Source organism: Streptomyces sp. NPDC006368, assembly GCF_040612535.1.
Taxonomy (GTDB): domain Bacteria; phylum Actinomycetota; class Actinomycetes; order Streptomycetales; family Streptomycetaceae; genus Streptomyces.
Genome location: NZ_JBEXQK010000010.1, coordinates 56,678 through 113,011, shown reverse-complemented (window position 1 = coordinate 113,011; position 56,334 = coordinate 56,678). Strand labels below are relative to the sequence as shown.

At 72.4% G+C, this 56,334-nt stretch carries 48 protein-coding genes and 2 pseudogenes (1 of these 50 running past the window's edge); 27 read left to right on the top strand and 23 right to left on the bottom strand.

The window, feature by feature from the left end; genetic code table 11:
• The 3 genes from ABZZ38_RS11185 to ABZZ38_RS11175 form a co-directional block, all read right to left on the bottom strand.
• Window positions 1-1,130 carry the 5' portion of a YncE family protein gene (locus ABZZ38_RS11185; protein WP_356738112.1) on the bottom strand. It extends 61 nt beyond the left edge of the window, so 1,130 of the gene's 1,191 nt are visible here — the first part of the coding sequence; its start codon is at window positions 1,128-1,130; its stop codon lies beyond the left edge, outside the window.
• A 279-nt stretch (window positions 1,131-1,409) separates the two neighbouring features.
• The gene (locus ABZZ38_RS11180; protein WP_356738110.1) at window positions 1,410-1,730 is read right to left on the bottom strand and encodes a GYD domain-containing protein; all 321 of its coding nucleotides are present in this window, start codon (window positions 1,728-1,730) and stop codon (window positions 1,410-1,412) included.
• 189 nt (window positions 1,731-1,919) lie between these two features.
• Window positions 1,920-3,254 (bottom strand): cation:dicarboxylase symporter family transporter, encoded by a 1,335-nt coding sequence (locus ABZZ38_RS11175; RefSeq protein ID WP_356738194.1) that lies wholly within the window; start codon window positions 3,252-3,254, stop codon window positions 1,920-1,922.
• A 248-nt stretch (window positions 3,255-3,502) separates the two neighbouring features.
• Here ABZZ38_RS11175 and ABZZ38_RS11170 point away from each other — a divergent pair, with 248 nt between their 5' ends.
• The 3 genes from ABZZ38_RS11170 to ABZZ38_RS11160 all read left to right on the top strand — a co-directional run bounded on the left by ABZZ38_RS11170 (window position 3,503) and on the right by ABZZ38_RS11160 (window position 6,631).
• Complete coding sequence (locus ABZZ38_RS11170; protein ID WP_356738108.1) at window positions 3,503-5,131, top strand: ATP-binding protein; 1,629 nt, start codon at window positions 3,503-3,505, stop codon at window positions 5,129-5,131.
• A 34-nt stretch (window positions 5,132-5,165) separates the two neighbouring features.
• The gene (locus ABZZ38_RS11165; RefSeq protein ID WP_356738106.1) at window positions 5,166-5,843 is read left to right on the top strand and encodes a response regulator; all 678 of its coding nucleotides are present in this window, start codon (window positions 5,166-5,168) and stop codon (window positions 5,841-5,843) included.
• 170 nt (window positions 5,844-6,013) lie between these two features.
• Window positions 6,014-6,631 carry a helix-turn-helix domain-containing protein gene (locus ABZZ38_RS11160; protein ID WP_356738192.1) on the top strand — a complete coding sequence of 206 codons (618 nt, stop codon included), beginning with the start codon at window positions 6,014-6,016 and terminating at the stop codon, window positions 6,629-6,631.
• A 21-nt stretch (window positions 6,632-6,652) separates the two neighbouring features.
• On the opposite strand, the gene ABZZ38_RS11155 is transcribed toward ABZZ38_RS11160, so the two are convergent.
• Window positions 6,653-7,795 (bottom strand): helix-turn-helix domain-containing protein, encoded by a 1,143-nt coding sequence (locus ABZZ38_RS11155; protein ID WP_356738104.1) that lies wholly within the window; start codon window positions 7,793-7,795, stop codon window positions 6,653-6,655.
• A gap of 228 nt (window positions 7,796-8,023) precedes the next feature.
• The gene (locus tag ABZZ38_RS11150; protein WP_356738102.1) at window positions 8,024-9,049 is read right to left on the bottom strand and encodes an ATP-dependent 6-phosphofructokinase; all 1,026 of its coding nucleotides are present in this window, start codon (window positions 9,047-9,049) and stop codon (window positions 8,024-8,026) included.
• 314 nt (window positions 9,050-9,363) lie between these two features.
• Here ABZZ38_RS11150 and pta point away from each other — a divergent pair, with 314 nt between their 5' ends.
• The 3 genes from pta to pyk all read left to right on the top strand — a co-directional run bounded on the left by pta (window position 9,364) and on the right by pyk (window position 14,260).
• Window positions 9,364-11,499, top strand: a complete 2,136-nt coding sequence (gene pta / locus ABZZ38_RS11145) for a phosphate acetyltransferase (protein ID WP_356738100.1) — start codon at window positions 9,364-9,366, stop codon at window positions 11,497-11,499.
• Between the two features lie 29 nt (window positions 11,500-11,528).
• Window positions 11,529-12,755 (top strand): acetate kinase, encoded by a 1,227-nt coding sequence (locus ABZZ38_RS11140; RefSeq protein ID WP_356738098.1) that lies wholly within the window; start codon window positions 11,529-11,531, stop codon window positions 12,753-12,755.
• Window positions 12,756-12,829: 74 nt separating this feature from the next.
• On the top strand, window positions 12,830-14,260 hold the full coding sequence (gene pyk, locus ABZZ38_RS11135) for a pyruvate kinase (RefSeq protein WP_356738096.1): 1,431 nt from the start codon (window positions 12,830-12,832) through the stop codon (window positions 14,258-14,260).
• Window positions 14,261-14,424: 164 nt separating this feature from the next.
• On the opposite strand, the gene ABZZ38_RS11130 is transcribed toward pyk, so the two are convergent.
• The 4 genes from ABZZ38_RS11130 to ABZZ38_RS11115 all read right to left on the bottom strand — a co-directional run bounded on the left by ABZZ38_RS11130 (window position 14,425) and on the right by ABZZ38_RS11115 (window position 18,597).
• Window positions 14,425-15,765 carry a hypothetical protein gene (locus ABZZ38_RS11130; protein ID WP_356738094.1) on the bottom strand — a complete coding sequence of 447 codons (1,341 nt, stop codon included), beginning with the start codon at window positions 15,763-15,765 and terminating at the stop codon, window positions 14,425-14,427.
• Complete coding sequence (locus ABZZ38_RS11125; protein ID WP_356738092.1) at window positions 15,755-16,273, bottom strand: DUF6114 domain-containing protein; 519 nt, start codon at window positions 16,271-16,273, stop codon at window positions 15,755-15,757. Before ABZZ38_RS11125 ends, ABZZ38_RS11130 begins: the two co-directional genes overlap by 11 nt.
• Before the next feature lie 94 nt (window positions 16,274-16,367).
• Window positions 16,368-17,030, bottom strand: a complete 663-nt coding sequence (locus ABZZ38_RS11120) for a DUF6230 family protein (protein WP_356738090.1) — start codon at window positions 17,028-17,030, stop codon at window positions 16,368-16,370.
• Between the two features lie 592 nt (window positions 17,031-17,622).
• Window positions 17,623-18,597, bottom strand: coding sequence for a tetratricopeptide repeat protein (locus ABZZ38_RS11115; protein WP_356738088.1), 975 nt, complete (start codon window positions 18,595-18,597; stop codon window positions 17,623-17,625).
• A 308-nt stretch (window positions 18,598-18,905) separates the two neighbouring features.
• Here ABZZ38_RS11115 and ABZZ38_RS11110 point away from each other — a divergent pair, with 308 nt between their 5' ends.
• Both ABZZ38_RS11110 and ABZZ38_RS11105 read left to right on the top strand, forming a co-directional pair.
• Window positions 18,906-19,526, top strand: coding sequence for a TetR/AcrR family transcriptional regulator (locus ABZZ38_RS11110; protein ID WP_356738087.1), 621 nt, complete (start codon window positions 18,906-18,908; stop codon window positions 19,524-19,526).
• A gap of 169 nt (window positions 19,527-19,695) precedes the next feature.
• Window positions 19,696-19,877, top strand: a pseudogene (locus ABZZ38_RS11105) (sensor histidine kinase); the annotation flags it as partial.
• A 27-nt stretch (window positions 19,878-19,904) separates the two neighbouring features.
• On the opposite strand, the pseudogene ABZZ38_RS11100 reads toward ABZZ38_RS11105, so the two are convergent.
• Window positions 19,905-20,400 (bottom strand): annotated as a pseudogene (locus ABZZ38_RS11100) (GNAT family N-acetyltransferase).
• Between the two features lie 216 nt (window positions 20,401-20,616).
• Between ABZZ38_RS11100 and ABZZ38_RS11095 the strand changes: the two are divergent.
• The 3 genes from ABZZ38_RS11095 to ABZZ38_RS11085 are packed head-to-tail and all read left to right on the top strand — an operon-like array spanning window position 20,617 to window position 23,598.
• Window positions 20,617-21,642, top strand: a complete 1,026-nt coding sequence (locus ABZZ38_RS11095; RefSeq protein ID WP_356738085.1) for a ScbA/BarX family gamma-butyrolactone biosynthesis protein — start codon at window positions 20,617-20,619, stop codon at window positions 21,640-21,642.
• Between the two features lie 48 nt (window positions 21,643-21,690).
• Complete coding sequence (locus ABZZ38_RS11090; protein WP_356738083.1) at window positions 21,691-22,347, top strand: HAD-IA family hydrolase; 657 nt, start codon at window positions 21,691-21,693, stop codon at window positions 22,345-22,347.
• Window positions 22,348-22,386: 39 nt separating this feature from the next.
• Window positions 22,387-23,598: a cytochrome P450 gene (locus tag ABZZ38_RS11085; RefSeq protein WP_356738081.1), complete on the top strand. Its 1,212-nt coding sequence runs from the start codon at window positions 22,387-22,389 to the stop codon at window positions 23,596-23,598.
• A 94-nt stretch (window positions 23,599-23,692) separates the two neighbouring features.
• Here ABZZ38_RS11085 and ABZZ38_RS11080 read toward each other — a convergent pair whose 3' ends face one another.
• Window positions 23,693-25,198: an FAD-dependent monooxygenase gene (locus tag ABZZ38_RS11080; protein WP_356738079.1), complete on the bottom strand. Its 1,506-nt coding sequence runs from the start codon at window positions 25,196-25,198 to the stop codon at window positions 23,693-23,695.
• Window positions 25,199-25,237: 39 nt separating this feature from the next.
• Complete coding sequence (locus ABZZ38_RS11075) at window positions 25,238-26,854, bottom strand: MFS transporter (protein WP_356738077.1); 1,617 nt, start codon at window positions 26,852-26,854, stop codon at window positions 25,238-25,240.
• Window positions 26,855-26,970: 116 nt separating this feature from the next.
• On the opposite strand from ABZZ38_RS11075, the gene ABZZ38_RS11070 reads away from it, so the two are divergent.
• The gene (locus ABZZ38_RS11070) at window positions 26,971-27,303 is read left to right on the top strand and encodes an ArsR family transcriptional regulator (protein ID WP_356738075.1); all 333 of its coding nucleotides are present in this window, start codon (window positions 26,971-26,973) and stop codon (window positions 27,301-27,303) included.
• 51 nt (window positions 27,304-27,354) lie between these two features.
• Here the strand turns inward: ABZZ38_RS11070 and ABZZ38_RS11065 are convergent, their stop codons facing one another.
• The 5 genes from ABZZ38_RS11065 to ABZZ38_RS11045 form a co-directional block, all read right to left on the bottom strand.
• Complete coding sequence (locus ABZZ38_RS11065; protein WP_356738073.1) at window positions 27,355-29,055, bottom strand: methylmalonyl-CoA mutase family protein; 1,701 nt, start codon at window positions 29,053-29,055, stop codon at window positions 27,355-27,357.
• A gap of 81 nt (window positions 29,056-29,136) precedes the next feature.
• Window positions 29,137-29,469: a DUF3817 domain-containing protein gene (locus ABZZ38_RS11060; RefSeq protein WP_356738071.1), complete on the bottom strand. Its 333-nt coding sequence runs from the start codon at window positions 29,467-29,469 to the stop codon at window positions 29,137-29,139.
• Between the two features lie 53 nt (window positions 29,470-29,522).
• Window positions 29,523-30,032, bottom strand: a complete 510-nt coding sequence (locus tag ABZZ38_RS11055; protein WP_356738069.1) for a MarR family transcriptional regulator — start codon at window positions 30,030-30,032, stop codon at window positions 29,523-29,525.
• A 159-nt stretch (window positions 30,033-30,191) separates the two neighbouring features.
• On the bottom strand, window positions 30,192-30,485 hold the full coding sequence (locus ABZZ38_RS11050) for an MTH1187 family thiamine-binding protein (protein WP_356738067.1): 294 nt from the start codon (window positions 30,483-30,485) through the stop codon (window positions 30,192-30,194).
• The gene (locus ABZZ38_RS11045) at window positions 30,482-30,826 is read right to left on the bottom strand and encodes a DUF3817 domain-containing protein (protein WP_356738065.1); all 345 of its coding nucleotides are present in this window, start codon (window positions 30,824-30,826) and stop codon (window positions 30,482-30,484) included. The genes ABZZ38_RS11050 and ABZZ38_RS11045 overlap by 4 nt, the downstream gene beginning before the upstream one ends.
• Window positions 30,827-30,996: 170 nt before the next feature.
• Here ABZZ38_RS11045 and ABZZ38_RS11040 point away from each other — a divergent pair, with 170 nt between their 5' ends.
• The 4 genes from ABZZ38_RS11040 (at window position 30,997) to ABZZ38_RS11025 (ending at window position 33,687) form a co-directional block, all read left to right on the top strand.
• Window positions 30,997-31,635, top strand: coding sequence for an AIM24 family protein (locus ABZZ38_RS11040; protein ID WP_356738064.1), 639 nt, complete (start codon window positions 30,997-30,999; stop codon window positions 31,633-31,635).
• Window positions 31,635-32,285: an AIM24 family protein gene (locus ABZZ38_RS11035; RefSeq protein WP_356738062.1), complete on the top strand. Its 651-nt coding sequence runs from the start codon at window positions 31,635-31,637 to the stop codon at window positions 32,283-32,285. Before ABZZ38_RS11040 ends, ABZZ38_RS11035 begins: the two co-directional genes overlap by 1 nt.
• On the top strand, window positions 32,282-33,067 hold the full coding sequence (locus tag ABZZ38_RS11030; protein ID WP_356738060.1) for an AIM24 family protein: 786 nt from the start codon (window positions 32,282-32,284) through the stop codon (window positions 33,065-33,067). The genes ABZZ38_RS11035 and ABZZ38_RS11030 overlap by 4 nt, the downstream gene beginning before the upstream one ends.
• Before the next feature lie 143 nt (window positions 33,068-33,210).
• Window positions 33,211-33,687, top strand: coding sequence for a MarR family transcriptional regulator (locus ABZZ38_RS11025; RefSeq protein ID WP_356738058.1), 477 nt, complete (start codon window positions 33,211-33,213; stop codon window positions 33,685-33,687).
• A gap of 4 nt (window positions 33,688-33,691) precedes the next feature.
• On the opposite strand, the gene ABZZ38_RS11020 is transcribed toward ABZZ38_RS11025, so the two are convergent.
• The gene (locus ABZZ38_RS11020; protein WP_356738190.1) at window positions 33,692-35,068 is read right to left on the bottom strand and encodes a HAMP domain-containing sensor histidine kinase; all 1,377 of its coding nucleotides are present in this window, start codon (window positions 35,066-35,068) and stop codon (window positions 33,692-33,694) included.
• 8 nt (window positions 35,069-35,076) lie between these two features.
• On the bottom strand, window positions 35,077-35,736 hold the full coding sequence (locus ABZZ38_RS11015; protein WP_356738056.1) for a response regulator transcription factor: 660 nt from the start codon (window positions 35,734-35,736) through the stop codon (window positions 35,077-35,079).
• A gap of 117 nt (window positions 35,737-35,853) precedes the next feature.
• Here ABZZ38_RS11015 and ABZZ38_RS11010 point away from each other — a divergent pair, with 117 nt between their 5' ends.
• Window positions 35,854-36,195 carry a PepSY domain-containing protein gene (locus ABZZ38_RS11010; RefSeq protein WP_356738054.1) on the top strand — a complete coding sequence of 114 codons (342 nt, stop codon included), beginning with the start codon at window positions 35,854-35,856 and terminating at the stop codon, window positions 36,193-36,195.
• A gap of 324 nt (window positions 36,196-36,519) precedes the next feature.
• Here the strand turns inward: ABZZ38_RS11010 and meaB are convergent, their stop codons facing one another.
• Together meaB and ABZZ38_RS11000 are read right to left on the bottom strand one after the other, a co-directional pair.
• Window positions 36,520-37,476 carry a methylmalonyl Co-A mutase-associated GTPase MeaB gene (gene meaB / locus ABZZ38_RS11005; protein ID WP_356738188.1) on the bottom strand — a complete coding sequence of 319 codons (957 nt, stop codon included), beginning with the start codon at window positions 37,474-37,476 and terminating at the stop codon, window positions 36,520-36,522.
• Window positions 37,477-37,489: 13 nt separating this feature from the next.
• Complete coding sequence (locus tag ABZZ38_RS11000) at window positions 37,490-38,698, bottom strand: acetyl-CoA C-acetyltransferase (protein WP_356738052.1); 1,209 nt, start codon at window positions 38,696-38,698, stop codon at window positions 37,490-37,492.
• Window positions 38,699-38,845: 147 nt separating this feature from the next.
• Here ABZZ38_RS11000 and mce point away from each other — a divergent pair, with 147 nt between their 5' ends.
• From mce to ABZZ38_RS10975, 5 genes are all read left to right on the top strand, one after another.
• Entirely contained in the window at window positions 38,846-39,286 is a 441-nt protein-coding gene (mce, locus tag ABZZ38_RS10995; protein WP_356738050.1) for a methylmalonyl-CoA epimerase, read from the top strand.
• Window positions 39,287-39,452: 166 nt separating this feature from the next.
• Window positions 39,453-43,439 (top strand): polarized growth protein Scy, encoded by a 3,987-nt coding sequence (scy, locus tag ABZZ38_RS10990; protein WP_356738048.1) that lies wholly within the window; start codon window positions 39,453-39,455, stop codon window positions 43,437-43,439.
• 115 nt (window positions 43,440-43,554) lie between these two features.
• Window positions 43,555-44,493 carry a cellulose-binding protein gene (locus ABZZ38_RS10985; RefSeq protein ID WP_356738046.1) on the top strand — a complete coding sequence of 313 codons (939 nt, stop codon included), beginning with the start codon at window positions 43,555-43,557 and terminating at the stop codon, window positions 44,491-44,493.
• Between the two features lie 153 nt (window positions 44,494-44,646).
• On the top strand, window positions 44,647-45,585 hold the full coding sequence (locus tag ABZZ38_RS10980) for an ATP-binding cassette domain-containing protein (RefSeq protein ID WP_356738044.1): 939 nt from the start codon (window positions 44,647-44,649) through the stop codon (window positions 45,583-45,585).
• A gap of 3 nt (window positions 45,586-45,588) precedes the next feature.
• Entirely contained in the window at window positions 45,589-46,368 is a 780-nt protein-coding gene (locus ABZZ38_RS10975) for an ABC transporter permease subunit (protein WP_356738042.1), read from the top strand.
• Between the two features lie 461 nt (window positions 46,369-46,829).
• Here the strand turns inward: ABZZ38_RS10975 and ABZZ38_RS10970 are convergent, their stop codons facing one another.
• The gene (locus ABZZ38_RS10970; RefSeq protein ID WP_356738040.1) at window positions 46,830-47,588 is read right to left on the bottom strand and encodes a hypothetical protein; all 759 of its coding nucleotides are present in this window, start codon (window positions 47,586-47,588) and stop codon (window positions 46,830-46,832) included.
• 324 nt (window positions 47,589-47,912) lie between these two features.
• On the opposite strand from ABZZ38_RS10970, the gene ABZZ38_RS10965 reads away from it, so the two are divergent.
• The 4 genes from ABZZ38_RS10965 (at window position 47,913) to ABZZ38_RS10950 (ending at window position 54,689) form a co-directional block, all read left to right on the top strand.
• A complete protein-coding gene (locus ABZZ38_RS10965; protein ID WP_356738039.1) occupies window positions 47,913-48,893 on the top strand; it encodes a right-handed parallel beta-helix repeat-containing protein in 981 nt (326 codons plus the stop codon).
• Between the two features lie 176 nt (window positions 48,894-49,069).
• Window positions 49,070-52,540: a substrate-binding domain-containing protein gene (locus ABZZ38_RS10960; protein ID WP_356738037.1), complete on the top strand. Its 3,471-nt coding sequence runs from the start codon at window positions 49,070-49,072 to the stop codon at window positions 52,538-52,540.
• Between the two features lie 167 nt (window positions 52,541-52,707).
• Complete coding sequence (locus tag ABZZ38_RS10955; RefSeq protein WP_356738035.1) at window positions 52,708-53,877, top strand: ATP-binding cassette domain-containing protein; 1,170 nt, start codon at window positions 52,708-52,710, stop codon at window positions 53,875-53,877.
• Window positions 53,874-54,689 carry an ABC transporter permease gene (locus ABZZ38_RS10950; RefSeq protein ID WP_356738033.1) on the top strand — a complete coding sequence of 272 codons (816 nt, stop codon included), beginning with the start codon at window positions 53,874-53,876 and terminating at the stop codon, window positions 54,687-54,689. Before ABZZ38_RS10955 ends, ABZZ38_RS10950 begins: the two co-directional genes overlap by 4 nt.
• Window positions 54,690-54,737: 48 nt before the next feature.
• On the opposite strand, the gene ABZZ38_RS10945 is transcribed toward ABZZ38_RS10950, so the two are convergent.
• The gene (locus tag ABZZ38_RS10945) at window positions 54,738-55,067 is read right to left on the bottom strand and encodes an ATP/GTP-binding protein (protein ID WP_356738031.1); all 330 of its coding nucleotides are present in this window, start codon (window positions 55,065-55,067) and stop codon (window positions 54,738-54,740) included.
• Window positions 55,068-55,230: 163 nt separating this feature from the next.
• Between ABZZ38_RS10945 and ABZZ38_RS10940 the strand changes: the two genes are divergently transcribed.
• Window positions 55,231-56,265 (top strand): LLM class flavin-dependent oxidoreductase, encoded by a 1,035-nt coding sequence (locus ABZZ38_RS10940; protein WP_356738029.1) that lies wholly within the window; start codon window positions 55,231-55,233, stop codon window positions 56,263-56,265.
• Window positions 56,266-56,334 lie beyond the last annotated feature (69 nt).

Here is a 56,334-nt window from a genome sequence, read left to right as displayed (position 1 = left end):
TAGTCCCCGACCTTCACCCGGGCGACCTCCTTGGCGGTGCGGTAGTCGACGACCGAGACCTCGTCGCGCTGCGAGAGCGTCACGAAGCAGTGCGTGCCACCGGGGGCCGTCACCGCCCAGTAGGGCAGGGCGCCCGGCTCGTAGTGGACGAACCCGTCGGTGGTCAGGCCCGGGCGGGAGACGACGGCGGTGTAGTCGTCGATGGTGCCGGCCATGCAGAGCTTGTCGTTCGCGCCGTTCAGCGCCATGCCGTGGTGCGCGGAGTTCTGCGGGTAGTCGTCGGCCTTGAGCGCCGCGCCCGCCGCGCTGAACGGCATCCGGACGGTCCGTACCGTACGGCCGGCCTCCAGGTCAAACTCGATGAAGCCGTTGAGGTAGGAGAGCTGGGCGTACATCGTCTTCTCGTCCGGCGTGATGACGGCCGGGCGGACGCCCTTGTCGAAGGTGTACGTACGCAGCACCTTCAGAGTCCTCGCGTCGGCGACGGTGACCTGCTTGGCGCCCTTGAGGGCGTCCAGCGCCTTGGGCAGGGACGTGACGCCGATGGACATGTTGTAGATGCGGCTGCCGTCCGGCCCGTAGATGTTCTCGTGGGGGTAGGTGCCGGTCGGGAACTCCCCGGTGACGCGGCCGGTCGCGGTGTCCAGCGTCTGCGCCTTGGCGGCCGTGATGGCCGAGACGACGAAGGTGGAGCCGTCGGCGGAGAGCGCGGCGTGGTCGGCCTTCAGGCCGTCGAGGTGGGTGCGCCACAGCTGGCGGCCGGACGCGATGTCGTACGCGGCGGCGTCCCCGAGGTTGCCGCGCGAGACGTAGAGGGTGCGGCCGTCGGGCGAGACGTGGGCGTCGTCGACGAACTTGTCACCGCCCGCCTGCTGCTTGACGATCTCGTACGCCGCGCGGCGGACCGGGTTCATCCCGGCGAGGATCTCGTCGAGGTCGGGGACGACGTCGAGCGAGCCGAGGTTCTCGTACGTACGGGAGTCGATGAAGCTGACCGTGCCGTCGGCGCTGTTGCCGACGAGGACGACATCGCGCAGGCCGGTGACGGCCGGCTCCTCCGCGACCGAGGCCGTCACGGAGCCGAGGGCGAGCGTGAGGGCGAGGGCGAGCACTGCCGGAACACGTGCCATGGGGGACCCCTTCGCATGAGCATGTCATGGGTCTGGCGGGTTCCACATACGATGGCACGACCCTGTTACCGGCGGTAGCCCCCGATGGCGACGGAGCCGGGTCCGCGCGGGGGCCGGGGCCACGGCGTGGTCGGCTGAGGTGCCGGGCCCGCACGGGGGCCGGGTCCGCGCGGGGGTCGGGTCCGCGCGGGGGTCGACTCGGGCGCCGGGGCCACGCGGGGGGCCGGGTCCGCCGCGTGGTCGGCTGAGGTGCCGGGCCCGCACGGGGGCCGGGTCCGCTCAGGCGCCTGGAGGCCGGAAGTCCACCCGCTTCCGGGTCGCCGCGTCGACGTCCTCCACGCCGATCAGCGGGATCGCCCGGGACTCAACGGCTCCGGTCGCGCGCACCGCCAGGGCGCTGGCCAGCATCGAGACGTGGTCCGGCATGTCGACGACCACGTACAGGTCGTCGTCGCCGAAGGCGAAGTACATCCACTCGACGGTGCCGCCGCACGACCTCACCTCCTCCTCGACGGCGGCCCTGCGGCCCGTACCGCCCTCGGACAGCAGGCCCTTGATGCCCTGGGCGGTGTAGCTGGCCTGAACCAGGTACTTCGGCATGTGCCACTCCCCTTCTCCGTCCGGCGCCGTGGCTGCGGCGTGGCCTCGGCGTGCGGTTTCACCCTTGGCCGCCGGGGGCGGTCCGGCCAGCCGGGGAGGGCCGTTCGTACGACGCGGCGCGGAGCCCCGGGCAGTGGCACCCGGGGTCCGCGCCGCGTCACCGCGCGGAGCCGGTCCTCAGCCCGCGTCTCAGACCTTCGCCGGCTCCCGCCGCCCCGGCGCGTCGCCCTCCCCATCCGCCTCCGCCTCCGGCGACGGGGCCGGGGCCGGCGCGTGGTCGTCCACCAGCGTCTTCTCATCGAACGGGACCCGGCCGGCGAGGACCTCGGTCACCCGCGCCTTGTCGACCTCCTTCGTCCAGGTGCCGACCAGCAGCGTGGCGACGGCGTTGCCCGCGAAGTTCGTCAGGGCGCGGGCCTCGCTCATGAAGCGGTCGATGCCCACGATCAGGCCGACGCCGTCAACCAGCTCGGGGCGGTGTGACTGGAGGCCACCGGCCAGCGTGGCCAGGCCCGCGCCGGTGACGCCCGCCGCGCCCTTGGAGGCGATGATCATGAAGACGAGGAGCGAGATCTGCTCGCCGAGCGAGAGCGGGTCGCCCATCGCCTCGGCGACGAACAGCGAGGCCATCGTCAGGTAGATCGCGGTGCCGTCCAGGTTGAAGGAGTAGCCGGTGGGCACGGTGATGCCGACGACCGGCTTGCTGACCCCGAGGTGCTCCATCTTCGCGATGAGCCGCGGCAGCGCGGACTCCGACGACGACGTGGACAGGATCAACAGGAACTCGCGCCCCAGGTACTTCAGCAGCGCGATGATGCTGACGCCCGCGACCACCCGCAGCAGCGCGCCCAGCACGATGAAGACGAAGACCGCACAGGTGAGGTAGAAGCCGATCATGATGACGGCCAGGGACTTGAGCGCGTCCATGCCCGTCTCGCCGACCACGGCGGCGATGGCGCCGAAGGCACCCACCGGGGCCACCCACATGATCATGGCGAGGATGCGGAAGACGAGCCGCTGGATGTGTCCGATCCCGCGCAGCACGGGCTCACCTGACTTGCCCATCGCCTGGAGCGCGAAGCCCGCGAGGAGCGCGACGAGCAGGGTCTGGAGTACCTCGCCCTCGGTGAAGGCGGAGACCAGGGTCTTGGGGATCACCCCGAGGAGGAAGTCGACCGTGCTCTCGCTCGCGCCCGACGCCTGCTTCTCACCGGCCTCGCGCGCCGCGTCCGTGATGTGCAGCCCGGCACCCGGCTCCAGCAGGTTGCCGACGACCAGACCGATGGCGAGGGCGACGGTCGACATGACCATGAAGTAGCCGAGCGCCAGGCCGCCGACCGCGCCGACCTTGGCGGCCTTGCGCACCGAGCCGACGCCCAGCACGATCGTGCAGAAGATGATCGGCGAGATCATCATCTTGATCAGGTTGACGAAGCCGGTGCCCAGCGGCTTGAGCTCGACGGCCACCCCGGGGGCGGCGAAGCCCACGATGATGCCGAGCACGACCGCCGCGATGACGGCCATGTACAGATAGTGGGTACGGTCCCGGCGTGCGGCCACGGGGTCCTCCTCGGTGAGTGGCTCCACTGTCCCTGTGGATCCCCGAGACCATCTCCCACCTTGTGACCGCGGTCACCGTTGCGTACCTTTCGTTCACACGTTTTCGGCCAGGCAGACTTATCGCTATGCGCACCTCCCGCATATCCCGCGCACCCGGTGACCCCGGCACACCCGGCGCTTCCGGTGCTTCCGGCACACGCCGGGGACGCCGCATGTCCCACGTGTCCCACGTGTCCCGCGTGCCGCGCGTGCCCCGTCCCCGCAGCCTCGCCGGCCAGCTCTTCGCCATGCAGGTCGTCCTGATGGCCACCGTCGTCGCGGGCTGCGCTCTCTTCGCGTACGTGAACGACCGCAGCCAGGCGGAGGAAACCGCACGCCGCCAGGCGACGGCGACCGCGACGGCCGTCGCGAAGTCGCCGGCCGTCGTCGCGGCGGCCCGCACGGACGACCCGACGGCCGCGCTCCAGCCGTACGCCGCCTCGCTCGTCGGCGAGTCGGGCGTCACCTTCGTGACGATCATGGCGCCCGACGGGACGCGCTGGACGCACCCGGAGCCGGGCCGGATCGGCGAGAGGTACCTGGGCCACATCGAAGCCGCTCAGCGCGGCGAGACGTTCTCCGAGACGTACCGCGGCACGCTCGGGCGCTCCGTGCGGACCGTGACGCCGGTGTACGACGGCGGCCGGGTCGTCGCGCTGGCCAGCGCGGGCATCACCGTCGACCGGATCAGCGCGCAGCTGAGCAAGCAGGTCACCGCGCTGCTCGGCATGGCGGGCGCCGCGCTGGCCCTCGGCGGCCTGGGCACGTATGTGATCAACGCGCGTTTGCGGAGGCACACGCACGGCATGAACGCCGCCGAGCTGAGCCGGATGCACGACTACCACGAGGCGGCGCTGCACGCGGTGCGCGAGGGCCTGGTGATGCTGGACGGGCGGCGGCGGATCGCGCTGATCAACGACGGGGCGCGTGAGCTGCTCGGCCTGGACGACGACGCGGTGGGCGTACCGGTCGCCGAGCTGGGCCTGCCCCCGTCGCTGACAGGCGCGCTGCTCTGCGCCGAACCCCGCCTGGACGAGCTGCACCTGACGTCCGACCGCGTGCTCGTGGTGTCCACCCGGCCGGTCGTCGGCGGTGAGCGGCGCGGCACCGTGGTGACGCTGCGGGACCACACCGAGCTCCAGGCGCTGTCGGGCGAGCTGGACTCGGAGCGCGGGTTCACGCAGGCGCTGCGCTCCCAGGCGCACGAGGCGGCGAACCGCCTGCACACGGTCGTGTCGCTGATCGAGCTGGGCCGCGCGGAAGAGGCGGTCGAGTTCGCGACGGCCGAGCTGGAGCTGGCCCAGGCGCTCACGGACCGGGTGGTCGACGCGGTCGCGGAACCGGTCCTCGCCGCACTGCTGCTCGGCAAGGCGGCGCAGGCCAACGAGCGGGGCGTGGAGCTGGTGCTCACCGAGGACAGCCGCATCGACGACGGTGTCCTGCCGCCGGCGCTCGCCGCCCGCGACCTGGTCACCATCCTCGGCAACCTCATCGACAACGCCCTGGACGCCGCCCAGGGCGGCCCCGCCGCGCGGGTCACGGTCACCGCGCGGGCCGACGAGGAGGGCGGCGAGCTGCTGCTGCGGGTCGCGGACAGCGGACCGGGCGTCGGGCCGGACGACCACGACGCCGTCTTCGAGCGCGGCTGGTCGACCCGGGGAGCGGGGCGCGGCCTGGGGCTCGCGCTCGTGCGGCAGGCCGCCCACCGGGGCCGGGGAACCGTCGAGCTGGGGCACGGCCCGGACGCGGGCGCCGCGTTCACCGTACGGCTGCCGCTGGGGACCGCGGGGGCCCGGTCATGACCGGCCGGCCGCCGGGGACCACGGAGGTTGGGTCATGACCATCCGGGTGCTGGTCGTGGAGGACGACCCGGTGGCCGCCGACGCCCACGCGCTGTACGTCGGCCGGGTCTCCGGCTTCGCCGTCGTCGGCGTCGCCCACTCGCGGGCCGCCGCCGCCCGGCTGCTGGAGCGGACGCCGGTCGACCTGATCCTCCTGGACCTGTACCTGCCCGACGGGCACGGGTTGCAGCTGCTGCGCTCGCTGCGCGCGGCCGGCCACCACGCGGACGTCATCGCCGTGACCTCGGCGCGCGACCTGGCGATCGTGCGCGAAGGGGTGTCGCTCGGGGTCGTCCAGTACGTGCTCAAGCCGTTCACCTTCGCCACGCTGCGGGACCGGCTCGTCCGGTACGCGGAGTTCCGCGCCGCCGCCGGGGAGGCGTCGGGCCAGGAGGAGGTGGACCGGGCCCTCGCCGCGCTGCGCACGCCGCACCCCGCCGCGCTGCCCAAGGGGCTGAGCGCGCCGACGCTCGCCACCGTGACCCGCACCCTGCGGGAGGCGCCCACCGGGCTCACCGCGGCGGAGACCGCGACGGCGGTCGGCATCTCACGGATCACCGCACGGCGGTACCTGGAACATCTGGTGGACGCGGGGCGGGCCGAGCGCAGCCCGCAGTACGGTCAGGTCGGGCGTCCCGAACTGCAGTACCGGTGGATCACCGCAGTGCGGTAAATTACCCACAGGTAGTACCGTATCTGGACGTTCCTACGACTTTCGGCCTTGGCTGAACGCACCGTAGCCACGTGTGACCCTGCGCACCTACCGTGTGCCGCGTGCACCCCTCCCCACCCTCTCCTCCCTTCAACGCGCTGGCCGCGCGCCGACTGCGCGAGGCGCTCGGAATGGGCCCCGCCCATGTCGCGTACGGTCTGCGCGCCCAGTACGGACTCGCCGTCCCGCCCGAAACGGTGATGGCCTGGGAACGCGGCGTCGCCGCCCCCACCTCGCAGGAGCTCACCGCGCTCGCCGGCGTCCTGTGGTGTTCGCCCGGCGAACTGCTGGCCGCCGCGACGACCCTGCGCGAGCACCGCATGGCGCGCGCCATGGCGCCCGAGGACCTGGCCCGCCGGGTCGGGCTCGACACCAAGTCGTACCTCCGCATGGAGGAGTCCGGGCGCTGGCGCGGCAACGAGCGGCAGACCGCCGCGCTCGCCGAGGCGCTGGGGCTCGGGCCGCGCGAACTGCTGACGGTCACGAGCCGCAGTGAGCAGCTGGCGGACCTGCTGCGCAGCGCGGCGACGACGCGCTGGCAGGCGTACGTCCGGCCGGTGGCCAAGCTGCTGCCGATCGACCGCGGGCTGCTGGAGGAGGCGCTGCAGCAGCTGCACGCCGACTACCAGGCGCGGATGGTGTCCACCAACAGCTGGGGCGTCGACCTCACCGACAGCAGCGACGGGCAGGCCGGCAAGGATTACCTGGCCCGGATCGACGAGCGCTTCTGGGCCCTGCTCCACATGTGAGGCGCGGACGCCCCCGGCCGGTCAGGGCCGCCCGCCCGGCGGGTCGAAGCTGAAGAGCTGGCCCTCGCCGTCCTCCCGGCACGCCTCCTGAACGACCTCCGTCCACCGCTCCCGCGAGGCGTCCCGTACGCGCAGGCACAGGTCCGCGTGCGCGGGCCTGATGCGGTAACCCGTCGCCGGGCCGCCGCCGGCACCATCGCCGGAGCCGTCCCCGCCCCCGCCCCCGCCGTCGCCGTCGCCGTCGAACGGCTCGATACGGAACGCCTCGCGCGGGCCCCGCTTACCGCACTCCTGGTCCACCAGGGGTGCGCCGTCCTGTTCGGGTACCTCGACGGGGACGCCCGAGCAGCCGGGCCCGAAGTCCGGGTGGTCGGACCTGATCCGCCACAGCCCTCCGCCCAGCCGTTCCAGCGCGTAGCGCGGCACGGTCGCGTCGGCGCACGGCACCTGGTAGACCTGCCCGCTCTCCTGGCCGCGCCGTTCGTTGAGGCAGAGCCCGGAGTGCAGGGCCCGTATCAGCACCGGCCCGGGGGCCGGGCCCGTCGCCTCCTTCGCCGCGCGACCGTCGTCGCCGCCCCGCAGGAACGCGACGACGGTCGTCAGGGCGATGACGAGCGTCAGGACCCCGACGAGGGGCACGAACATCCGGGCGCCCCACCCGCCCGTCCCCTCCCGCCCGGCGGGCGCCGCGTCCGCGCCGTCCGCGCCGTCCGCCACGCGGTGCGGGGGTACGGCGCCGAAGAGGCCACCGGGGCCGTGCACGGGGGCACCGTGGACCCCCTCCGGCCCCTCTGCCCCATCGGCCCCCTCCGCCCCGCCGGCCTCCTCGGTCCGGTCACCGGCGGTCCCGGCACCCGTACCGCCGCCCGCGCGGGCGGCCACCGCCAGCTCCTTGCGGACCGTGAGCCAGCTCTCCAGCGCCTCGGGCCCCGCACCGCACGCCCGGACGAAGGCCGTCAGCAGCTCTTCGCGCGGCACCGTCGTCCGGGCCAGCATGTTCGCGACCGTCGAGCGGGGCAGGACGTCACCGACCGCCTCCGCACGGTGCGACAGCTCCCGGTAGGTGAGCCCGGACCAGTCCTTGAGCGCGTGGAGCTGGGCGATGAACCCGGCGGGGTCCCGGGCGTCCCGGGGATCGGGTGCTGTTCGCTCCCCGTCGGTCATGCGCGCCCTCCCCGTCCGGCCGGTGCCCCACCCCGCTGAGCTGCCCCCGGACGCGGTTGGGACATGTCCGGGACAGCGGTAAGCCTTGTTGAAACGGCGAACCGACTCAAGAGTGGAAACCGGCAATTCCGGTGGGGGCCGGAAACGCCCGGGGGAAGGCCGGCGGCCCGGACCGTCCACGGGGGAGACGATCCGGGCCGCCCGGGGCCCGCGCCGTACCGGCCGGCGTCAGAAGACCGACTCGGCCTCGTACATCCGGTTCGCGGGCACCGTCTTGAGCTGCGTGACCGCCTCGGCGAGCGGCACCATGTGGATGTCCGTCCCGCGCAGGGCCGTCATCCTGCCGAACTCCTTGCGGTGGGCCGCCTCCACCGCGTGCCAGCCGAAGCGGGTCGCGAGGACGCGGTCGTACGCCGTCGGCGTGCCGCCCCGCTGGACATGGCCCAGGATCACCGGACGGGCCTCCTTGCCGAGCCGGTGCTCCAGCTCCTTCGCCAGCCGGTTGCCGATGCCCAGGAAGCGCTCGTGGCCGTACTGGTCGATGGCGCCCTTCTCGTACTCCATCGAGCCCTCGGCCGGGTGCGCGCCCTCGGCGACGCAGATGACGGCGAACTTCTTGCCGCGCGCGAACCGCTCCTCGACCATCTTCACCAGGTCGTCGATCTCGAAGGGCCGCTCCGGCAGGCAGATGCCGTGGGCGCCGCCCGCCATGCCGGACTCCAGCGCGATCCACCCGGCGTGCCGGCCCATCACCTCGACGACCATGACGCGCTGGTGCGACTCGGCGGTGGTCTTGAGACGGTCTATGGCCTCGGTCGCGACCATCACGGCCGTGTCGAAGCCGAAGGTGCGGTCGGTGGAGGAGATGTCGTTGTCGATGGTCTTCGGCACGCCGACGACCGGCATCCCGGCCTCCGACAGCAGCCGCGCGGCGGTCAGCGTGCCCTCGCCGCCGATCGGGATGAGGACGTCGATCCCGTACCGCTTCTGCAACTCGTCGCAGTTCTCGGCGGCTTCGCGCAGCCGGTCGCGCTCCAGCCGGGCGGAGCCGAGGATCGTACCGCCGCGGGCGAGGATGCCGCTCACCGCGTTCAGGTCGAGCGGCCGGTAGTGGCCGTCGAGGAGGCCCTTGAAGCCGTCCTCGAAGCCGATCACCTCATCACCGTGGCCGGTGAGCGCCCGGTGCACGACCGACCGGATCACTGCGTTCAGGCCGGGGCAGTCGCCGCCTGCGGTGAGAACTCCGATGCGCATCGTGCTGTGTCTCCTGCTCGGTAGTGGTACGGGGGAGCCTTACCGAATTGTCCCACGACAGGCCCTCGCGCCGTGCCTCCAGCCGCTCGGCCGAAGGGGGTCGCGGACCCCGGGGAATCCCCGGGGAGCGCCCGGGGAAGGCGCGTCACTGACGGCACCGCGCCGTTCCCGCAGGCCACACACCCCAGCGGGCGCCTTACCCAGCCACAGAGGTATTGTCAAGAGGGTATTGGGTACCCAAGAGAGTTTTTTCGGTCCGGGGACGATCCCCCGGACCGGCACAGTGTTCACCCTCGCCTGACAGGAGAGCATGCGTGGCGCGCAGCGTGTACGTGACCGGGATCGACCGTGGGGACGGCCGCCAGGTCGTGGAGCTGGGAGTCATGGAGCTCCTGACCCGCCAAGTGGACCGGGTGGGGGTGTTCCGGCCGCTGGTGCACGACGGTCCCGACCGCCTCTTCGACCTGCTGCGCGTGCGCTACCGGCTGTCCCAGGAACCGGGCACTGTCTACGGCATGGACTACCAGGAGGCAGCCGCGCTCCAGGCCGAGAAGGGCACGGACGAACTGGTCTCCCGGCTGGTCGACCGCTTCCACCGGGTGGCGCGCGACTACGAGGTCGTGCTGGTGCTCGGTACGGACTTCCACGCCACGCAGCTGCCGGAGGAGCTGGCGCTGAACGCGCGCCTCGCCAACGAGTTCGGCGCCTCGGTGATAACCGTCGTCGGCGGCAAGGACCAGCCCGCGGAGTCCGTCCGCGCCGAGACGCGCAACGCCTTCCGGGCGTACGAGAGCCTCGGCTGCGACATCCTCGCCATGGTCGCCAACCGGGTGGCCCCCGAGGACCGCGACGCCATCGCCGAGCGGCTCGCCGCCCGCCTCCCGGTGCCCTGCTACGTCCTGCCCGACGAGCCCGCGCTGTCCGCGCCGACGGTGGCGCAGATCAAGCAGGCCCTGGGCGCCGAGGTGGTGCTCGGTGACGACGCGGGCCTGGCCCGGGACGCCCTGGACTTCGTCTTCGGCGGCGCGATGCTGCCGAACTTCCTGAACGCGCTGACCCCCGGCTGCCTGGTCGTCACCCCCGGCGACCGCGCCGACCTGGTGGTGGGCGCGCTGGCCGCGCACTCGGCCGGGACGCCGCCGATCGCGGGCGTGCTGCTGACCCTGAACGAGCGGCCGAGCCAGGAGATCCTCACCCTCGCCGCCCGGCTCGCGCCCGGCACCCCGGTGATCTCGGTGAGCGGCAACAGCTTCCCGACCGCCGCCGAGCTGTTCTCACTGGAGGGCAAGCTGAACGCGGCGACCCCGCGCAAGGCGGAGACCGCGCTGGGTCTGTTCGAGCGGCACGTGGACACCGCCGACCTGCTGAAGCGGATCTCCGTGGCGCGCAGCGGGCGCGTGACGCCGATGATGTTCGAGCACGAGCTGCTGGAGCAGGCCCGCGCCGACCGGCGCCGCGTGGTGCTGCCGGAGGGCACGGAGGAGCGCGTGCTGCGCGCCGCCGACGTCCTCGTACGCCGTGGTGTGTGCGCGCTGACGCTGCTGGGCGATGTCGAGGTGATCCGCAAGAAGGCCGCCGACCTGGGCGTGGACCTCGGGGACTCGCAGCTGATCGACCCGGCGGCCTCCGAGCTGCGCCAGCGGTTCGCCGAGCGGTACGCCGAGCTGCGCGCCCACAAGGGGGTGAGTGTGGAGCTGGCGTACGACGTGGTGGCGGACGTCAACTACTTCGGCACGCTGATGGTGCAGGAGGGGCTCGCCGACGGCATGGTGTCGGGCTCGGTGCACTCCACGGCCGCGACGATCCGCCCCGCCTTCGAAATCATCAAGACCAGGCCCGGGGGCACCTCCCGTGGCGAGGTCTCCGGGGGAGCGTCGATCGTCTCGTCCGTCTTCTTCATGTGCCTGGCGGACAGGGTGCTGGTGTACGGCGACTGCGCGGTCAACCCGGACCCGAACGCCGAGCAGCTCGCGGACATCGCCGTCCAGTCGGCGGCGACGGCCGCCCGGTTCGGGGTGGAGCCGAGGATCGCGATGCTGTCGTACTCGACGGGCACCTCCGGCTCCGGCGCGGACGTCGACAAGGTGCGCGAGGCGACGAAGCTGGTGCGCGCGGCGCACCCGGAGCTGAAGATCGAGGGCCCGATCCAGTACGACGCGGCCGTCGAGCCGTCCGTCGCCGCGACGAAGCTGCCGGGTTCGGAGGTGGCCGGGCAGGCGACGGTGCTGATCTTCCCGGACCTGAACACCGGCAACAACACGTACAAGGCCGTGCAGCGCTCGGCCGGCGCCGTGGCCGTGGGTCCGGTCCTGCAGGGTCTGCGCAAGCCGGTGAACGACCTGTCGCGCGGCGCGCTCGTCAGCGACATCGTGAACACGGTCGCGATCACCGCGATCCAGTCCCAGTCGGCCTCCGCCTCCGCCTCGGCTCCCGTATCCGCGTCCGCATGACCGCCCCCGCAGCAGAAAGCACTCCTCCCGTGAGCAACGCGACCGCGACCCGTGTCCTCGTCCTCAACTCCGGCTCGTCCTCGGTGAAGTACCAGCTGCTCGACATGCACGACGGTGCGCGGCTCGCCGTCGGGCTGGTGGAACGGATCGGCGAGGAAACGTCCCGCCTGGTGCACACCCCGCTGACGGACGGCGGTGAGCAGCGTGAGCGCACGGCACCGATCGGCGATCACGAGGCGGCGCTGAAGGCGGTCGCCGAGGAGCTGGCGGCGGACGGGCTCGGCCTGGACTCGCCCGAGCTGGCGGCGATCGGGCACCGGGTGGTGCACGGCGGTCTGAGGTTCTCCGCGCCGACCGTCATCACGGACGAGGTGCTCGCCGAGATCGAGCGCCTCATCCCGGTCGCGCCGCTCCACAACCCGGCGAACGTCACCGGTATCCGCACGGCCCGGGCGCTGCGCCCGGACCTGCCGCAGGTGGCGGTCTTCGACACGGCGTTCCACACGACGATGCCGGAACACGCGGCGCGGTACGCGATCGACGTCGAGACCGCGGACGCGCACCGCATCCGCCGTTACGGCTTCCACGGCACGTCGCACGCGTACGTGTCGCGCCGCACGGCGGGGCTGCTCGGCAAGGATCCGTCCGAGGTGAACGTGATCGTTCTGCACCTGGGCAACGGCGCGTCCGCGTCGGCGGTGGCCGGCGGGCGGTGCGTGGACACCTCCATGGGCCTGACCCCCTTGGAGGGGCTCGTCATGGGTACGCGCTCGGGTGACATCGACCCGGCGGTCGTCTTCCATCTGAAGCGGGTCGCCGGAATGTCCACGGACGAGATCGATGTCCTGTTGAACAAGAAGAGCGGTTTGGTGGGGCTTTGCGGTGACAATGACATGCGCGAGATCCGTCGGCGGATCGATGAGGGCGATGAGCGGGCGCGGTTGGCCTTCGACATTTACATCCACCGTCTGAAGAAGTACATCGGCGCCTATTACGCGGTGCTGGGGCGGGTGGACGCGGTGGCGTTCACGGCGGGTGTCGGTGAGAACGCGGCGCCGGTGCGGGAAGCCGCCATCGCGGGCCTGGAGGAGCTGGGCCTCGCGGTGGACGCGGGCCTCAACGCCGTACGCTCCGGTGAACCGCGGCTGATCTCGCCCGCGTACGCGCGGGTGGCGGTGGCCGTGGTGCCGACGGACGAGGAGCTGGAAATCGCGCAGCAAACCTACTCACTGGTTAACCCATCGGTCGACGACTGAGCGGCCACCCGCCCATTTGTACATTCCACCAGACGGAATATTCCGCAGTGAAACAAACCGATAGGATCCGCCTTATGCGCCGTTCCAAAATCGTCTGCACATTGGGCCCCGCCGTCGACTCGTACGAGCAGCTGAAAGCGCTCATCGAGGCCGGTATGAACGTGGCCCGCTTCAACATGAGCCACGGATCCCACGCTGAGCACGAGGAGCGGTACCACCGCGTCCGTCAGGCGGCCGAGGACACCGGCCGCGCGGTGGGCGTGCTCGCCGACCTCCAGGGCCCCAAGATCCGTCTGGAAACCTTCGCCGAGGGGCCGGTCGAACTGGTCCGTGGCGACGAGTTCACCATCACCACCGAGGACGTCCCCGGTGACAAGTCCATCTGCGGCACCACCTACAAGGGCCTGCCCGGCGACGTCTCCAAGGGCGACCAGATCCTGATCAACGACGGCAACGTCGAGCTGCGCGTCATCGAGGTCGACGGCCGCCGCGTCAGGACGATCGTCGTCGAGGGCGGGGTCATCTCCGACCACAAGGGCATCAACCTGCCGGGTACGGCCGTCAACGTCCCGGCCCTGTCCGAGAAGGACGTCGAGGACCTGCGCTTCGCGCTGCGGATGGGCTGCGACCTGGTCGCCCTGTCCTTCGTCCGCGACGCCAACGACGTCAAGGACGTCCACAAGGTGATGGACGAGGTGGGCCGCCGGGTCCCGGTCATCGCCAAGGTGGAGAAGCCGCAGGCCGTCGAGAACATGCAGGACGTCGTGATGGCGTTCGACGGGGTGATGGTGGCCCGTGGTGACCTGGCCGTCGAGTACCCGCTCGAAAAGGTCCCGATGGTGCAGAAGCGGCTGATCGAACTGTGCCGCCGCAACGCCAAGCCGGTGATCGTCGCGACCCAGATGATGGAGTCGATGATCACCAACTCGCGCCCGACGCGCGCCGAGGCGTCCGACGTCGCCAACGCGATCCTGGACGGCGCGGACGCGGTCATGCTGTCCGCCGAGTCCTCAGTCGGCGCGTACCCGATCGAGACGGTCAAGACGATGTCCAAGATCGTCGTCGCGGCGGAGGAGGAGCTGCTCTCCAAGGGCCTCCAGCCCCTGGTGCCGGGCAAGAAGCCCCGCACCCAGGGCGGCTCCGTCGCCCGCGCGGCCGCCGAGATCGCCGACTTCCTGGACGGCAAGGCCCTGATCGCCTTCACCAAGTCCGGCGACACGGCCCGCCGCCTGTCCCGCTACCGCGCGGGGCAGCCGATCCTCGCCTTCACGACCGAGGCCGCCACCCGCAACCAGCTCGCCCTGAGCTGGGGCATCGAGTCCTTCGTCGTCCCCCACGTCGACAACACGGACGCGATGGTGGACCTGGTGGACGCGGAGCTCGCGAGGCTCCAGCGCTACAACGAGGGCGACATCATGGTCATCACCGCGGGCTCCCCTCCGGGCGTCCCGGGCACGACGAACATGGTCCGCGTCCACCACCTGGGCGGCGAGACGCGCGCCTGACGGTTTCCGTCCGCGTACGCCGGTGGGCCGCACCCTCTCGATGAGGGTGCGGCCCACCGGCGTACGGGCGGCAGATCCACCTTCCGCCGACGGCGACCGGCATGCGAGGCGAACGCCGGGCCGTCGGGGGCCTCGCTGTGCGCCCCCCGGAGAGGCCTGGTCGCTCAGCCCTCGATGAAGTTCTTCAGGCCCGGCACCGTCAGGTCGCCGCCGAACTGGCCCGCCTGCGTCACCTTCACGTCCGTGAAAAAGGCGAACGGGACGTTCAGCGGGGGCGGGGTCTCGGGGCTGAAGGTGATCGGGATGAGGCCGAAGAGGTCGCCCTTCAGCTCCTCCGTGTACATCGTCACCGTGCCGCCGCGGATCTCGGAGGTGGAGCCCGGGCGGGACGTCACGTGGCCCGTGCGGCCCTCGGAGTGGACCGTCAGCTGGTGCAGGTCCTTGATGTCGACCGACGACGCGGTGAACTTCAGGACCTTCTTGGTCTTGCCGCTGCCCGTCCGCACCTCGACGATGCCGTGGTAGTCGAGGCCGCGCAGGGTGAGCCTCGTGCTCTCCAGCTTCCACGGCTCGTCCGGGAGCAGCGGGATGCCGGGCTCCGCCTTGGCGTCCGCGAGGGCCTGCGGGTCGGGGGTCGGGCAGGGGAAGCTGGGCTTGGCGCCGTCCGGGATGTCCTCGTCCTTCTTGGGGTCGAGTCCCTTGACGTCCTCGGGCAGCTCCTCGACCTTCACGCCGGCCTTGTCGGCGGCGTCCTTGATCGCTTCCTTGGTGCGGTCGGTGGTGTCGTCCACCGGCTTGACCGAGGGCTTGGCGGCCGGTTCCGTCGAGGGCTTCCCGGCCGGGGGCTCGGTCGACGGCCGGGTGGACGGCTCGCTGGACGGTCGCGTCGTCGTGGGCGCGCTCGTCGACGGGGTGGCCGTCGGCTTGTCGTCGTCCGGACCGTCGAGGATGCCCTTGATGGCGTCACCGACGCCCAGGGGGTCCAGCGGGTTCCTGGTCCCGGTGGGTGTCGGGGTCGGCGCCGGGATCCGGCTCGGCGTCGGGGACGCCGTCGCGCCGGTCTTCGACTGCGCCTCCGGCTCCGTCTCCTTCGTCGACCCGGACGCGCCCGCCGAGGGGCTCGCGCCCGGCTTCGGGTCCTTCTCGTCGCCGGCGCGGTCACCCCTGTCCGCCGTGTCGCCGCTCGCGCTCGACGACGGCTTGGGCGACGGGGAGTCGGACTGCGACGGCTTGGCGGACTCCTCCGGCTCCTGCGGCTCGTCGGAGCGCGTCACACACGGGCCGGGGGCGAAGGGGATGTCCTTCTCGTCGGCGAGGGCCAGCTTGGGCGTGAGCCCGATGCCGACGAGTACGGCGGTGGGCATCGCGGCCAGGGCCATCGCCTTGCCGGCGGGCGCCTGCAACCTGTTGAGCAGCGACTTCCTGGGTGCCGCGTGACGCGGCCCCCTTCTGTTCAGAGTGTCGTCGCCCCCAGTCGTCGCCGACTGCGTTTCGTCACCCCGCACTGTTCCTCCCGCCGTTGGCGTCGACCGTCGTCTCTGTCTCGTACGCGTACACGTCGCTCTGCGCGGCGGATTCGCCGGGCTCCCGGGTCTCCTGGGCGCGGGCGGCCTCCGGCGTGCCCGGCGCCCACGCGATGGAGAGCGCTCCGCCGATCAGGGACAGCAGGAAGCCGACGACGAAGCCGCCGAAGTTGGCGACGGGGATGGAGACCAGCGCCAGCAGGATCGCGGCGACGCCCGCGAACACCCGCACCAGGGCCTGGAACCACATGGTCAGTCCCAGGGTGACCAGGAGTACGCCGATGATCAGGGACCCGGCGCCCGCGGTGGTCGCCATGGACAGCGTCATCTGCCCCAGTTGGAGGCTCGCGTACGGGAAGTAGGCGATGGGGATTCCGCCCAGGAGGGTCAGCAGGCCCGCCCAGAACGGACGGGTGCCCCGCCAGTCGCGAAACCGCCTGCGGAAGACGCGGAGGTAGTGCTCGTTCTGAGCCGGGGACTCGGCGGTCATGGAAAGCTCCCTGGAACTGGCATTGCTATGTGGAGAGGGAGACGGGCGGGCACGGCTGCCACGGGCATCCGTGCCCGCCCGCGGGGATCACCGGTCAGTAGCACTCGATGTTCGGGCCACCGTCGCCCCGGAGCAGCTTCATCTTCAGGCCGCTCAGCTCGAAGGAACCGGCGGTGGTCGCCCATGCCTTCTGCCTGACGTCACTCAGCTCGGCCCTGGTCGCCTGCTGGGCGAAGCCGTTCTGGTTGATTTCCTGGTCCTTGACGACCGGGCCCTTGGCGAACTTGCCGCTGCCCGTGTCCTTGGCCGCCATGCCGATGTCGATGTTGGTGAACTTGGCATTGGCTTCGAGGTCGGTGACGTCCAGGTACAGGTTCTGCGCCTTGACGGGGGTTCCCTGGTCACCGGCCGTCAGGCGAAGAGTGACCTTGCCCAGGAAGGGCACGTCCGTCACCACGGACTGGCACATCTTGGTGATCTTGGCGTTCTTGAACGTCGAGATGGCGACAGGCCGCGGGACCTTCGCGTCACCCTCCTTGACGTCCTTGTAGCCCATGTCGACGCCGCCGTACTGGGCGAAGCCAGTGCCGTCCAGGTAGCCGGCCGTGACCTTGAACTCCTGGCCCGACACGGCGAACGACGAGGCGAGCGCCCCCTGAGCCAGGCCGACGCCTATCGCGGCCGTCGCGGCCACACTGGGCACCATGACGACGGCGAACCGCTTCCATCTGGTCCCACCACGAACCTGGGACTTCATATGTTCCTCCTTCTCGGACGTACATCTCCGGCGGGGCCTCAAGGCCCCGTCCTGGGATGGGAGAAGTGCTACGTCCTCGGGAAGGAGAGCGCCCGTAGATCAGGCGCGAGCCGCGTCCGAATCACCGGCGATCACCCCCGAGCGACAACCACTGGCCACGCCTTCGCGCAACCTGCCGGACAGGCCCTGCCGGGATCGGCAGGAACCCCCCTGTCCGCGGCCGGCGTCCTGGACGCCGGCCCACTCGGTGGGGACCCGACTCCGGGGCTCGGCTGGATGCCGGGCTGGTACGGAATTGGACCGAGCGTGGCCGATCGTGGTGCATTCCGCGCCGGGGCACAAGGGGGGTCGTTACTCACTGGTAACGGGCGGATAACCTCGCCACGACAGGGCGGCGCCACGCGGGTACGCAGGGTGCTACCCGCGAGTTCGACAGAAGGCGATATCGGCGGCAAAAGCCGGACATAAGGAGGGTGTCGATTTACTGCAAGTAACAGCGGCCGCGTTTACCAAGTTTTGGTAAAGCACGGCCGCGTTCTGTCACTCTGTCGCCCATGCGGCGACGTTCAGGCCAAGCCCGGTGCAGCGTGCGTCAGAACAGCACGCGCGCCAGTGCCGAGCGGGCGGCGGTCACCCGTGGGTCGTCGGCGCCGACCACCTCGAAGAGCGCCAGCAGCCGCAGGCGCGCGGTGTCCCGGTCGTCGCCCGCCGTGCGCCGTACGGTCTCCACGAGCCGCCCGAACGCGTCCTCCACATGGCCGCCGACCAGGTCGAGGTCGGCCGCCGCCAGCTGGGCCTGGACGTCCGCCGGGTTGTCCGCGGCGTTCTTGCGGACCAGTTGGGGGTCCATGTCCTGGACCCGCCCGAGGAGTTCGGCCTGGGCGAGGCCCAGCTTGGCCTCGGTGTTGGCCGGGTCGTCCACCAGGACGTTCTTGTACGCCTGGACCGCGCCGGCGAAGTCGTTGGCGTCCAGGGCCTGCGCCGCCGCCTCCAGCAGCGCGTCGTACGGACCGGCCGGGCGCGCGGGAGCGGCGGCCGCACCCGGTACCTCGGCGTCCGCGTCGACGGTGAGGCCGGTGAGGCCGAAGCGCTGCTCGGCCACCTGGATCAGCTGGTCAAACGTCTGCCGGATCTGCGCCTCCGGGGCCGCGCCCTGGAAGAGCGGCAGCGCCTGGCCGGCGACCACCGCGAAGACCGCCGGGATCCCCTGGATCCCGAACTGCTGCATCAGCATCTGATTGGCGTCGACGTCGATCCTGGCGAGGAGGACGCGGCCGTTGTACTCGACGGTCAGCCGCTCCAGCAGGGGGCCGAGCTGCTTGCACGGCTCGCACCACTCGGCCCAGAAGTCGAGGACGACGGGGACTTCGGCGGAGCGCTGGATGACATCGCGCTCGAAACCGGCTTCGTCGACGTCGATCACCAGGGCGGACGGGGACACGGCCCCGCCGCCGCCGTGCCGGGCGGCCTCGGCGCGCGCCTGCTCCGCCTTCGCCTTGGCCTCTTGGGCCGCCTTCACCGCGGCGAGGTCGACGACGCCGCTCATGGACATGTTCCTAGGCTGCATGGGTACATCCTCCCCCCTCCGCGCGCGTAAGCGGTAAGTCACGGCGAAGCCGCGGCCGAACCGCGCCCGCCCGTAGGCCCCCGCCGGTGAATACGGGCGTACGGACGTTCGCGAGTCGGTACATGTGCACTGTGTGGCACCGGGTCCCCACCCTGGTGCCTGTGGTTGTCGCGGGGCCGCTCAGAGCCTTTCGCTACAGGTCGTAGCGTATCTGTAAGCGGTCACTCCGGAAGCGATGCCCAGAGGTGAGCTCGCTCACACGCGCCACCTCGGGCACCCGGAACCTACTGGCCGGTATGGTCGGCGCCATGTGCAGCCGTACCAGCCCTCGAAGCCGCACCGGACGCCCCCGCAGCGCCGCCGCCGACGCCGCGATCCTGGAGGCGACCCGGGCCGCGCTGGTCGACCTGGGCTGGTCGAAGCTGACGATGGGCGACGTCGCCGGCCGCGCCGGCGTCGCCAAGACGACGCTCTACCGGCGCTGGGCAAGCAAGAACGAGCTCGTCGTCGACGCCGTCGCCGTCCTCTTCGACGAGCTGGAACTTCCCGACCGCGGCAGTCTCGCGGCCGACATCGAGGGCGTCGTCCACCAGTTCGCCGCGCTCCTGGAGCGGCCCGAGACCAAGACGGCGCTCATGGCCGTGGTCGCCGAGTCGACCCGCGACGAACCGCTGCGCGAACGGATCCGCACCTCGATCGTGGACCGCCAGAAGCGGCTGGTCCTGGAGGGGCGGCGACGCGCCCAGGCCCGCGGCGAGCTGCCCGCCGACATGGGTTCGACCGCGGGTACGGACGACCTGATCTTCGACGTGATCGCGGGCGCGGTGGTGCACCGCGCCCTGGTGAGCGCCGAACCCGTCGACGCGGCGTGGGTCCAGCGCTTCACCGCCCTGCTGCTGGGGGGCCTGGGAGCAGCGGCGCAGACCTGATCGGACCCCGGTCAGCCCCTGAGACCCCGACCGGACCCCGACCGGACCTGGTGGCGGTCGGCCGTCAAGAGGCGCAGCCGCGCCGGGTCGACGACGGCCTCGACGCCGTCCCGCCCCGAGGCCTCGATCAGCTTGCGCGCCGGCCCCGACGGCGATCCCATACCGGGGCCACGGTCCCGGTATCGCGGACGAGGACCTCCCGTGCGTCTTCGACCGCTTCCACCGTGCCGAATCGGCGCGCGCCCTGCCCCGGTTCGGGCCTCGGCCTGGCGATGGCGCGCCCGATCGCCCGTGCGCACGGCGCCGAGCTTGACCGCCGAGAACGCCCCCGGCGGGCACGCACCGTTCCGCCCGACGCGCCGCCGACGGCAGGGTCGGCTACAGCGGACGGTGCGTGGTGGGCAGCCCCACGTCCCCTGCTCGGGGTGGTCGAAGGCCTCCGGGACGGTGCCGACGAGCCGGAAACCGCGCCGTTAGCAGAGCGGTACCGCGTGCGTGGATGTTCGTCTCCACGACCGCGTTGAACCGCATGCCCCGGAAGCCCGCGTCGCGCGCCCACTTCAGGGTGTACTCGACCGGCGCCCGGCCCACGCCCCGGCCGCCGGTGCGCGGGGTCGGCCATGCAGCCGGCGCCGGCCATGTGCGCGCCGTCGCCGCTCTGGTGGTTGCTCATCCTGGCCGTGCCGAGCACCGCGCCGGTCCCGTCGTCGCCGGCGGCGACCGTACGGTTCGGGGCCGGCGGCAGCCACCAGCCGCGGGCCTCCTCCTCACCCAGGTCGCGCGGGTAGGTGAAGGTGTCGCCCGCGGCGACGATCGTGTGGAAGAACGGCCGGATGGCGGGCCAGTCGTCCGCCGTGGCCTCCCTGACGCCGATCCGCACTCGCACCGCACCCGCATCCGCATCCGCCCAGCATGCGACGCGCTCGGCCGCGAGCACGATCGGGTTCCCCCCACGGCCGCCGGACACACGTCCGGACACATGTTGCTTACCTGCTGTTGACCTTCCCCTGTGACCGCCGCCACGGTCGAGATCAATCGAACCTTGGTACGGTCATTTTCGAACCTGCTCATCACAAGGGGGAACCGAACCATGCCTGTTCCGGGGAATCACGGTCTGTCGTATTCCGCGACCGTCTCCCGACAGCTCGTCCACCGCGCGGCCATCTGCGAGGTGTTCCTGACCGACACCCGGCGCCGGTCCGGCGACGATTTCCTCGTCGCCGCGCAACTGCCCCGCGTGCACAGCTACTACAGCGACCACACGCTCACTCCCGCCGCCTACGACCCGCTGCTGCTGCTTGAGGTGTTCCGCCAGACCTCCATCCTGGTCGCCCACGAGCACCTCGGCGCACCGCTGGACCACAAGTTCAGCTTCAACACCGGCGAGTTCACCATCCTGTCCACCGACGCGCTGCGCATCGGCCCGCTGCCCGGCCAGGCCGTGCTCGCCGTGCGCGTCACCGCCGAGAAGCACCGCGATGACCAACTGGTCGGCGTGACCCTGCGGATGGACCTGGCCATCGACGACCGTGACGCCGCCACCATGGCCATGACCATCCAGTGGATGCCCGGATCCGCGTGGGCGAAGCTGCGGGAGCGGGGCCGGGCCGCGCTCGACCTCACCACTCCACGGGCGCACCCCACCGGGCGCGGACTCGTCCCCGCCGCCGTGGGCCGGCGATCGCCCGCCAACGTGGTGCTGGGGGAGGCGGTCGCCCTCGGGCGCGAAGTCGTCGCCCAGGTCGTGGTCGACCAGTCCCACCCGGCCCTGTTCGACCACCCGCTCGACCACATCCCCGGTGTGCTGTTCTTCGAGGCGTACCGGCAGACCGCCCTGCACGCCGCCCACGAGCTGCTCGGCCTGTCGCCGGGGCGGCTGTCGCTGACGCGCTGCGACGCCGCGTTCACCCGGTTCGGAGAGTTCGAACTGCCCACCGTCTGCCGGGCCGAGCTGGTCGAGGGAGCACCGGGCCAGGTACCGGGCGCCGCCGTGTTCCGGCTGGAGATGCGGCAGGAGGACGCCGTGATCTCCACTGCCGAGGTCACGCTCCAGTGCACCAGCCCCCTCGGGCGCCGTTTCGTGCCCGCCCCTTCGCCGGCGCTCCAGGCCGGCTGAGCGCACCGCTCCCCCCAATCCCTTCTCCCGTTCGAGGAAGGCTTCAGCATGCCCTTGCCCATGATCTGGTTCGACTTCGGCGGCGTCCTGTCGCCACCACTGGAGACGCTGTACGCCGCGTACCACCGCAAGACCGGCATCACGCCCGAGCAACTCCAGGACGCCATGAGGGCCGTCGCCGCGGAGATGGACATGCCGACGCTGGCGCCCATCGAGCTGGGGGTGCTCACCGAGGCCGAGTGGGGCCGCCGGCTCGCCCGCGTCCTGACGGATCGGCACCCGGGCATCGACCTGTCGCGGGCCCGGCTGGAGACCTTCGGCGAGCAGTGGTTCGAGGGCGTCTCGGCGAACCCCCTGATGGTGTGCGCCCTGCGCTACGCCCGCGAGAACGGCTTCCCCGTGGGAATCCTGTCGAACAACGTCGTGGAGTGGGAGCCCCACTGGCAGGCGATCGTGGCCCCCGCCGGAGAGGTCGACTGCCTCATCGACTCGTGCAAGGCCGGGGTCCGCAAGCCCGACCCCGCGATCTTCGACATCGCGGCGAAGACGGCGGGGGCCGAACCGGCCGACTGCGTCCTCGTCGACGATCTCGCCGAGAACTGCGCCGCGGCCCGCGCCCGGGGCTGGCGCGCCGTGCACTTCCGCGACAACCGGCAGGCGCTGAGCGATCTGAGCCGGATCACCGGACTGCCCAGCATCCTCTAGCCGGCCGCTCCCCACCTCCACAAGGACAAGGCAACGAACATGAGTACGACCACCGTCTCCGCGGTCTCCACCGTCACGGTCACGGAGATCCCTCACCTCGACCCGCCGCCCGCCTACACCCCGCTGCCCGGCCGCTCCACCGGTGGCCTCCCGCAGATCACGCTGCCGAGCGGCCACACCGCCGTCCATCTGACGCGCTACGCCGACGTCCACAAGGTCCTCACCGACCCGACGTTCGCCCGCACCGAGACGAACGTGGACGACGGCCCCAGCTTCCTGCCGACCACCATGCCCCCCGAGCTGCTGCTCAACCTCGACGCCCCGGACCACGCGCGGATGCGCGGCTTCGTCACCGCGGACTACAGCGCGGCCGGTGTGGAGCGGCTGCGCCCCACCGTGGACGCCGTGATCGGCGAGCGGTTCGCCGCGCTGCGTGCCGAGGACCGTCCCGACCTCTTCCGTACCGTTCTCGACCTGTACCCGGTCACGGTCAACTGCCACTTCCTGGGCATACCGGTGGAGGACATCGCCTACTTCCGGCAGTACTCCCGTACGGTCCAGATGGCGCCCCGCGAGGACATCCCGCACCTGCTGGACCACTTCTGGAAGGTGTACGGCTACGTCACCGACCTGGTGACCGGTGAGCGGCCCACCCGTCCGGACGGTCTCATCGCCCGCTTCGTGGCGGGGCGCGACAGCGCGGAGCCCGGTCTGACGGACAAGGAGCTGGTCGGTCTGCTGCTCGGTTCCGTGCTGGGTGGGGACCAGAACATCCTCTCCGTCCTCACCAAGGCGGTGTACACGCTGCTGTGCGCCCCGCCGCTGTGGCAGCGGCTGGTGGACGATCCGTCGATCGCGCCGCGCCTGGTGGAGGAGCTGGCCCGGGTCCTGCCGCTCGGGACCATCTCCACCTTCCCCCGGGTCGCCACCCGGGACCTGGAGACGACCGGCGGCACGATCCGGCGCGGCGACGTCGTGTACGCGGACGCCTTCGCGGCCAACCGCGACCCGCAGGCCTTCCCGGACCCGGAGGTCATCGACCCGGACCGGAACGGCAAGCGGCACCTGCAGTTCGGTTACGGCATGCACCACTGCATGGGCGCGGCGCTGACCCGGCTGGAGGCCACCACGCTCCTCACCCGCCTCGCGGCGGAGTTCCCCACCCTGGCACTGGACGCGGATCCGCGGACGCTCACCTGGGACCACGGGACGCTGCTGAGGCGGCCGACATCGCTGCCGGTGCGCTGGTAGCCGTACCGGCCGCGGCGTGACCACGCGGCGGCCGGGGATGCCCCGGACCCCCTGTCGAGGGTCCGGGGCACACCCGTGTCCGGCCCGGGCCCGGTCAGCGGCCATCCGCCGCCTCGCCGAACCACTCCCGCAGCGCCGCCCGCAGCCCGTCCGGCACGTCGGCCCGCGCCGACGGCGGTGCCCACGCGACGTAACCGTCGGGGCGCAGCAGCAGCGCGTCCCACGGCAGGGGCCGCGGCGCCCGGGCCCGTACGGCGTCCACGACGTGCCCCCATGCGGCGGCCGTCCGCGCGTACTCCTCGCCGGCGTCGCCGAACAGCAGGAGCACCGGCCGGCCCGGGTGCAGGACGTCCGCCACGCAGCTGTCCGCCCCGTCGATCTCCAGGGGCAGGTTGGGCAGGAAGCGCCCTTGCCACGGAGAGCCGCCGCGCGAGGGGTAGGCGGTGTCCTGGGCGCTGATCATGTCGCCGAGGTACGCGCCGACCTGGTCCAGCCTGAGCAGTTCGGCGAACAGCGCCCGCAGGGGTTCGGTCTCCTCCCCCGGCCTCATCAGGGCCAGTTGGGCCCGGGTGTTGTCGATGACCCGCCGCCCGGCCGGGTGCCGCTCGTCGTGATACGTGTCGAGCAGGTCCTTGCCCGCGTGGCCGCGCACCGCGAGGGCGAGCTTCCAGCCGAGGTTGAGCGCGTCCTGCAGGCCGAGGTTGAGTCCCTGGCCGCCGACCGGGAAGTGCACGTGTGCGGCGTCGCCGGCGAGGAGGACGCGCCCGTCCCGATAGCGGTGGACCAGCCGCGTGTAGTCGCTGAAGCGGCTGGTGAAGACCGCGTCGGTCATGGGGATGTCGTGCCCGGCGATCCGGCTCGCGGTGGAGCGGAGCTCGTCGAGGGTGACGGGGGCATGCCGGTCCGCGTGGGGTCCGGTGAAGTCGAAGGTGATGACGCGGCTGTACCCGAACGGGTTGACGTTGATGACCGTCCAGCCGCGCGGGGTGAGGTTCCAGCCGGGCGGCGTCCCCTCCGGGTCGAGCAGGCGCACCTGCCCGAGCAGGGCGGCCACGCGGGGCGGGTGTTCCTCGCTCCGGATGCCCGCCAGGGCGCGCACGGTGCTGCGGGCTCCGTCCGCGCCGACCACGTAGTCGGCGGTGAGGGTGGTGCGCCGTCCGTCGCCGTGCTCGGCGGTGATCTCCACCTGGCGGGGGTCCTGGGTGAGGGCGACGACGTCGTGTCCGCGGCGTATCTCGACACCCAGGTCGCGTGCGTTTCGCTCGAACGCCCGCTCCAGGTCGGCCTGGGAGCGCCCGGCGATGGGCTGCCCCTCCACCGCCGGGGCGCCGATGGTCAGGCCGGGCATGCCGGCGAAGTGGAAGGCCGTGGTGGCCACCTGGTCCAGGCGGCCACCACGCCGGGTGGGCAGGTGGCCGCGCCGGGCCAGGGACTGCACGGTGCGCGCGTGCAGGGTGCCGGCCTTGGGCTGGTCCACGGTCTCGGGATGGCGCTCCAGTACGACCGTCCTGACGCCGTGCAGGCCCAGCTCCGCCGCGAGCAGCATGCCGACCGGCCCTCCACCGACGACCGCGACACCGTAGTGCTGGGTCGGGGACATCTGAGGCTCCTCGTCCTTGGCCCGGGTCATCGCCGGCCGTCAGCCGGCCGTCGTGGCGCCGGTGGCGGCCGGCGCGTTCCGACCGCGGCGCCACAGAGCGACGATGACCAGGAAGAGGACCAGGCAGACGGCCGCCAGGACCCACAGGATGGTGTCGAAGGCGGAGTCGTACGCCCCGACCAGGAAGTCGGTGAACCGGTCGCGCTGGTCGGCGGGGACCGTCCGCGCCGCGGCGGACAGGCCGCCCCCCGCCACCTCGTTGGCGAGGGCGGACGGGTCGCCCGCGCCGTCGAAGCCCCCGACGCCCTCGCGGATCCTCGTACCGAGGGTGGTGGCGAGCATCGAGCCGTACACGGCGACGGCGATGGCCTCGCTGCCCAGCCTCAGTGTGTTGAGGAAGCCGGCCGCCATGCCCGCCTTCTCGGGGGCGACGTTCTCCAGCGCCTGTCCGTCGACCAGCCCGGCGGACAGCCCCATGCCGGCACCGGTGACGAGCATCGGCAGGGCCACGACCGCGATGGCGACGTCCGGGCTGAACAGCGTGAGCGCGAGGTCGCCGACGACCAGGCAGGCGAGGCTGAGGTAGAGCAGGGTGAGGGCGGGGACGCCACGCGAGACCAGCTTGGCGGCGAGCATCGGGCAGACGAGGACCGGGAGGGTCAGCAGGACCATGGTGAGCCCGGCCGCGCCACTCGTGTAGCCGGCCACGGCGGTGAGGTAGGTCGGCAGGTACGTCAGCATCGTGACGAAGCCGAAGGACGCGGCGACCGGGATCAGGCAGAGGGCCAGGAAGCGGCGGTTGGCCAGCACGCTCAGGTCGAGCATCGGGTGTTCGCGGCGCTTCTCGACGGCGGTGAACACGGCGAGGGCGACGAGCGTTCCGGCGAACAGTCCCAGGACGCCGGCGCTGCCCCAGCCCCACTGCGAGCCCTGCACGATGCCGGTGGTCAGCAGCAGCATGGCGACGACGAACAGGGCGCTGCCGATCACGTCGACGCGGGCGTCGGCGCGGCGCGGCTCGGCCATCGAGCGGGCGATGGCCGGAACGGCGAGCAGCACGAGGGCGAGGGCCACGGCGTGCAGCGCGAACACCCAGCGCCAGCCGAGGCTCTGGACGAGCAGGCCGGAGACGGAGGGACCGACGGCGACACCGATGCCGGCGACGGTTCCGAAGAGCGCGAACGCCTTGGCGCGCGCGGGGCCGCTGAAGACGGTGGACAGGATCGCGCTGCCGCAGGAGAAGATCGCGGCACCGCCGAGTCCGGCCAGCGCGCGGGCGGCGTCGAGCAGGAGCACGTTCCCGGCCAGGGCGCTGCCGAGCGAGGCGACGGCGTAGATACCGGCGCCGATGGCGAAGGCGCGGACGCGGCCGATGATGTCGGCGATCGAACCCCAGGCGAGCGTGAAGCAGGCGAAGGCGACGTTGAAGGCGTTGACCACCCACTGCAGCGGCACGAGGCCCGCGTGCGTGTCGGCGCCGATGGCGGGCAGGGCCACGGCGGTACCGGAGATCGAGGTGGGCACGACGAAGACGGCGAGGAGGACCGCGATCAGCGTGAGCGTCTGCCGGGGGCCGGCACCGGCGTGCGCCGAGGGGGCGGCCGGCGCGGTGGCCGCCGGCGCGCCGCCGAGCGGGGGCTCGGTCTGTGTGGACATGGGGTGCTCCATGGTCGCCCCGGCGTCGACCGGCCGGGGAGGTTCGGGTTTTGTCGAACCTTAACCTGGCACGAGGCGCAGGTATCATGCAAGTAGAACCTTCCGAAGGAGCCGCCATGCCCGACGCAGAGGGGCACCCCTCGCTGGAGGAGATGCACCTGCGTTCCGTGATGAACGCGCTGTCCGATCCCCTGCGGTACGAGGTGATCTCGGAACTCGTCCGGGGGCCGGAGGGGTCCGAGCGGCACTGCTCCTCGTTCGGGCTGCCGGTGTCCAAGTCGACCCGCAGCCACCACTTCCGCATCCTGCGGGAGGCCGGGCTCATCCGGCAGGTCGACCGCGGCAACAGCCGCATGGCGCAGCTCCGCGGAGCCGACCTGGAGGCCCGCTTTCCCGGCCTGTTGGCCCTGATCCGGGAGAATCCGCCGGAAACGCAGCGTATGCCCTGACGGTCGCACCGCCAGGGCATACGTGTTCAGGGCATACGCGTTCAGGACGGGCTAGAAGCCGGGCGGCTCGGTGTACGTGCCCCACTCCTCGCGCAGGGCGTCGCAGATCTCGCCGAGCGTGGCCTCCGCGCGCACCGCGTCCAGCATCGGCTCGATCATGTTGGCGCCGCTGCGCGCGGCGGTCAGCATGGCGTCCAGCGAGGCCCGCACGCGCGCGTCGTCGCGGCTCGCCCTGCGCGTACCGAGCACGCGCACCTGCTCCCGCTCGACCTCATGGCTGACCCGCAGGATCTCCAGGTCACCGGTCACCGACCCGTGGTGGACGTTGACGCCGACGACCCTCTTGTCCCCCTTCTCCAGAGCCTGCTGGTAGCGGAAGGCGGACTCGGCGATCTCGCCGGTGAACCAGCCGTCCTCGATCCCCCGCAGGATGCCGGAGGTGATGGGGCCGATGGGGTGCTGCCCGTCCGGGTGGGCGCGCAGGCCGCGCTCCCTTATCTGCTCGAAGATCTTCTCGGCGTCGGCCTCGATGCGGTCGGTGAGCTGCTCGACGTACCAGGAACCGCCCAGCGGGTCGGCGACGTTGGCGACGCCGGTCTCCTCCATCAGCACCTGCTGGGTGCGCAGGGCGATCTCGGCGGCCTGCTCGCTGGGCAGGGCGAGGGTCTCGTCCAGGGCGTTGGTGTGCAGCGAGTTGGTGCCGCCGAGGACGGCGGCGAGCGCCTCGACGGCGGTGCGCACGACGTTGTTGTACGGCTGCTGGGCGGTCAGGGAGACCCCGGCGGTCTGGGTGTGGAACCGCAGCCACTGCGCCTTGTCCGTCTTCGCGCCGTACACCTCGCGCATCCAGCGCGCCCAGATGCGGCGGGCGGCGCGGAACTTGGCGATCTCCTCGAAGAAGTCGACGTGCGCGTCGAAGAAGAAGGACAGGCCGGGCGCGAAGACGTCCACGTCCAGGCCGCGCGACAGGCCCAGCTCGACGTAACCGAAGCCGTCGGCGAGGGTGTACGCCAGCTCCTGCGCGGCCGTCGCGCCGGCCTCGCGGATGTGGTAGCCGGAGACGGAGAGCGGCTTGTACGCGGGGATGCGGGCCGCGCAGTGCTCCATGAGGTCGCCGATCAGGCGCAGGTGCGGCTCGGGCTGGAAGAGCCACTCCTTCTGCGCGATGTACTCCTTGAAGATGTCCGTCTGGAGGGTGCCGTTGAGGACGGACGGATCGACGCCCTGCCGTTCGGCGGCGACGAGGTACATGCAGAAGACGGGGACGGCGGGGCCGGAGATCGTCATCGAGGTCGTGACGTCGCCGAGCGGGATGCCCTTGAAGAGGACCTCCATGTCGGCGGCCGAGTCGATGGCGACTCCGCAGTGGCCGACCTCGCCCAGGGAGCGCGGGTCGTCGGAGTCGCGCCCCATGAGGGTCGGCATGTCGAAGGCGACGCTCAGTCCGCCGCCCCCGTTCGCCAGGATCATCTTGTACCGCTCGTTGGTCTGCTCGGCGTTGCCGAACCCGGCGAACTGGCGGATGGTCCAGGTCCGGCCGCGGTAGCCGGTCGGATACAGCCCGCGGGTGAAGGGGTACTCACCCGGCCAGCCGATCCGCTCGAAGCCCTCGTAGGTGTCGCCGGGCCGGGGCCCGTAGACGGGCTCCACGGGGTCACCGGAGAGCGTCGTGAAGTCGGCGTCGCGCTTGTGGGCGGCGTCGTAGCGGGCCTGCCAGCGTCGGCGGCCTTCCTCGATGGCGTGAGCGTCCATACCCTCGAATTTACTAGGACGTCCTAGTAAATGTCGATGACCGGCCGCCGTACACCTGGTGCACGGCGGCGGGAGCGGGCGTTACGCCTTGACGGAAGCGGGCGCGGCGTCGCCGACGAGCGGCTCCACCTCGCGGGCGACCTTGCGCTCGACGAAGAACGCGGCGAAGGGGATCGTGCCGGAGAGCAGCACCCACAGGAGCTTGCCGAACGGCCACCGGGCCTTGGAACCGAGGTCGAAGGCGAAGACCAGGTAGATGATGTAGAGGACGCCGTGGGCCTGGGAGACCATGAAGGTCACGTCCTCGCCCGTGTCGAACCCGTACTTGAAGACCATGCACGTGCACAGCACGAGCAGCATGACGGCGGTGACATAGGCCATCACCCGGTAGCGGGTCAGCACGCTTCGTTTCATGGACACGAGCGTAACCACCCGTTCCGGGCGATCTTCCCCCGGGTGAGGAACCGCTACTTCTCCTCGAAGTCGTGCGCGGCGATCCGCAGCGGGCGCAGCATCGCGAAGATCTCGGCGCACTCCTCGGCGTCGTACGCGCCGAGCCCGAAATCCATCGCCATCAGGTCGCGGGTGGCGGCCTCGACGACCTCACGGCCCTTGTCGGTGATGGAGGCGAGGGTGCCGCGGCCGTCGTTGGGATTGGGCCGCTTGGCCACCAGGCCGGACCTGACCAGGCGGTCCACGGTGTTGGTCACGGAGGTCGGGTGGACCATCAGCCGCTCGCCGATCTTCGACATCGGCAGCTCGCCCGCCTTGGAGAAGGTGAGCAGGACCAGCGCCTCATACCGCGCGAAGGTCAGCCCGTACGGCTTGACCACCGCGTCGACCTCGGCGAGGAGGATCTGGTGCGCGCGCATGATCGACGTGATCGCGGCCATGGAGGGCACGGGGCCCCAGCGCTGCTGCCAGAGCTCGTCGGCGCGGGCGATGGGATCGAACGGGAGGCTGAGCGGCTTGGGCACGTCACCGACCTTACCGACTGGTCACATGCTGATCAGCCCCGTCTCGCACTTCGGTCGCCCGGCGTCCGGGCGCGCCGGTGGGCACCCGGGGCGCGCCGGAAGCCCTGCGCCCCTGACCCGCGCGGGGGCCAGGGGTTTCATCACGCGGCGACCGGGAGGCTAGGCGGAGAGATGGCGCTCCACCGTGTCGACCTTGGACGTCAGGCCGTCCGTCACGCCCGGGCGGATGTCGGCCTTCAGCACGAGCGAGACGCGCGGGGCGCGGGCCTCGACGGCGGCGACGGCGCGCTTGACGACGTCCATGACCTCGTCCCACTCACCCTCGATCGAGGTGAACATCGCGTCGGTGCGGTTGGGCAGGCCCGACTCGCGGACGACGCGCACGGCGTCGGCGACGTACTCGCCGACCTCCTCGCCGACGCCGAGCGGGGTGACGGAGAACGCGACGATCACGCCTTCACCGTGCCCTCGCGGCGGGCGCGGGAGGCGATGACGGCGTCATCGGCGGCGCGCTTGAGCTTGCGGTCGGCGAAGAAGCCGCCGAAGGGGAGGACGGAGAGGACGAAGTACAGGGCGGCGGTCTTCAGGTCCCACTTGGTGCGGTTCCAGGCGTCCAGCCAGAAGAGGACGTACAGGATGAAGAGCACGCCGTGGATCGCGCCCATGACCGGGACCGCGTTGAACTCCGTCGTGCGCTTGAGCACCGAGCAGACGAGCAGCAGGAGGAACGACACGGCCTCCGGCGCGGAGACGAGTCGCAGGCGGTGGAGGGAGGAGGCGGTCTTGATGTCCACGGGCAGCACCTTCGGCGTCGTTCGGGGGTCGACTGTCACTCACGCACCGATCTTGTGAACGGATGCACAAGCGACCCGTTCATTGTGACAGGCGCCTTTGCGAACCCGTTACCAGGGTCGGACTCCTCAGGTGCACCACCACCCCCCGGGCCACCGGTTACCGTCGTCGCGTGGCAACGTTCCGACTCCAAGGCAGCAAAGTGCTCGCCGTCGACATGACCGGCGACGCCGTCAAAGCGAAGAACGGCTCGATGGTCGCGTACGACGGCCGGATGGCCTTCAAGAAGATGTCCGGCGGCGGTGAGGGCCTGCGCGGCATGGTCACCCGCCGGCTCACCGGCGAGCAGATGACCGTGATGGAGGTGCAGGGGCACGGCACCTGCTACTTCGCCGACCGGGCGAGCGAGATCAACCTCGTCTCGCTCCACGGCGACACGCTCTACGTCGAGGCCGGCAGCCTCCTGTGCGCCGACGCGGGCCTGCGCACCGGCACCGGTTTCACCGGACTGCGGGGCGGCGCGACGGGCACGGGCCTGTTCACGACGACCCTGGAGGGCACCGGGCAGGCGGCGATCATGTCGGACGGGCCGGCCGTCGTGCTGCGCGTGACCCCGCAGTACCCGCTGTCGGTGGACCCGGGCGCGTACGTCGCCCACCAGGGCAGCCTCCGGCAGAGCTTCCAATCCGGTGTGACTTTCCGCACGTTCATGGGCGAAGGTGGCGGCGAGGCCTTCCAGATCCGCTTCGAGGGCGACGGACTGGTCTACGTGCAGCCGAGCGAGCGCAACACGGTCGGAGGGGACGTCTGATGCCGTTCCGCGAGGTCAACGCGAAGATGGTCGAGGCGACGGTCGCGCCCGGCCAGAAGATGTTCAGCCAGCGCGGCGCGATGCTCGCGTACCGCGGCGACGTCACTTTCACGCCGAACACGGCCGGAGGACAGGGCGGTCTGATGTCGATGATCGGGCGCCGTGTGGCCGGCGAGGCGACGCCGCTCATGACGGTCGAGGGCAACGGCACGGTGATGTTCGGGCACGGCGGCCACCACGTCCAGGTGATCCGGCTGAGCGGCGACACCCTGTACGTGGAGGCGGACCGGCTGCTGGCCTTCGACGGGACTCTGGAGCAGGGCACGATGTTCCTGGGCGCCCAGGGCGGGGTCATGGGCATGGTGCGCGGCCAGGTGTCCGGCCAGGGCCTGTTCACGACGACGCTGAAGGGCCACGGCGCGGTCGCCGTGATGGCCCACGGCGGCGTGATCCAGCTCCCGATCACAGCGGACCGCCCGGTGCACGTGGACCCGCAGGCCTACGTCGCCCACCACGGCGACGTACGCAACAAGCTGTCCACCGCGCTCGGCTGGCGCGACATGGTGGGGCGCGGCTCCGGCGAGGCGTTCCAGCTGGAGCTGAGCGGCAGTGGCGCGGTGTACGTCCAGGCGTCGGAGGAGAAGCTGTGAGCACACCCGTCGTGTACGACCCGATGACGCTGCCGAGCGACGACAACGTCAACCCGTACACCTTCTGCGTGGAGCTGAAGGGCTCCCAGTGGTTCCTCCAGAAGGGCAAGATGATCGCCTATTACGGGCGGATCGACTTCAACGGCATCGGCCACGGCCGCCTGGACCGGCTCGTCCGGTCCAGCTTCCACTCCCCCCTCCACGCCGGGGACTGGGTGGTGGCGGAGGGCAGCGGCAAGATGCTGCTCGCGGACCGCGCCTTCGACGTCAACGCGTACGACCTGGAGGAGGGCAACCTCACCATCCGGGCCGGCAATCTGCTCGCCTACCAGCCCACTCTCGCCCTGAAGCAGTCGATCGTGCCGGGCTTCCTCACACTGATCGGTACGGGGAAGTTCGTGGCCGCCTCGAACGGCCCGGTGGTCTTCATGGAGCCTCCCCTCCGCGTCGACCCGCAGGCGCTGGTCGGCTGGGCGGACTGCCCCTCCCCCTGCCATCACTACGACCACGGCTACATGACGGGCGTGATGGGCGGGCTGCGGCAGCTCGCGGGGATCGGCGGGGCGTCGGGCGAGGAGCACCAGTTCGAGTTCGTGGGGGCCGGCACGGTGCTGCTCCAGTCGACGGAGGCACTGATGCCGGACGCGGCGACGGGGTCCGTGCCGCACGAGCCGGGTGTGCCCGGCGGTGGCGGAGGGGCGGGATCCAGCCATGGGGGCCAGGGATCGGCACCGCGCCTTCCCGGTCAGCTGGGGGACCTCCAGCGTCGCTTCGGGCTGTGAGCGGTAGTCTGCGGAGTGTGACGCCCTCGAACGCCTGCGCTCTTGTTGTACGGGTGGGCAGACGCGAGGACGGGGGGCCGGAGTTGCCCGGCGTCACTGACCAGATTTCGTCCAGCATTCAACTTCTTAGGTAGAATCCATACATGGAGACCGAGACGGCCATCCCCTGGCTGACCGATGCCGAGCAGCGCGCCTGGCGTACGTATCTGGACGTCAACAGGCTGCTGACGTACCAGCTGGAGAAGGACCTCCAGCCGTTCGGCCTGACCATCAACGACTACGAGATCCTCGTGAACCTCTCCGAGTCCCCTGACCGGCGGATGCGGATGAGCGACCTGGCGGCGGCGACCCTGCAGTCCAAGAGCCGCCTCTCCCACCAGATCACCCGCATGGAGAACGCGGGCCTGGTCCGCCGGGAGAACTGCGAGTCGGACCGGCGAGGGCTGTTCGCGGTCCTCACCGACCACGGCATGGAGACCATGCGGACGGTCGCTCCGCACCATGTCGAGTCGGTGCGCAAGCACTTCATCGACCTGCTGAACCCGGACTCGCTGGACAGCCTCCACCGATCCCTCGACCCCATCGCGGAACAGCTGCGGGGCCTGCGCGGCAAGCCCTGACCTCCTAGGACGAGGGCAGTCGCAGCTCGAACAGCGCGCCGCCGGAGGGGGACCGGCGGACCGTGAGGGTGCCACCGTGGCGCACCGCGATGTCGCGGGCGATGGCGAGGCCGAGGCCCGCGCCGCCCTCGTCCCGGCTGCGGGCGTCGTCCAGCCGGACGAACCGTTCGAAGACCCGCTCGCGCTCGGCCTCCGGCACGCCGGCGCCGTCGTCCTGGACACTCAGCACGACGGCGCGCGCCCCGCCCCGGACGGTCACCGTCACCCCGGTGGCCGCGTGCCGCTGCGCGTTGTCGAGCAGGTTGCCTAGGACCCGGGCCAGCTGGCCACGCGACCCGCCGACCTCGGCGACGCCCTCGGCGTCGACAGTGACCGGCACCCGGTCGCCGGACCGCTGGGCGATCTCCTCCCGCACCAGGGCCGCCAGATCGACCCGCCCCTGACCGGGCCGCTCGCCCGCGTCGAGGCGAGCCAGCAGCAGCAGATCGGCGGCGAGCCGCTGCAGCCGTACGGTATCGGCGACCGCACCGTCGAGGTCCAGCAGCTCGGGGTGGGCCGCGCCCACCTCCAGCTGCGTGCGCAGGCTCGCGATCGGGCTGCGCAGCTCGTGCGAGGCGTCCGCGACGAACCGCCGCTGCCGGTCCACCGACGCCTCCAGCGCGGCCAGCGTCTCGTTCGTCGTACGCGCCAGCCGGGCCACCTCGTCCCCCGTCCCCGGCTCCGGAACGCGCCGCGACAGGTCCTCCGACGCCGTGATCGCCGCCATCTCCCGCCGGATGCCCTCGACGGGCTTGAGCGCCCGCCGGGTCACCAGCCACGTCACGCCCGCCACGACGAGCAGCAGCCCCGGCAGGGCGGCGAGCATCGCGTCGCGCACCCCGGAGACGGTCTGCCCGGCGAGGGGCGCGCCGGCGTACACCGTGGCCTCGGCGCCCCGCGGACCGGATGCCTCGACGGCGGCGAAGCGGTACGTGGCGGTGTCGCCGTCGACGGTGACGTCGCCGGTCGAGTACGCCACCTCGCCGGAGACCTCGCCCGTCCCCCCGTCCCCCTCCTCGGGGCGCGCGGGAAGCGCCTTCGTCCGCCCGCTGCCGGTCCCTTCGATGGCCTCGATGTCCTCCCCGACGGCGACCACGCGGCCGTCGTCGTCGACGACCTGGACGGGGTGCTCCTCGGTGTCGTCGGGCAGGTCCAGCTCGCCGAAGGGCGTACCGGAGGCGATCTGGGAGGCGACGGAGCGGGCCGTGACGTCGGCCCGGAGCCCGGCCTGGTCGGCCAGGTTGCCGCGCAGCACCGACAGCAGCGCCACTCCGGCGACGACCAGGGCGAGCGCGACGACGAGGGTGGCGCCGAGCGCGGTGCGGGCGCGTACGGACCTCAGGGGGTGTCTCACCGCGCCTCCAGACGGTAACCGGCGCCGCGGACCGTCCCGATGGTCTCCGGCCCCAGCTTGCGCCGCAGCGCGGACACGTACACCTCGACGATGTTCGGGTCGCCCTCGTACGCGAAGTCCCAGACGTGCTCCAGGATCTCCGCCTTCGACACCACCTCACCGGCCCGTGTGGCGAGGTGCTCCAGCACGGCGAACTCCTTGGCGGTCAGCGTGACCTCCCCGTCCCCCACCAGGACGCGCCGGCTCGCGGTGTCCACGGTGAGCGCCCCGGCCCTGAGCACCGGCGACGCGCCGCGACCCCGCCGCCGCAGCAGGGCCCTGACCCTCGCCACCAGGACGACGTACGAGAACGGCTTGGTGAGGTAGTCGTCGGCGCCGGTGTCGAGGCCCTCCGCCTCGTCGTACTCGCCGTCCTTGGCGGTGAGCATCAGGATCGGCACCTCGTGCCCGGCGGCCCTGAGCGCCGCGCACACGCGGTAGCCGTTCATGCCGGGCAGCATGATGTCGAGCACGACCAGGTCGTAGGCCCCGTCGCCCGCCCGGTGGAGTCCCTCCAGCCCGTCGTGGACGACATCGACGGCGAACCCTTCGGCCCGCAGGCCGGCGGCGAGGGACAGGGCGAGCCGCTTCTCGTCCTCCACGATCAACAGGCGCATGCGTTCAGGGTCGCAAACGGAACCTGAAGAGGCCTTCAGGGGCCTTCAGCCCGCGTTCAGCAAGCCGGCGGCAGGGTGGTTCCCGTACTGAACGCGACGACTCCTCGGAGGCCATCCATGAAGCGCAACCTGATCATCGCCACGGTGACCGCCGCGGCCCTGCTGACGGGCGGCACGGCGGCGGCGTTCGCCGTGTCGACGGACGACGAGGCCCCGGAGCCCCGGCGCACCGTCCAGGGCGTCAAGGTGACCGCCGACGAAGCCCTGAAGGCGGTCGCGAACCACGGCACGGTGATCTCACTGGACCTGGACGACGACACCGACGACGGCGGCGAGAAGTCCTGGGACGTCGAACTGCTGACGAAGGACGGCAAGGTCCAGGAGTGGACCGTCGACGCGACGACGGCGAAGGCCACGCAGGACAAGGACGACGACGACTCCGCCGACCAGGACGACTGACGCCCGCACCCTGGCGTACGACGGGAGCCCGGGGCCCGGCAAGGCGCCGAGCCGCCCCGCACGCGGCGTACGGCGCAGGGGTTGGCGGCCAGGGCAGGGCACCCATACGAAGGGGCCGCCGGCCCCGTGGGGGTGCCCCCTCCGGAGGAGAGCCGAGCCCGGAGGGGCCCCGCCCCCGCCCACCGGCGAGGGCCGCACCCCGCCACCGGGCGCCCGGGCGCGGCGGCACCGAGCCCGGGGCGCGCACCCCGGCCCGGGCCCCGCAACCGGCAACCGGCAACCGGCAACCGGCAACGGCGAGCATGGTCCGCCCGCCCGTCGGGGCTACCGCCCCGTCAGCCCCGCCACCAGCTCGTCCGCCGCCGCGTACGGGTCCAGGGCGCCGCCCACGATCCGGTCGGCGAGCGTGTCGAGGCGGCGGTCGCCGTGGAGATCGCCGATACGTTCGCGCAGGGCCGTGACCGCGATGGTCTCGACCTCGCGGGCGGCGCGGGCGCGCCGGCGCTCCGCGAGGACGCCCCGCTCCTCCATCCACGCGCGGTGCTTCTCCAGCGCTTCGACGACCTCGTCGATGCCCTCGCCCCGCGCGGCGACCGTCTTGACGATGGGCGGGCGCCAGTCGCCGGGGCCGCGCGCCTCGCCGAGGCCCAGCATGTGGTTGAGTTCCCGCGCCGTGGCGTCGGCTCCGTCGCGGTCGGCCTTGTTGACGACGTACACGTCACCGATCTCCAGGATGCCCGCCTTCGCGGCCTGGATCCCGTCGCCCATGCCCGGCGCGAGGAGCACCACGGACGTGTCGGCCTGGGAGGCGATCTCGACCTCGGACTGCCCGACGCCCACGGTCTCGACGAGCACCACGTCGCACCCGGCCGCGTCGAGCACCCGGATGGCCTGCGGGGCGGCCCAGGCCAGCCCGCCCAGATGCCCGCGCGTGGCCATCGACCGGATGTAGACCCCCGGGTCCGACGCGTGCTCGGACATCCGGACCCGGTCGCCGAGCAGGGCGCCCCCGCTGAAGGGGGACGACGGGTCCACGGCGAGCACGCCGACCCGCTTGCCGGCCCGCCGGTACGCGCTGACCAGCGCCGACGTGGAGGTCGACTTGCCGACACCGGGCGAGCCGGTCAGGCCCACCACGTACGCGCCGCCCGTGAGGGGGGCCAGCGCCGCCATCACCTCACGCAGCTGCGGGGACGCCCCCTCCACGAGCGAGATCAGCCGGGCCACGGCCCGTGGCCGGCCCTCCCGTGCCTGGGCGACCAGTGCGGGGACGTCCACCATCACGTACAGCTCCTTACTTGCCGTTGCCCGGCACGCGGACGATGAGCGCGTCGCCCTGGCCGCCGCCGCCGCACAGCGCTGCCGCGCCGGTGCCGCCGCCGCGCCGCTTGAGCTCCAGCGCCAGGTGGAGGACCACACGGGCACCGGACATACCGATGGGGTGCCCCAGGGCGATGGCGCCGCCGTTGACGTTCACCTTTTCGGGGGTCACGCCGAGGTCCTTCATTGACTGCACGGCGACGGCGGCGAACGCCTCGTTGATCTCGATCAGATCCAGGTCCGACACGTCCAGCCCGTCCTTCTTCAGGGCGTGCCGGATGGCGTTCGAGGGCTGCGACTGGAGCGAGTTGTCCGGCCCGGCCACGTTGCCGTGGGCGCCGATCTCCGCGATCCACTCCAGGCCGAGCTCCTCGGCCTTGGCCTTGCTCATCACGACGACGGCCGCCGCGCCGTCGGAGATCTGCGAGGACGTGCCGGCGGTGATGGTGCCGTCCTTGGCGAAGGCGGGGCGCAGCCTGCCCAGCGACTCCGCCGTGGTCTCCGGGCGGATGCCCTCGTCCTTGCTGAAGATCACCGGGTCGCCCTTGCGCTGCGGGATCTCGACGGGGGTGATCTCGGCCTCGAAGATGCCGTTCTTCTGCGCGGCGGCGGCCCGCTGGTGGGACAGGGCGGCGATCTCGTCCTGCGCCTCGCGGGGGATGCCGAGGCGGGTGTTGTGCTTCTCGGTGGACTCGCCCATGGCGATGCCCTCGAAGGAGTCGGTGAGGCCGTCGTACGCCATGGCGTCGAGCATCTCGATCGCGCCGTACTTGTAGCCCTCGCGGGACTTGGGCAGCAGGTGCGGGGCGTTGGTCATGGACTCCTGGCCGCCGGCGACGATCACGTCGAACTCGCCGGCGCGGATCAGCTGGTCGGCCAGCGCGATGGCGTCGAGCCCGGAGAGACACACCTTGTTGATGGTGAGCGCGGGGACGTTCATGGGGATGCCGGCCTTGACGGCGGCCTGACGGGCGGGGATCTGGCCGGCGCCGGCCTGCAGCACCTGGCCCATGATCACGTACTGCACCTGATCGCCGCCGATGCCGGCCCGGTCCAGCGCGGCCTTGATGGCGAAGCCGCCGAGGTCGGCGCCGGAGAAGGACTTCAGCGAGCCGAGCAGCCGGCCCATGGGCGTGCGTGCTCCCGCGACGATGACGGAGGTGGTACCGGTCGTTCCAGACATGAGACAGGATCCCCTTTCAGCACGGGGCTGAGGAGTGAACGAGGGTTTACCGCCAATGTACTGAGCGGTACGGGCCCGGGTCACCGGCCAGCCGGTGTGATCGCGCGCACGTTGCGTAACCACCTCCTGCGGCGCTCCACTGGGTCCATGCTGACGCGCATCGACCACATCGGAATCGCCTGTTTCGACCTCGACAAAACCGTCGAGTTCTACCGTGCCACGTACGGGTTCGAGGTCTTCCACACCGAGATCAACGAGGAGCAGGGCGTACGCGAGGCCATGCTCAAGATCAACGAGACGTCGGACGGCGGCGCCTCCTACCTCCAGCTGCTGGAGCCCACCCGCGAGGACTCGGCGGTCGGGAAGTGGCTGGCCAAGAACGGCGAGGGAGTCCACCACATCGCCTTCGGCACGGCGGACGTGGACGGCGACGCCGCCGCCATCCGCGAGAAGGGCGTGCGGGTGCTGTACGACGAGCCGCGCATCGGTTCGATGGGGTCGCGGATCACCTTCCTCCACCCCAAGGACTGCCACGGGGTCCTCACGGAACTCGTCACCTCCGCTGACCCGTCCTCAGCGGAGCACTGACCTCCGGATTCCCGGCCCGGTAGAGTGGGCGGCTCCGGGCCGGGGACGGGTCGGGGCCGCGCCGCGTCCCCGACAGTGATCTGACACCATTCCCCGGGGGGCCGTTCGCCCGGCGAACGGTGCTCGTGCAGGAGAGTTGCGACCAGGGGACGGATGGGACCGCGCAGTGCGGGGCTACGAACGCCAGGAGAGCCACCGGGCTGACGACCACCTTTCGCGGTTCGAAGCCGAGATGGACCGGCTGAAGACCGAGCGGGAGAAGGCCGTCCAGCACGCCGAGGACCTCGGTTACCAGGTCGAGGTCTTGCGCGCCAAGCTCCATGAGGCGCGCCGCACCATCGCCACCCGGCCCGCCTACGACAGCGCGGACATCGGCTACCAGGCCGAGCAGCTGCTGCGCAACGCCCAGATCCAGGCCGAGCAGTTGCGCTCCGACGCCGAGCGGGAGCTGCGCGAGGCCCGCGCCCAGACCCAGCGGATCCTGCAGGAGCACGCCGAGCACCAGGCCCGGCTCCAGGCGGAGTTGCACGCCGAGGCGGTGCAGCGCCGCCAGCAACTGGACCAGGAGCTGTCCGAGCGCCGCCGGACCGTCGAGGCGCACGTCAACGAGAACGTGGCCTGGGCGGAGCAGCTGCGCGCCCGCACCGAGGCGCAGGCCCGCCGTCTGCTGGAGGAGTCCCGCGCGGAGGCCGAGCAGTCCCTGGCCACCGCCCGCGCGGAGGCGACCCGGCTGGCGGAGGAGGCCCGCCGTCGGCTCGGCTCGCAGACGGAGGCGGCCCGCGCCGAGGCCGAGGCGATCCTGCTGCGCGCCCGCAAGGACGCCGAGCGGCTGCTGAACGCCGCGTCCACGCAGGCGCAGGAGGCCACCAGCCACGCCGAGCAGCTGCGCAGCGCCACCACCGCCGAGTCCGAGCAGGCGCGCCAGCAGGCCACGGAGCTGAGCCGGACCGCCGAGCAGCGGCTCCAGGAGGCGGACGAGCGGCTGCGCGAGGCCCGCGCGGAGGCCGACAAGGTCGTCGCGGAGGCCCGGGACGCGGCGGCCAAGCGGCTGTCGAGCGCCGAGTCGGAGACCGAGCAGCGCACGCGTACGGCCAAGGCGGAGATCGCACGGCTGGTCGCCGAGGCGACGAAGGAGTCCGAGACCCTCAAGGCGGAGGCCGAGCAGGCGCTCGCCGACGCCCGCGCGGCGGCGGAGAAGCTGGTCGCGGAGGCCACCGAGAAGGCGCGTACGGCGGCGGCGGAGGACTCGGCGGCGCAGCTGGCGAAGGCGGCCCGTACGGCCGAGGAGGTTCTCACCAAGGCGTCCGAGGACGCCCGCGAGACGACCCGCAAGGCGTCCGAGGAGGCCGAGCGGCTCCGCCGCGAGGCCGAGGCGGAGGCGGACCGGCTGCGCGCCGAGGCGCACGACACGGCCGAGCAGCTCAAGGGCGCCGCGAAGGACGACACCAAGGAGTACCGCGCCAAGACGGTCGAGCTCCAGGAGGAGGCGCGCCGGCTGCGCGGCGAGGCCGAGCAGCTGCGGGCGGAGGCCATCGCCGAGGGCGAGCGGATCCGCGGCGAGGCGCGGCGCGAGGCCGTCCAGCAGATCGAGGAGGCGGCCAGGACCGCCGAGGAGCTGCTGACCAAGGCGAAGGCCGACGCGGACGAGCTGCGCACGGCGGCCACCGCCGAGAGCGAGCGGGTCCGCGCCGAGGCGATCGAGCGGGCGACCGGCCTGCGCAAGCAGGCCGAGGAGGCGTTGGAGCGCACCCGTACGGAGGCCGAGGAGCTGCGGACGGAGGCCGAGGAGCAGGCCGAGTCCGTGCGGGCCGCGGCCGAGGAGGCCGCCGCCGCGCTGCGCGAGGAGGCCGAACGGGTCGTCGCGGCCCGGCAGGCGGAGGCCGCCGAGGAGCTGGCCCGGCTGCACTCCGAGGCCGAGGCCCGCCTCACGGCCGCCGAGCAGGCGCTGGCCGACGCGCGCGCCGAGGGTGAGCGGATCCGCCGGGAGGCGGCGGAGGAGACGGAGCGGCAGCGCGGCGAGGCCGCCGAGCGCATCCGTACGCTCCAGGCGCAGGCCGAGCAGGAGGCCGAGCGGCTCCGCACGGAGGCGGCGTCGGACGCGTCGACCACCCGCGCGGAGGCGGAGAACATCGCGGTACGGCTCCGTTCGGAGGCCGCCGCGGAGGCCGAGCGGCTCAAGTCGGAGGCGCAGGAGTCGGCCGACCGGGTGCGGGCGGAGGCCCAGGCCGCGGCCGAGCGCGTCACCGCGGAGGCCGCCGAGGAGCTGGCCGCCGCGCAGGAGGAGGCCAACCGGCGCCGCCGCGAGGCGGAGGAGATCCTGGGCGGCGCCCGCGCGGAGGCGGACCAGGAGCGGCAGCGGGCGCGCGAGCAGAGCGAGGAGCTGCTGGCGTCCGCGCGCAAGCGCGTCGAGGAGGCGCAGACCGAGGCACAGCGGCTGGTCGAGGAGGCGGACCGGCGGGCGACCGAGATGGTCACCGCGGCGGAGCAGACCGCCCAGCAGGTGCGGGAGTCGGTCGCCGGGCTGCACGAGCAGGCCGAGGAGGAGATCGCCGGGCTGCGCTCGGCCGCCGAGCACGCGGCGGAGCGTACGCGCACGGAGGCGCAGGAGGAGGCGGACCGCGTCCGCTCCGACGCGTACGCGGAGCGGGAGCGGGCCGCGGAGGACGCGGCCCGGTTGCGGGCCCGCGCGCAGGAGGAGACGGACGCCGCCAAGGCGCTGGCCGAGCGGACGATGGCGGACGCCATCGCCGATTCGGAGCGGCTGAAGGCGGACACCGCGGAGTACGCCCAGCGGGTACGGACGGAGGCGTCCGACGCGCTGGCGTCGGCCGACCAGGACGCGTCACGCACGCGTGCCGACGCCCGGGAGGACGCCAACCGGATCCGTTCGGAGGCCGCCGCGCAGGCGGACCGCATGGCGGCGGAGGCAGACCGGCTGCGGGCCGAGGCCGAGCAGGTCAAGGCGGAGGGCGAGGCCGAGGCCGAGGCGCTGCGCGCCGCCGCCCGCGCGGACGGCGAACAGGTCCTCGACGAAGCCCGCAAGGCCGCCGACAAGCGCCGCGCCGACGCCGCCGAACAAGCCGACCAGCTCATCGGCGAGGCGACATCCGAGGCCGAGCGCATCGGTGCCGAGACCGCCGAGCGGGTCGAGCGGCTGGTCGCCGAGGCGACGGCCGAGGCCGAGCGGGTGCGTACCGAGGCCACCGGCGAGGCGGAGCGGCTGCGGGCGGAGGCGGCCGAGACGGTCGGCTCCGCGCAGCAGGCCGCCGAACGCATCCGGGCGGAGGCCGAGCGGCACCGCGCGGAGGCGGAGGCGGCGGCCGAGCAGATGCGCGGCGAGGCGCGGACCGAGGCCGACCGGATGGTCGACGAGGCGCGCGAGGCGGCGGCCAAGCGCCGCGCGGACGCGGCCGAGCAGGCCGACCAGCTCATCGCGAAGGCACAGGAGGAGGCGCTGCGGGCGACCGCCGAGGCGGAGTCGCAGGCCGACACGATGGTCGGCGCGGCCCGCAAGGAGGCCGAGCGGATCGTCACCGAGGCGACCGTCGAGGGCAACACGCTCGTCGAGAAGGCCCGTACGGACGCGGACGAGCTGCTGGTCGGGGCGCGCGGGGACGCGAACGCCATAAGGGAGCGCATGGAGGAGCTCCGCGCGCGTACCGAGGCGGAGATCGAGCAGCTCCACGAGCGGGCGCGCCGGGAGGCCGCCGAACAGCTGAAGTCGGCCGGCGAGCGGGCGGACAGGCTCGTCAAGGCCGCGACCGAGCAGCGCGCCGAGGCCGAGGCCAAGGCGAAGGAGTTGCTGGCCGACGCGAACGCGGAGGCGAGCAAGGTCCGGATCTCGGCGGTGAAGAAGGCGGAAGGGCTGCTCAAGGAGGCCGAGCAGAAGAAGGCCACGCTGACCCGCGAGGCGGAAAAGATCAAGGCGGATGCCGAGCGCGAGGCCGAGAAGATGATCGCCGACGGCAAGCGTGAGGTGGAGGTCCTGGCGCGCAGGCGTGAGGACATTCAGGCGGAGATTTCGCGCGTTCAGGACGTATTGGAGGCGCTCGAGTCGTTCGAAGCCCCGTCAGGGGGTACGAAGGAGAGCGGAGTCAAGGCGGGTGCGGCGGCCGGGGGTACCCGTTCGAGTAGCAAGTCATCCGACGGATAAGCCACTCAAAAGGCTGGACATTCTGTAGTTTGAACGGGCATCCACTCGAAGACACGCCGCTTTGGCCCCTAGGATTCCCCCTAACACCTCACCGGTCTCATTCGACAGGAACCCCATGAGCGACACTTCCTCCCCCTTCGGCTTCGAGCTCGTGCGGCGTGGTTACGACCGCGGTCAGGTGGACGACCGCATTACCAAGCTCGTCGCCGACCGAGACAGTGCTCTGGCCCGAATCACCTCTCTGGAAAAGCGCATCGAGGAGCTCCACCTCGAGACGCAGAACGCCCAGGCCCAGGTCAGCGACGCCGAACCGTCGTACGCCGGGCTCGGCGCCCGTGTCGAGAAGATCCTCCGTCTGGCCGAGGAGGAGGCGAAGGACCTGCGCGAGGAGGCCCGTCGCGCCGCCGAGCAGCACCGCGAGCTCGCCGAGTCGGCGGCCCAGCAGGTGCGCAACGACGCCGAGGCGTTCGCCACCGAGCGCAAGGCGAAGGCCGAGGACGAGGGCGTACGGATCGTCGAGAAGGCCCAGGGCGAGGCGAACACGCTGCGCGCCGAGGCGCAGAAGGACGCGCAGTCCAAGCGCGAGGAGGCGGACGCCCTCTTCGAGGAGACCCGCGCGAAGGCCGCGCAGGCGGCGGCCGACTTCGAGACGAACCTGGCGAAGCGGCGCGAGCAGTCGGAGCGGGACCTGGCGTCGCGTCAGGCGAAGGCGGAGAAGCGTCTCGCCGAGATCGAGCACCGGGCGGAGCAGCTGCGCCTGGAGGCCGAGAAGCTGCGCACGGACGCGGAGCGCCGGGCCCGCCAGACGGTGGAGACCGCGCAGCGCCAGGCCGAGGACATCGTGGCGGACGCGAACGCCAAGGCGGACCGTATTCGCAGCGAATCGGAGCGCGAGCTGGCGGCGCTGACGAACCGCCGCGACTCCATCAACGCCCAGCTGACCAACGTCCGCGAGATGCTGGCCACGCTGACCGGCGCGGCGGTGGCCGCGGCCGGCTCCCCGGTGGACGACGAGCCGGTCTCCCGCGGCGTCCCGGCCCAGCAGGCCCGCTGACCCCTTCGTATCCCCGTTCGACCGACGCCCTCGGGCCACCGTCGCCTGCCGCCCCACCCGGTGCGGAAGGAACGGTGCCCCGGGGGCGCCTGCTTGGGTCCCCCCGCGCGGTCAGGGGGGATGGCCGGCCCCCGGAACGAGTAGCTTGGTGGGATGATCGAGCTCGAGGGGCTGACGAAACGCTTCGGCGCGAAGACGGCGGTCGACCATCTCTCCTTCCATGTGCGTCCGGGCTTGGTGACGGGCTTTCTGGGGCCGAACGGCGCGGGCAAGTCGACGACCATGCGGATGATGCTCGGGCTGGACAACCCGACCAGCGGGGTGGCCCGGATCGACGGCAGGCACTACCGGGAGCTGGACGAGCCGCTCAAGCACGTGGGCGCGTTGCTCGAGGCGAAGGCGATGCACGGCGGACGGAGCGCGTACAACAACCTGCTCTGTCTGGCCCAGTCCAATCGCATTCCGGAGCGCCGGGTGGGCGAGGTTCTGGATCTTGTCGGGCTGTCCGCCGTGGCCAGGAAGAAACCGAAAGGTTTCTCGATGGGTATGGGCCAGCGCTTGGGAATCGCCGCCGCCCTCCTCGGTGATCCACAGGTTCTCCTCTTCGACGAACCCGTCAATGGTCTGGACCCCGAGGGAATTCACTGGATCCGCAATCTGATGAAGACGCTGGCCGGGGAAGGCCGGACGATCTTCGTTTCCAGCCATCTGATGAGTGAAATGGCCCTGACGGCGGACCACTTGATCGTCATCGGGCAGGGCAAGCTGCTCGCCGACACCTCCATGGCGGATTTCATCCAGCAGAACTCCCGGAGTTATGTACGGCTGCGCTCGCCCCAGCGGGAGGAGCTCCGCGACGCGCTGCACCGCGACGGCATGACGGTGGTGGAGACGGTGGACGGGACGCTGGAGATCGACGGCGCGACGACGGAGGAGATCGGCGAGCTCGCGGGGCGGCACGGGATCGTGCTGCACGAGCTGAGCGCGCAGCGCGCCTCGCTGGAGGAGGCGTTCATGCAGATGACGGCGGGGGCGGTCGAGTACCACGCCCACTCCGCGAACGCCCCGCGGTGGGCTCCGAGGGAGGGCTGAACGATGGCATCGGTACCCGCGGTCCTGCGGTCCGAATGGACCAAGATCCGTACGGTCGCGTCGACGGTCTGGACACTGGCGAGCGCGCTGGTCGTCACCGTGGCGCTGGGCGCGGCGCTGTCCGCGCTGGTGAAGGCGACGTTCGACGACATGCCGGCCATGGAGCGGGCCACGTTCGATCCGACCGTGGTGAGCTTCTCCGGCATGCTGCTCGGCCAGCTGGCGATGGTGGTGTTCGGGGTGCTGGTGGTCGGCACGGAGTACAGCACCGGCATGATCCGCACGTCGCTCGCGGCGGTGCCGCGGCGGGCCACGTTCCTCTTCGGCAAGATCTTCGTGGCGGGGGTGCTGGCGCTGGTCGTCGGTCTGCTGACCAGCTTCCTGTCGTTCTTCCTCGGTCAGGCGCTGCTGGGTGAGCACCGCACCACCATCGGCGAGGAGAACGTCCTGCGCGCGGTGATCGGCGGCGGCCTGTACATGGGCCTGATGGCGGTGTTCTCGATGGGCGTGGCGGCGATGCTGCGCTCGACGGTGCTGTCGCTGGGCATCCTGGTGCCGTTCTTCTTCCTCATCTCCCAGATCCTGTCGGCGGTGCCGAAGGCCAGGGAGGTGGCGGAGTACTTCCCCGACCAGGCCGGCGCCACGATCATGCAGGTGGTGCCCGGCGCGATGGGCAGTGACCCGCCGCCCTACGGCCCGTGGGGCGGGCTCGGCATCATGCTGCTGTGGGTGGCGGCGGCGCTGGCCGGGGGGTACGTCGTACTGCAGCGCCGGGACGCGTAGCCCGCCCGGCCCGGGCGAGCGGTCGGCCCGGGTCGACAGGGCAGTCGGTCGGGCGGACCCCCGGCCGGGCGGGCGGCCCGGGGCGGGTGGGCGGCCCGGGGCGGGCGGTCGGGCGGGCGGTGGGTTCATGTGGGGCGGACCCCGGCCCGGGCGCGCGGACCCCTGGTCGGTCGGGCCGTCCCGGGTCGGCAGGGCGAGCCGGGCCAGTCGGGCGGACCCCGGGCCGGGCGGGCCGTCCCAGGTTGGCAGGGCGAGCCGGGCCAGTCGGCCCAGGCGGGCGGCGGGCCCAGGTGGGGCGAACCCCGGCCCAGGCGGCGACCCGGGGCCAGCAGGCGGGTCCAGGTGGGGCGGACCCCGGGCCGTCGGGCGAACCCCCGGCCCCGGCGGGCGGCCCAGGGCGAGCCGGGCCGGCAGGGCAGCCCCCTGGACCGGCGGGCGGGCGGGGCCCGGGGCGTCGCGTACTAGCCCAGCTTGGCGACCTGGGCGTCGACGACGACCTTCGGCAGCTCGTAGTCCTTGCCCGCGCCGGCGGCCATGACGTTCATCGCGTAGAAGCCGGCGATCACGGCGCCCTTGCGCACGGCGGCGATCTTGACGGGCATCCTGTCGCCCTCCTGCTCGGTCACCACGGTCCAGGCAGCCGCCTCGTCACCGCCGGTGAGCGGGGTGCCGGTGACGCTCAGCACCTTCCGCTGGGTCCCCCTCACGGTGACCTGGAAGCCACCGGCGCACGCGGTAGCGGCGGTGCGCAGCGCGGCGAAGGTCTCCTCGGCTCCCTTGGCCTCGTACGAGCCGAGGACGGGCATGGTCAGCGTGACGTCGAACGCGGCGGCGATGTCCTCGACCGAGTCGCCCTTCTTCGGCTCCTCGAGCACCTTGCGCTTCACCTCCGCCGCCGGCTCCCCTGCCGCCACACCGGCGATCAGACGGGCGATGGGCTCGCACTGGGCCTTGTCGACGGTGATGTCCTTGGCGGTGAGGGTGTCGCCGGGCCCGGCCTTCGTCACCTTGTGCCCGGCGACGTCGCCCTGGGCGAGGACGAGCTTCTCCAGCTCGGCGGCGGAGGGGGCCCTCACCGCGCCGGGCTCGGCGGCGCCGGACTCCTTGCCCTTGCCGGCGCCTTCGTCGCCGGACTTGCCGGCGCTGCAGGCGGTGCCCAGGAGGGCGAGGGACACCGCGGCGGCGGCGACGGACGTACGGCGGATGAGCGTGGCTCGCATGGGCGCAACTTCCCGAAGTGATTGTCGTGACTGCGCCAAGCCTAGGTCCGTTGAGGTGGAGTGATCATGGGCGGGGGCGGGATGGGACCGCATCGTGCCGGTGATGTGATCGTTCACGCCCGCCGCCTCCGGCGTACGGCCGCCGCGCGCAATAGTCCACATGGGGCTCCTCATCGTCCACGGCGACCGCTCTAGCATCGTGGACGAGCCGGCCGCGCGGCACCGGTACGCACCGCAGCATCCCCACTCCCGCACCGCGGGTGCACGGCTGCGGTGCGCACTGCGATCCCAGCCAGGAAGCCCCCCATCGGACGGAGATTTCCCATGCGCAGGACGAGCGCACGGTACAAGCTGGCAGGCGCGGCCACCGCGGCCGTCGCCGCGGTGGCCCTCACCGGCACCACCGCCTGGAGCAGCGGGGCGGTCGCGCCGGCCGCCGAGCCGGACACCGCGACCACGGCCGCCGCCGGGCCCATCGGGTTCGGCGCGGGCACGACGGGCGGCGCGGGCGGCGCCACCGTCACCGTGTCGGACACCGCGGCCTTCACCGCCGCCGTACAGCGGGCGGAGCCGCTGATCGTACGGGTCAACGGCACGATCACCCTGAGCTCGATGACCAAGGTCGCCTCCCACAAGACCGTCGTCGGCGTCGGCACCTCGGGAAAGATCACCGGCAGCGGACTGAACGTCAGCGGCGTCTCCAACGTCATCATCCAGAACCTGACCTTCACCGGCTCCAACGACGACGCGATCAACGTCCAGGAGTCGACCCAGGTGTGGATCGACCACAACGACGTCTCGAACGCCTACGACGGCGGCATCGACATCAAGCGCGCCTCCGACAAGGTCACCGTGTCGTGGAACCGCACGCACCACCAGAACAAGAACATGCTGCTCGGCCACTCCGACAGCAACGGCAGCCAGGACACGGGCAAGCTGCGGGTGACGTACGCGCACAACTGGTTCGACGGTACGACCCAGCGCAATCCGCGTGTGCGGTTCGGCAACCCGGTGCACGTGCTGAACAACTACTTCAGCAACGTCGGCGACTACGGCGTGGCGTCCACGGAGAAGGCGGGCGTGCTGGTCGAGGGCAACTACTTCGAGAACACGGAGGACCCGTTCCACCTCGGCGAGGGCGACTCCGACCCGGGCTCGCTGGTGGCGAGGAACAACCACTTCGTCAACTCGGGCTCCGGCCAGGCCGGCGGCACGGTCAACCCCATCCCCTACAGCTACACGGCCGACACCGCGTCGAGCGTGAAGTCCATCGTCGTGGCGGGTGCCGGGGTCGGCAGGATCTGACCGGGCGGCCCGGGGCCGGCCGGGACACGGCCCCAGTGGTCCTCGCCCCGCACGGGGCGGGGGCCGCTGCCGTGCCCGGTGCCCGCCTCGCGTGTCGTTTCCCTTGTCGGAGCCCGGGCGCGCCACTATCGTCCGGGCCCTGGCAGGCATGTCCATGTCGGACGAGCGAGGAACCCATGGCGGAACGCGCGACCGCGGGAGCGCCGCGGGAAGGGCGCCCCACCCTGGGGCTGGTCACCGCCAACGTCCACCTCGGCGTCGGCGCGAGCCTGTGGTCGGGGGTCCTCGCGGCGGCCGAGCGCAACGACGTGAATCTGGTGTGCCTGCCCGGCGGCCCGTTACGGCCGCGCGGCTCCCCACGCAACACGTTGTACGAACTCATCGGCGAGGAACGGCTCGACGGCGTCATCTGCTGGACCTCCGCCCTCGGCCTGCCCGCCGGCAGCGACGACGCCGCGCGGCTCGCCGACCGGCTGGGCACGCTCCCGGTGGTCAGCCTCAACCAGGACCTGGGCGGCCACGAGACGCTGCTGCTCGACAGCCACGCCGGGATGCGGGAGGCCGTCGGCCACCTCGTCGAGACGCACGACCGGCGCCGACTCGCCTGCATCCGGGGGCCGTTGACGCATCCGGTCTCCCTCGACCGCTACCGCGCGTACACCCATGCCGCCGCCCGGCACCGCGTCCCCGTCGACCGGTCCCTGGTCACCACGGTCGCCGACTTCGGCGGCGGTGCCGGCGCCTCGGCGGTGCGCGTCCTGCTCGACGTTCGGGGGCTGCGGCCCGGCCGGGACTTCGACGCGCTGGTGGCGTGCAGCGACGTACTCGCCGCCGACGCCCTGCGCTGCCTGACCGAGCGCGGCGTGCGGGTGCCCGAGGACGTGGCGGTCGTCGGCTTCAACGACTCCCTCGAAGCCCGGCTCTCCGACCCGCCCCTGACGTCGGTGTCGCTGCCCTTCGCCGAGCTCGGCGCGCTCGCCGTGGACACCCTGGTGGCCCGGTTACGGGGCACACGCCCGCCCGCGCGCAACGTGGTGCCCGGCACGCTGGTGACGCGCCGCTCCTGCGGCTGTCATTCGCCCCTGGTGACACAGGGCCGCGGGCCCCTTCCCCCGTCACCGGCCCCGGTCGGGGCGGACGGGGCGTTCGCCGCCTTTCCCCGCGCCGCCGGGGAGATCGCCGCCGCGTTCCACGCGGACGTGGACGCGACCGGAGCCGGGACCGGGGCAGAGGGAGGCGGGCGCGGTGACGGCGCGGCGTTCCTGCCCCTGCTGGAGGCGCTCATCGGCACCGAGGTCCGCACCTTCGACGACGCGGCCGTGTGGGACGGCGCCCTGCTGCGCGCCCGCGACCTCGCCGTCCCCCTGCTTCCGCCCCCCGGCCGGGCGCGCGCCGAGCGGCTCTTCGGGCAGGCCCGGCTCATGGTCGCCGACAAGTCGCACCGACTGCTGGAGTACGAGCGGTGGGCCGAGGAGCAGGAGTCGCGCCGGCTGCGGGACCTGGGCACCACCCTGACCACCACCACCGACCTGGACGCCCTGACCGGGGCGCTGGCCCGCCATCTGCCCGGCACGGGCGTCCCCGGCTGCCGACTGGTGCTGTACGGGGACGGGGCGGCCATCCCCGGGGCCGGTGACGGGGGCGGCCTCGCCCGGGCCGTACTGCGCCCGGAGGAACGCGCCGACCCGGCCGCGCGCGGCGCGGCGGAACCGTACCCCGTCGGCCGCGTCCTGCCGGACGCCCTGCTGCCGGCCGCCGACCGCCGTTTCACCCTGGTCGCCGAGCCGCTCCACATCGGTGACGAGCGGCTGGGGTACGTGCTCTTCGACGCCTCCCCCGGTCACGGGGCCGCACAGCGCGGACCGCTGTACCGGGCGCTGGGCGACCAGATCAGCGCGGCGCTCAAGGGCATCCGGCTGTTCGACGAGGTGCGGCGGGCCCGGGACGCCGCCGAGCAGGCCAACCGGCTCAAGACCCGGCTGCTGGACAACGCGACCGGTGAGCTGCGCACCCCGGTGGAGGCGCTCGTGCGCCACACCCGCCCCCCGTCGCCGGCGGCCGGCGCGGGCCGGGACCCGGCCGCCGCGCTGCGCTCGGCCCACGCCGACGCGGGACGCCTGCTGCGGCTCATCGACGACCTGCTGGACCTGTCCCGCGCGGAGATCGACGCGCTGGACCTGTCCCGGTGTCTGATCGATCCGCGTCCGCTGCTGGCCGAGGCGGTCGCCACCGCCGCCGGCGCCGACCCGGACCGGCGCGTGGTGGGGCGGCTGCCGCGCCGCCTGCCCGCGATCAGCGCGGACGGGCCCCGCCTGCGGCAGATCGTCCTGCACCTGCTGACCGCGGCGGCGGCCCTCACCACCGGTCCGGTGCCGGTGACGCTCACCGCGGACGTACGGCCGCCGGTGCTGTCCGTCCACATCACCGGCCCGCCGGACATGGGCGTGCCCTCCGCCGACGCCTCCGGGTCGCGGCTGAGCCTCGCGATCGCCCGCCGGCTCGCCGTCCTGCACGGCGGTGCGGTCACCCTGGGCCCGGACCGGGGCGGGCCGCCCGGGTTCCGCCTGGAACTGCCCCTGCCCACCCCGGCCGACGCTCCCGGCGCGCCGCCCCCGGCCGACGGCACGCGCACGCTGTTCGTGGCGAGCGCCGGCGCACCACCCGGCGAGGTCACCGCCCTCGCGCGGCGCCATGGGCTGCCGACGCACCGGCTGCACCCGGACGAGGACGTCGCCTCGCTCCTGGAGCGGCACACCCCGGCCGCGGTCGCCTGGGACGTCGGGCAGGCCCGCCCGCACGAGTGGGGCCCGGTGCGGCGGCTGTACGACCACCCGGCCTGCCGCCACGTCCCGTTCCTGCTGTACGGCCCCGTCCAGGGCCGGGACCTGGGGCGGGCGCTCGGTGCGCTGCGGCCCGCCGGCCCGGCCGAGCCGGCCCTCGTCGTCGACGGCGACCCGGTGCACCGGGAGCGGCTGCGGCGGCTGCTGACCGGTGTCCTTCCCGGCCGCCCGGTCCGTACGGCCGTCGACGGCGCCTCGGCCACGGCCCTGCTCGCGGAGGAGCTGCCGTGCCTGCTCGTCGTCTCCCGCGAGCTGACGGACCCGGACGGCTTCACCCTGGTGGAGCGCGTGTACGAGACGGCCGCCGCGCGCCGGCTGCCGGTCATCCCGGTGCTGATGGTCAGCGGCCACGGGTTCACCGCGGACGACGTGCGCCGGGCGGAGCCGTACCCCGCTCTCGTCCTGCTGGGCCGGGACATCCTCACCGACGACGAGCTCACCGGTCTGCTGACCACCCTGACCCGGCGCACGGACCCGGCGGCCCTGCGCGCGCACGGCCCGGTGCGCCACGCGCTCGCGCACATTGAGCAGCACTACCGCGAGCCGCTGTCACGCCGCCAGATCGCCCAGCGCGCCGGGGTCAGCGAGAACCACCTCGGCCGGCTCTTCCACCGCGAGCTCGGCCTGACCCTGTGGGACTACCTGACGCGCCTGCGCATCCGGCGCGCCAAGGAGCGGCTGCGCCGGAGCGACGAGAGTGTCCAGGCGGTGGCCCGCGCGGTCGGCTTCCACGACCGCGCCTACTTCAGCCGTGTCTTCCGCAAGGTGACGGGCGTGGCCCCGCACGTCTACCGGGAGGCGTCGTGACCGCCCCGGGCCGGGTGACCCGCCGGTTTCCCGGACCATCGCACCGGCCCCGCGGCGTGACACCCGGTTTTACGGCGTGGCCGGAACCGTCAAGGGCTCGATACGCTCTTACCTCCTACGGGGGCCTCTGGCCCTGACTTGACGTGACCTGTCGATGGGGCTGGAGAATGATCGAGGCAGTCGGCCTGACGAAGCGCTACGGCGCCAAGACGGCCGTGTACAACCTTTCCTTCCAGGTGCGGCCCGGCACCGTCACCGGCTTCCTGGGGCCCAACGGCTCCGGGAAGTCCACGACCATGCGCATGATCCTGGGCCTGGACCAGCCGACATCGGGCCATGTCACGATCGGGGGCCACCCCTACCGGCAGCTGCCGAACGCGCCGCGGCAGGTGGGCGCGCTGCTGGACGCCAAGGCGGTGCACGGCGGGCGCAGCGCGCGCAACCACCTGCTGTCGCTGGCTCAGCTCGCCGGGATCCCGGCGCGGCGCGTCGACGAGGTGCTCGGTGTCGTCGGCCTGCAGGACGTGGCGCGCAAGCGGTCCAACGGGTTCTCGCTCGGCATGGGGCAGCGGCTCGGGATCGCGGCGGCGCTGCTCGGTGATCCGCAGGTGCTGCTCTTCGACGAGCCGGTCAACGGCCTGGACCCCGAGGGCATCCTCTGGGTGCGGAACCTGATGAAGTCGCTGGCCGCGGAGGGCCGTACCGTCTTCGTCTCCTCGCACCTGATGAGCGAGATGGCGCTGACGGCCGAGCACCTCATCGTGATCGGGCGCGGGCAGCTGCTGGCCGACATGAGCGTCAAGGCCTTCATCTCGGCGAACTCCGCGGACTTCGCGCGGGTCCGTACGCCGCACACGGAGCCCGCGCAGCGGGACAAGCTGATGGGCGTGCTCGCCGAGGCGGGCGGGCAGGTCATGTCCGAGCCGGACGGCGCGCTGCGCGTGACCGGGCTCCCGCTCCCCCGCATCAGCGACCTCGCGCACGACGCGGACGTACGGCTGTGGGAGCTGTCGCCGCACCAGGCGTCGCTGGAGGAGGCGTACATGCGGCTCACGCAGGGCGCCGTGGACTACCGCTCCACGACCGACGAGCGGGCCGGGCTCATGGAGCCGCAGCCGCAGATGACGGGCGGGTACGTCCCGCCGCGGATCCCCGAGGTGCCGCAGCAGGGCTGGTACGCCCCGCCGCCGCCCGGACAGAACCCGTACGCGGCCGGTGCCCCGGCCCCCGCGCCCGCCGCTCCCGGGTACGCCCCCCGGACACCGCAGGCGCCGGCCGCACCGCCCGCGCAGGCCCCGGCCCCCCTGACCAAGAGCGACACCGAGGACGCCCGATGACCGCCCCCGCGCCCGCCCCGCACCACTCGTACACCTCGCCCATCCCCGTCCGCCGCGCGCACCTGGGGGACGCGCTCGCGTCCGAGTGGACCAAGATCCGGTCCGTGCGCTCCACGATGTGGACGCTCGGCGTCATGATCCTTCTGATGGTCGGCGTCGGGGTGCTCACCGCCGTGGCGATCAGGGCCACCGAGACCGACCTGGGCGGCGAGTCGGTCCTCGGGCTCGGCTTCTACGGCGTGCTCCTCGGCTCGATCTGCGTGGTCACGCTGGGCGTGCTGACCATCTCCTCCGAGTACGGCACCGGCATGATCCGTACGACGCTGACGGCGTGCCCGAGCCGCAGCCGGGTGGTGACCGCCAAGGCGCTCGTGTTCTTCCTGCTCGCCTTCGTCGTCACCACCGTCACGGCCGCGCTGGTCGGGATGGTGCAGAGCGCGATGGTCGACACCGCCGGCTCCACGGGCGAGGAGTGGCTCCGTGCGACGGTGGGCGTCGGTCTGTTCACCGCGGTCCTCGGGCTGCTGGCGCTCGCGGTCGGCGCGCTGGTCCGCCACTCGGCGGGTGCGATCACCGTCATGATCGGTGTCATGCTGCTGCCGCTGGTGGCGGGCATCTTCATGTCGTCGCTGCCGAAGGTCCAGGAAGTGCTGTTCGAGTACTCGATCCCGAGTCTGCTCATCGCCTTCTACAGCGACGCCGGGCTGAGCGAGTCCGGCCCGCACGGCTGGACCCCGCTGTGGATCCTGGCGGGGATCACCGCGGTCGTCCTGGCGGGCGCCTACGCGGTGGTGGAGAAGCGCGACGTGTGAACCACCGGCGCGGCCTTCACCGGCCCCTGATCACCGGCCGGTGAGGGCTCAGTACCTGGGCGCGTTACGGGACCGCTGCACCCGCGAGGTGCGGCGGTCCCTCGCGTTCCAGCACGCCTTGTGCCAGTGGCGCCGGTCCTCCACGCCGCCGTGCTCCGGCCAGGCCACCACATGCGGGACACCGGACGGGATCTCCTGGTCGCAGCCCGGGCACCGGTACCGCTTTCCGGCCGCGCTCGCACCCGCCACGGGCCGCACGGACCACTCCTCGCCCCGCCACGGCTCGGTGCGCTGGAAGCCGCCGTATCTGTCCCCCGCCTCGCCGGCGCGCTCGATCGGCTTCTCGCCGCCACGGGGGCGGTTGCGGCGCGGGGACACGGACACCTCACGGGGGGCAGGCGCGAACAGGGCCCGTCAAGCCTACGGCAGCGCCAGTTACCGGAAAATCGCAACAACTCGCGCCGTGGCCGTTGCCTTTGGCACCTGCCAGGCGTTGATGCCTGCGAGGGGAGTCGCGTCGGCCGCTAGGAGGCATCAGGCGATGCGTGTGGGAACTTTTGTACTGGCCGCCCAGTTTCCCGGCCAGGGCCAGGGCGAGTCGCTGCACCGCGCGGTGCGGTCCGCCGAGGTCGCCGAGGAGGCGGGGCTGGACGCGGTCTGGCTGGCCGAGCACCACTTCGTGCCGTACGGCGTGTGCCCCTCGGCCATCACCCTGGCCGCGCTGCTGCTCGGGCGTACGCGCCGCATCCGGGTGGGGACCGCCGTCAGCGTGCTGCCGACCGCGCACCCCGTGGCGCTCGGCGAGCAGACGGCGCTGCTGCACCTGACGTCCGGCGGGCGGTTCACGCTCGGGGTCGGCCGGGGTGGGCCCTGGGTGGACCTGGAGGTGTTCGGCTCGGGCCTCGCGGCGTACGAGCAGCACTTCCCCGAGTCGCTGGATCTGCTGCTGCGCTGGCTGCGCGAGCCCCGCGTGTCGGCGGACGGCCCGCGCCACCGGTTCCGTGACGTCGCCGTCGTGCCGAGGCCGGACGAGCTGATCGACGGGGACCCCGTCCCGGAGACGATCCTCGCCTGCACCTCGCCGGCGAGCGTGAAGCTGGCAGCCGAGCGCGCCCTGCCCATGCTGCTGGGCATGCACTGCGGCGACGACGAGAAGGCCGAGATGGTCGCCCTGTGGCGCACGGAGGCGCGCGCCGCCGGTCATGCGCCGGAGGTGATCGCGCGCGCCGCCGCGGGGCACGTCTCGGCGGGCGTGGCGCAGATCGCCGACCGCGCGGCGGACGCCGCGGAGGCGCTGCTGAAGGCGATGCCCGGCTGGCTGAAGCAGGGGCTGGACGCCCATGTGACCGTCGACGGCCGGCACCGGACGATGCGCGACCCCGTGGCGTACACGGAGCTGCTGTGCCGGCTGCACCCGGTGGGCACGGTCAAAGGGGCGGCGGACCGGCTGGCGGCGACCTCCGAGCGGACGGGCATCACGCGCTTCGCGCTGCTCGCCGAGGGCTCGGGTGACGTGGCCGCCACGGAGGAGAACGTACGACGGCTCGGCACCGAGGTCCTGCCGCTGCTGCGCTGAGCGCGTCGATGCTGCCGCTCCGGCACCGGATGCACCCCCCGCGCGGCGGAGCGGTGGCAGGAGCGGCAG

Excerpts from the sequence above, each read along its gene's own strand:
- ABZZ38_RS11090 (WP_356738083.1), top strand. The coding sequence starts at position 21,691 with ATGCCCTTGCCCATGATCTGGTTCGACTTCGGCGGCGTCCTGTCGCCA.
- ABZZ38_RS10950 (WP_356738033.1), top strand. The coding sequence starts at position 53,874 with ATGACCGCCCCCGCGCCCGCCCCGCACCACTCGTACACCTCGCCCATC.
- ABZZ38_RS11000 (WP_356738052.1), bottom strand. The coding sequence starts at position 38,698 with ATGTCTGGAACGACCGGTACCACCTCCGTCATCGTCGCGGGAGCACGC.
- pyk (WP_356738096.1), top strand. The coding sequence starts at position 12,830 with ATGCGCCGTTCCAAAATCGTCTGCACATTGGGCCCCGCCGTCGACTCG.
- ABZZ38_RS11180 (WP_356738110.1), bottom strand. The coding sequence starts at position 1,730 with ATGCCGAAGTACCTGGTTCAGGCCAGCTACACCGCCCAGGGCATCAAG.
- ABZZ38_RS11120 (WP_356738090.1), bottom strand. The coding sequence starts at position 17,030 with ATGAAGTCCCAGGTTCGTGGTGGGACCAGATGGAAGCGGTTCGCCGTC.
- ABZZ38_RS11010 (WP_356738054.1), top strand. The coding sequence starts at position 35,854 with ATGAAGCGCAACCTGATCATCGCCACGGTGACCGCCGCGGCCCTGCTG.
- ABZZ38_RS10960 (WP_356738037.1), top strand. The coding sequence starts at position 49,070 with ATGGCGGAACGCGCGACCGCGGGAGCGCCGCGGGAAGGGCGCCCCACC.
- ABZZ38_RS11110 (WP_356738087.1), top strand. The coding sequence starts at position 18,906 with ATGTGCAGCCGTACCAGCCCTCGAAGCCGCACCGGACGCCCCCGCAGC.
- ABZZ38_RS11085 (WP_356738081.1), top strand. The coding sequence starts at position 22,387 with ATGAGTACGACCACCGTCTCCGCGGTCTCCACCGTCACGGTCACGGAG.
- ABZZ38_RS11080 (WP_356738079.1), bottom strand. The coding sequence starts at position 25,198 with ATGTCCCCGACCCAGCACTACGGTGTCGCGGTCGTCGGTGGAGGGCCG.
- ABZZ38_RS11035 (WP_356738062.1), top strand. The coding sequence starts at position 31,635 with ATGCCGTTCCGCGAGGTCAACGCGAAGATGGTCGAGGCGACGGTCGCG.
- ABZZ38_RS10940 (WP_356738029.1), top strand. The coding sequence starts at position 55,231 with ATGCGTGTGGGAACTTTTGTACTGGCCGCCCAGTTTCCCGGCCAGGGC.
- ABZZ38_RS10980 (WP_356738044.1), top strand. The coding sequence starts at position 44,647 with ATGATCGAGCTCGAGGGGCTGACGAAACGCTTCGGCGCGAAGACGGCG.
- ABZZ38_RS10955 (WP_356738035.1), top strand. The coding sequence starts at position 52,708 with ATGATCGAGGCAGTCGGCCTGACGAAGCGCTACGGCGCCAAGACGGCC.
- mce (WP_356738050.1), top strand. The coding sequence starts at position 38,846 with ATGCTGACGCGCATCGACCACATCGGAATCGCCTGTTTCGACCTCGAC.
- ABZZ38_RS11115 (WP_356738088.1), bottom strand. The coding sequence starts at position 18,597 with ATGCAGCCTAGGAACATGTCCATGAGCGGCGTCGTCGACCTCGCCGCG.
- ABZZ38_RS11060 (WP_356738071.1), bottom strand. The coding sequence starts at position 29,469 with ATGAAACGAAGCGTGCTGACCCGCTACCGGGTGATGGCCTATGTCACC.
- meaB (WP_356738188.1), bottom strand. The coding sequence starts at position 37,476 with ATGGTGGACGTCCCCGCACTGGTCGCCCAGGCACGGGAGGGCCGGCCA.
- ABZZ38_RS11095 (WP_356738085.1), top strand. The coding sequence starts at position 20,617 with ATGCCTGTTCCGGGGAATCACGGTCTGTCGTATTCCGCGACCGTCTCC.
- ABZZ38_RS10965 (WP_356738039.1), top strand. The coding sequence starts at position 47,913 with ATGCGCAGGACGAGCGCACGGTACAAGCTGGCAGGCGCGGCCACCGCG.
- ABZZ38_RS11165 (WP_356738106.1), top strand. The coding sequence starts at position 5,166 with ATGACCATCCGGGTGCTGGTCGTGGAGGACGACCCGGTGGCCGCCGAC.
- ABZZ38_RS10985 (WP_356738046.1), top strand. The coding sequence starts at position 43,555 with ATGAGCGACACTTCCTCCCCCTTCGGCTTCGAGCTCGTGCGGCGTGGT.
- ABZZ38_RS10970 (WP_356738040.1), bottom strand. The coding sequence starts at position 47,588 with ATGCGAGCCACGCTCATCCGCCGTACGTCCGTCGCCGCCGCCGCGGTG.
- ABZZ38_RS11075 (WP_356738077.1), bottom strand. The coding sequence starts at position 26,854 with ATGTCCACACAGACCGAGCCCCCGCTCGGCGGCGCGCCGGCGGCCACC.
- ABZZ38_RS11170 (WP_356738108.1), top strand. The coding sequence starts at position 3,503 with ATGTCCCACGTGTCCCACGTGTCCCGCGTGCCGCGCGTGCCCCGTCCC.
- ABZZ38_RS10975 (WP_356738042.1), top strand. The coding sequence starts at position 45,589 with ATGGCATCGGTACCCGCGGTCCTGCGGTCCGAATGGACCAAGATCCGT.
- ABZZ38_RS11025 (WP_356738058.1), top strand. The coding sequence starts at position 33,211 with ATGGAGACCGAGACGGCCATCCCCTGGCTGACCGATGCCGAGCAGCGC.
- ABZZ38_RS11150 (WP_356738102.1), bottom strand. The coding sequence starts at position 9,049 with ATGCGCATCGGAGTTCTCACCGCAGGCGGCGACTGCCCCGGCCTGAAC.
- ABZZ38_RS11065 (WP_356738073.1), bottom strand. The coding sequence starts at position 29,055 with ATGGACGCTCACGCCATCGAGGAAGGCCGCCGACGCTGGCAGGCCCGC.
- ABZZ38_RS11155 (WP_356738104.1), bottom strand. The coding sequence starts at position 7,795 with ATGACCGACGGGGAGCGAACAGCACCCGATCCCCGGGACGCCCGGGAC.
- ABZZ38_RS11160 (WP_356738192.1), top strand. The coding sequence starts at position 6,014 with ATGGGCCCCGCCCATGTCGCGTACGGTCTGCGCGCCCAGTACGGACTC.
- ABZZ38_RS11125 (WP_356738092.1), bottom strand. The coding sequence starts at position 16,273 with ATGACCGCCGAGTCCCCGGCTCAGAACGAGCACTACCTCCGCGTCTTC.
- ABZZ38_RS11015 (WP_356738056.1), bottom strand. The coding sequence starts at position 35,736 with ATGCGCCTGTTGATCGTGGAGGACGAGAAGCGGCTCGCCCTGTCCCTC.
- ABZZ38_RS11070 (WP_356738075.1), top strand. The coding sequence starts at position 26,971 with ATGCCCGACGCAGAGGGGCACCCCTCGCTGGAGGAGATGCACCTGCGT.
- ABZZ38_RS11175 (WP_356738194.1), bottom strand. The coding sequence starts at position 3,254 with ATGGCCGTCATCGCGGCGGTCGTGCTCGGCATCATCGTGGGCTTCGCC.